Annotated in this window: 69 protein-coding genes and 4 tRNA genes (1 of these 73 running past the window's edge); 17 read left to right on the top strand and 56 right to left on the bottom strand. The window is 43.7% G+C overall.

Going from position 1 to position 56,630, the window contains the following annotated elements; genetic code table 11:
- The 3 genes from glnE to B143_RS0105680 all read left to right on the top strand — a co-directional run.
- Positions 1-431: the end of a bifunctional [glutamate--ammonia ligase]-adenylyl-L-tyrosine phosphorylase/[glutamate--ammonia-ligase] adenylyltransferase gene (gene glnE / locus B143_RS0105690; protein WP_018122534.1), read on the top strand. It extends 2,362 nt beyond the left edge of the window; only the last 431 of its 2,793 coding nucleotides appear in the window; the start codon falls outside the window, past its left edge; it ends in the stop codon at positions 429-431.
- Positions 432-498: 67 nt separating this feature from the next.
- The gene (locus B143_RS0105685) at positions 499-774 is read left to right on the top strand and encodes a hypothetical protein (protein ID WP_008315881.1); all 276 of its coding nucleotides are present in this window, start codon (positions 499-501) and stop codon (positions 772-774) included.
- Between the two features lie 80 nt (positions 775-854).
- Complete coding sequence (locus tag B143_RS0105680) at positions 855-2,582, top strand: ubiquinone-dependent pyruvate dehydrogenase (protein WP_018122533.1); 1,728 nt, start codon at positions 855-857, stop codon at positions 2,580-2,582.
- Between the two features lie 281 nt (positions 2,583-2,863).
- Here B143_RS0105680 and B143_RS0105675 read toward each other — a convergent pair whose 3' ends face one another.
- From B143_RS0105675 to glmM, 3 genes are all read right to left on the bottom strand, one after another.
- Entirely contained in the window at positions 2,864-4,276 is a 1,413-nt protein-coding gene (locus tag B143_RS0105675) for a TrkH family potassium uptake protein (protein WP_018122532.1), read from the bottom strand.
- A 126-nt stretch (positions 4,277-4,402) separates the two neighbouring features.
- Positions 4,403-4,476 (bottom strand) — tRNA-Arg (locus B143_RS0105670).
- 9 nt (positions 4,477-4,485) lie between these two features.
- The gene (glmM, locus tag B143_RS0105665) at positions 4,486-5,793 is read right to left on the bottom strand and encodes a phosphoglucosamine mutase (RefSeq protein WP_018122531.1); all 1,308 of its coding nucleotides are present in this window, start codon (positions 5,791-5,793) and stop codon (positions 4,486-4,488) included.
- Between the two features lie 204 nt (positions 5,794-5,997).
- Here glmM and B143_RS0105660 point away from each other — a divergent pair, with 204 nt between their 5' ends.
- Genes B143_RS0105660 through asd form a run of 4 tightly spaced genes read left to right on the top strand, consistent with a single transcriptional unit; the run spans position 5,998 to position 9,639 of the window.
- Entirely contained in the window at positions 5,998-6,951 is a 954-nt protein-coding gene (locus B143_RS0105660) for an NAD-dependent epimerase/dehydratase family protein (RefSeq protein WP_018122530.1), read from the top strand.
- Positions 6,952-6,962: 11 nt separating this feature from the next.
- Positions 6,963-7,418 (top strand): dUTP diphosphatase, encoded by a 456-nt coding sequence (gene dut, locus B143_RS0105655; RefSeq protein ID WP_008315890.1) that lies wholly within the window; start codon positions 6,963-6,965, stop codon positions 7,416-7,418.
- Positions 7,419-7,437: 19 nt separating this feature from the next.
- Entirely contained in the window at positions 7,438-8,508 is a 1,071-nt protein-coding gene (gene leuB / locus B143_RS0105650; protein ID WP_008315892.1) for a 3-isopropylmalate dehydrogenase, read from the top strand.
- A 21-nt stretch (positions 8,509-8,529) separates the two neighbouring features.
- Positions 8,530-9,639, top strand: coding sequence for an aspartate-semialdehyde dehydrogenase (gene asd / locus B143_RS0105645; protein ID WP_018122529.1), 1,110 nt, complete (start codon positions 8,530-8,532; stop codon positions 9,637-9,639).
- Between the two features lie 93 nt (positions 9,640-9,732).
- On the opposite strand, the gene ispH is transcribed toward asd, so the two are convergent.
- The 40 genes from ispH to B143_RS0105450 form a co-directional block, all read right to left on the bottom strand.
- Positions 9,733-10,674 (bottom strand): 4-hydroxy-3-methylbut-2-enyl diphosphate reductase, encoded by a 942-nt coding sequence (ispH, locus tag B143_RS0105640; RefSeq protein ID WP_018122528.1) that lies wholly within the window; start codon positions 10,672-10,674, stop codon positions 9,733-9,735.
- Positions 10,667-11,170: a signal peptidase II gene (lspA, locus tag B143_RS0105635; RefSeq protein ID WP_008315895.1), complete on the bottom strand. Its 504-nt coding sequence runs from the start codon at positions 11,168-11,170 to the stop codon at positions 10,667-10,669. The genes ispH and lspA overlap by 8 nt, the downstream gene beginning before the upstream one ends.
- Positions 11,163-14,009, bottom strand: a complete 2,847-nt coding sequence (gene ileS / locus B143_RS0105630) for an isoleucine--tRNA ligase (protein WP_018122526.1) — start codon at positions 14,007-14,009, stop codon at positions 11,163-11,165. Before ileS ends, lspA begins: the two co-directional genes overlap by 8 nt.
- A 9-nt stretch (positions 14,010-14,018) precedes the next feature.
- Positions 14,019-14,954, bottom strand: coding sequence for a riboflavin biosynthesis protein RibF (gene ribF / locus B143_RS0105625; protein WP_018122525.1), 936 nt, complete (start codon positions 14,952-14,954; stop codon positions 14,019-14,021).
- A gap of 59 nt (positions 14,955-15,013) precedes the next feature.
- Positions 15,014-15,391 (bottom strand): 50S ribosomal protein L17, encoded by a 378-nt coding sequence (gene rplQ / locus B143_RS0105620; protein WP_008315898.1) that lies wholly within the window; start codon positions 15,389-15,391, stop codon positions 15,014-15,016.
- A 31-nt stretch (positions 15,392-15,422) separates the two neighbouring features.
- Complete coding sequence (locus B143_RS0105615) at positions 15,423-16,421, bottom strand: DNA-directed RNA polymerase subunit alpha (protein WP_008315899.1); 999 nt, start codon at positions 16,419-16,421, stop codon at positions 15,423-15,425.
- Between the two features lie 39 nt (positions 16,422-16,460).
- Positions 16,461-17,084: a 30S ribosomal protein S4 gene (rpsD, locus tag B143_RS0105610; RefSeq protein WP_008315900.1), complete on the bottom strand. Its 624-nt coding sequence runs from the start codon at positions 17,082-17,084 to the stop codon at positions 16,461-16,463.
- Between the two features lie 13 nt (positions 17,085-17,097).
- A complete protein-coding gene (gene rpsK, locus B143_RS0105605; RefSeq protein ID WP_008315903.1) occupies positions 17,098-17,487 on the bottom strand; it encodes a 30S ribosomal protein S11 in 390 nt (129 codons plus the stop codon).
- 17 nt (positions 17,488-17,504) lie between these two features.
- Positions 17,505-17,861, bottom strand: coding sequence for a 30S ribosomal protein S13 (gene rpsM / locus B143_RS0105600; protein ID WP_008315905.1), 357 nt, complete (start codon positions 17,859-17,861; stop codon positions 17,505-17,507).
- A gap of 81 nt (positions 17,862-17,942) precedes the next feature.
- Complete coding sequence (rpmJ, locus tag B143_RS09870) at positions 17,943-18,056, bottom strand: 50S ribosomal protein L36 (RefSeq protein ID WP_081600423.1); 114 nt, start codon at positions 18,054-18,056, stop codon at positions 17,943-17,945.
- Positions 18,057-18,079: 23 nt separating this feature from the next.
- The gene (gene secY / locus B143_RS0105595) at positions 18,080-19,501 is read right to left on the bottom strand and encodes a preprotein translocase subunit SecY (RefSeq protein ID WP_008315906.1); all 1,422 of its coding nucleotides are present in this window, start codon (positions 19,499-19,501) and stop codon (positions 18,080-18,082) included.
- A gap of 9 nt (positions 19,502-19,510) precedes the next feature.
- Positions 19,511-19,945 carry a 50S ribosomal protein L15 gene (gene rplO, locus B143_RS0105590; protein ID WP_008315907.1) on the bottom strand — a complete coding sequence of 145 codons (435 nt, stop codon included), beginning with the start codon at positions 19,943-19,945 and terminating at the stop codon, positions 19,511-19,513.
- Between the two features lie 8 nt (positions 19,946-19,953).
- Positions 19,954-20,133, bottom strand: coding sequence for a 50S ribosomal protein L30 (gene rpmD / locus B143_RS0105585; RefSeq protein ID WP_008315908.1), 180 nt, complete (start codon positions 20,131-20,133; stop codon positions 19,954-19,956).
- A 3-nt stretch (positions 20,134-20,136) separates the two neighbouring features.
- Positions 20,137-20,652: a 30S ribosomal protein S5 gene (gene rpsE, locus B143_RS0105580; protein WP_008315909.1), complete on the bottom strand. Its 516-nt coding sequence runs from the start codon at positions 20,650-20,652 to the stop codon at positions 20,137-20,139.
- A gap of 11 nt (positions 20,653-20,663) precedes the next feature.
- Positions 20,664-21,020, bottom strand: coding sequence for a 50S ribosomal protein L18 (rplR, locus tag B143_RS0105575; protein ID WP_008315910.1), 357 nt, complete (start codon positions 21,018-21,020; stop codon positions 20,664-20,666).
- A gap of 6 nt (positions 21,021-21,026) precedes the next feature.
- Positions 21,027-21,563, bottom strand: a complete 537-nt coding sequence (gene rplF / locus B143_RS0105570) for a 50S ribosomal protein L6 (RefSeq protein ID WP_008315911.1) — start codon at positions 21,561-21,563, stop codon at positions 21,027-21,029.
- Positions 21,564-21,573: 10 nt separating this feature from the next.
- On the bottom strand, positions 21,574-21,969 hold the full coding sequence (gene rpsH, locus B143_RS0105565; RefSeq protein ID WP_008315912.1) for a 30S ribosomal protein S8: 396 nt from the start codon (positions 21,967-21,969) through the stop codon (positions 21,574-21,576).
- 15 nt (positions 21,970-21,984) lie between these two features.
- Positions 21,985-22,290, bottom strand: coding sequence for a 30S ribosomal protein S14 (rpsN, locus tag B143_RS0105560; RefSeq protein WP_008315913.1), 306 nt, complete (start codon positions 22,288-22,290; stop codon positions 21,985-21,987).
- 11 nt (positions 22,291-22,301) lie between these two features.
- The gene (gene rplE, locus B143_RS0105555; protein ID WP_008315914.1) at positions 22,302-22,841 is read right to left on the bottom strand and encodes a 50S ribosomal protein L5; all 540 of its coding nucleotides are present in this window, start codon (positions 22,839-22,841) and stop codon (positions 22,302-22,304) included.
- Between the two features lie 127 nt (positions 22,842-22,968).
- Positions 22,969-23,310 carry a 50S ribosomal protein L24 gene (rplX, locus tag B143_RS0105550; protein ID WP_008315915.1) on the bottom strand — a complete coding sequence of 114 codons (342 nt, stop codon included), beginning with the start codon at positions 23,308-23,310 and terminating at the stop codon, positions 22,969-22,971.
- A gap of 11 nt (positions 23,311-23,321) precedes the next feature.
- Positions 23,322-23,690, bottom strand: coding sequence for a 50S ribosomal protein L14 (rplN, locus tag B143_RS0105545; protein ID WP_008315916.1), 369 nt, complete (start codon positions 23,688-23,690; stop codon positions 23,322-23,324).
- A 4-nt stretch (positions 23,691-23,694) separates the two neighbouring features.
- A complete protein-coding gene (gene rpsQ, locus B143_RS0105540) occupies positions 23,695-23,961 on the bottom strand; it encodes a 30S ribosomal protein S17 (RefSeq protein ID WP_008315917.1) in 267 nt (88 codons plus the stop codon).
- Positions 23,961-24,146 carry a 50S ribosomal protein L29 gene (gene rpmC, locus B143_RS0105535; RefSeq protein ID WP_172635342.1) on the bottom strand — a complete coding sequence of 62 codons (186 nt, stop codon included), beginning with the start codon at positions 24,144-24,146 and terminating at the stop codon, positions 23,961-23,963. The genes rpsQ and rpmC overlap by 1 nt, the downstream gene beginning before the upstream one ends.
- A 31-nt stretch (positions 24,147-24,177) precedes the next feature.
- Positions 24,178-24,591, bottom strand: coding sequence for a 50S ribosomal protein L16 (gene rplP, locus B143_RS0105530; protein WP_008315919.1), 414 nt, complete (start codon positions 24,589-24,591; stop codon positions 24,178-24,180).
- A 2-nt stretch (positions 24,592-24,593) separates the two neighbouring features.
- On the bottom strand, positions 24,594-25,283 hold the full coding sequence (gene rpsC, locus B143_RS0105525; protein ID WP_008315921.1) for a 30S ribosomal protein S3: 690 nt from the start codon (positions 25,281-25,283) through the stop codon (positions 24,594-24,596).
- Between the two features lie 11 nt (positions 25,284-25,294).
- A complete protein-coding gene (rplV, locus tag B143_RS0105520) occupies positions 25,295-25,621 on the bottom strand; it encodes a 50S ribosomal protein L22 (RefSeq protein ID WP_008315922.1) in 327 nt (108 codons plus the stop codon).
- Between the two features lie 9 nt (positions 25,622-25,630).
- The gene (rpsS, locus tag B143_RS0105515) at positions 25,631-25,903 is read right to left on the bottom strand and encodes a 30S ribosomal protein S19 (RefSeq protein ID WP_008315924.1); all 273 of its coding nucleotides are present in this window, start codon (positions 25,901-25,903) and stop codon (positions 25,631-25,633) included.
- A 15-nt stretch (positions 25,904-25,918) separates the two neighbouring features.
- Positions 25,919-26,743 (bottom strand): 50S ribosomal protein L2, encoded by an 825-nt coding sequence (gene rplB, locus B143_RS0105510; protein WP_008315926.1) that lies wholly within the window; start codon positions 26,741-26,743, stop codon positions 25,919-25,921.
- Positions 26,743-27,045, bottom strand: a complete 303-nt coding sequence (gene rplW, locus B143_RS0105505; protein WP_008315928.1) for a 50S ribosomal protein L23 — start codon at positions 27,043-27,045, stop codon at positions 26,743-26,745. The genes rplB and rplW overlap by 1 nt, the downstream gene beginning before the upstream one ends.
- Positions 27,042-27,647: a 50S ribosomal protein L4 gene (gene rplD, locus B143_RS0105500; protein ID WP_008315929.1), complete on the bottom strand. Its 606-nt coding sequence runs from the start codon at positions 27,645-27,647 to the stop codon at positions 27,042-27,044. Before rplD ends, rplW begins: the two co-directional genes overlap by 4 nt.
- Before the next feature lie 3 nt (positions 27,648-27,650).
- Positions 27,651-28,295 (bottom strand): 50S ribosomal protein L3, encoded by a 645-nt coding sequence (gene rplC, locus B143_RS0105495; protein ID WP_008315930.1) that lies wholly within the window; start codon positions 28,293-28,295, stop codon positions 27,651-27,653.
- A 68-nt stretch (positions 28,296-28,363) separates the two neighbouring features.
- Positions 28,364-28,675, bottom strand: coding sequence for a 30S ribosomal protein S10 (rpsJ, locus tag B143_RS0105490; RefSeq protein WP_008315931.1), 312 nt, complete (start codon positions 28,673-28,675; stop codon positions 28,364-28,366).
- A 64-nt stretch (positions 28,676-28,739) separates the two neighbouring features.
- On the bottom strand, positions 28,740-29,930 hold the full coding sequence (gene tuf / locus B143_RS0105485; RefSeq protein ID WP_026165726.1) for an elongation factor Tu: 1,191 nt from the start codon (positions 29,928-29,930) through the stop codon (positions 28,740-28,742).
- An 89-nt stretch (positions 29,931-30,019) separates the two neighbouring features.
- Positions 30,020-32,116 (bottom strand): elongation factor G, encoded by a 2,097-nt coding sequence (gene fusA, locus B143_RS0105480; protein ID WP_018122522.1) that lies wholly within the window; start codon positions 32,114-32,116, stop codon positions 30,020-30,022.
- Positions 32,117-32,220: 104 nt separating this feature from the next.
- Positions 32,221-32,691, bottom strand: a complete 471-nt coding sequence (gene rpsG, locus B143_RS0105475) for a 30S ribosomal protein S7 (RefSeq protein WP_026165725.1) — start codon at positions 32,689-32,691, stop codon at positions 32,221-32,223.
- Between the two features lie 57 nt (positions 32,692-32,748).
- Complete coding sequence (gene rpsL / locus B143_RS0105470; protein WP_008316370.1) at positions 32,749-33,123, bottom strand: 30S ribosomal protein S12; 375 nt, start codon at positions 33,121-33,123, stop codon at positions 32,749-32,751.
- Positions 33,124-33,219: 96 nt separating this feature from the next.
- A complete protein-coding gene (fdhD, locus tag B143_RS0105465) occupies positions 33,220-33,999 on the bottom strand; it encodes a formate dehydrogenase accessory sulfurtransferase FdhD (protein ID WP_248647507.1) in 780 nt (259 codons plus the stop codon).
- 32 nt (positions 34,000-34,031) lie between these two features.
- Positions 34,032-35,060, bottom strand: coding sequence for a hypothetical protein (locus B143_RS0105460; protein ID WP_018122520.1), 1,029 nt, complete (start codon positions 35,058-35,060; stop codon positions 34,032-34,034).
- Positions 35,057-35,866 carry a PilW family protein gene (locus B143_RS0105455; protein WP_018122519.1) on the bottom strand — a complete coding sequence of 270 codons (810 nt, stop codon included), beginning with the start codon at positions 35,864-35,866 and terminating at the stop codon, positions 35,057-35,059. Before B143_RS0105455 ends, B143_RS0105460 begins: the two co-directional genes overlap by 4 nt.
- Positions 35,850-36,053 carry a prepilin-type N-terminal cleavage/methylation domain-containing protein gene (locus B143_RS0105450; protein WP_008316366.1) on the bottom strand — a complete coding sequence of 68 codons (204 nt, stop codon included), beginning with the start codon at positions 36,051-36,053 and terminating at the stop codon, positions 35,850-35,852. The genes B143_RS0105455 and B143_RS0105450 overlap by 17 nt, the downstream gene beginning before the upstream one ends.
- A 53-nt stretch (positions 36,054-36,106) precedes the next feature.
- On the opposite strand from B143_RS0105450, the gene dinB reads away from it, so the two are divergent.
- Positions 36,107-37,162: a DNA polymerase IV gene (gene dinB / locus B143_RS0105445; RefSeq protein WP_026165723.1), complete on the top strand. Its 1,056-nt coding sequence runs from the start codon at positions 36,107-36,109 to the stop codon at positions 37,160-37,162.
- On the opposite strand, the gene B143_RS0105440 is transcribed toward dinB, so the two are convergent.
- The 4 genes from B143_RS0105440 to B143_RS09935 form a co-directional block, all read right to left on the bottom strand.
- Positions 37,159-37,725, bottom strand: a complete 567-nt coding sequence (locus B143_RS0105440) for a TetR/AcrR family transcriptional regulator (RefSeq protein WP_018122517.1) — start codon at positions 37,723-37,725, stop codon at positions 37,159-37,161. The genes dinB and B143_RS0105440 overlap by 4 nt on opposite strands.
- Positions 37,722-38,924 carry a multidrug effflux MFS transporter gene (locus B143_RS0105435; protein WP_018122516.1) on the bottom strand — a complete coding sequence of 401 codons (1,203 nt, stop codon included), beginning with the start codon at positions 38,922-38,924 and terminating at the stop codon, positions 37,722-37,724. Before B143_RS0105435 ends, B143_RS0105440 begins: the two co-directional genes overlap by 4 nt.
- Before the next feature lie 118 nt (positions 38,925-39,042).
- Positions 39,043-39,570, bottom strand: a complete 528-nt coding sequence (locus B143_RS0105430; RefSeq protein WP_018122515.1) for a GNAT family N-acetyltransferase — start codon at positions 39,568-39,570, stop codon at positions 39,043-39,045.
- Positions 39,571-39,715: 145 nt separating this feature from the next.
- Positions 39,716-39,805, bottom strand: a tRNA-Sec gene (locus B143_RS09935).
- Positions 39,806-39,929: 124 nt separating this feature from the next.
- Between B143_RS09935 and selA the strand changes: the two genes are divergently transcribed.
- The 4 genes from selA to B143_RS0105410 all read left to right on the top strand — a co-directional run bounded on the left by selA (position 39,930) and on the right by B143_RS0105410 (position 44,728).
- A complete protein-coding gene (gene selA / locus B143_RS0105425; RefSeq protein ID WP_018122514.1) occupies positions 39,930-41,273 on the top strand; it encodes an L-seryl-tRNA(Sec) selenium transferase in 1,344 nt (447 codons plus the stop codon).
- Positions 41,270-43,063, top strand: a complete 1,794-nt coding sequence (gene selB / locus B143_RS0105420; RefSeq protein ID WP_018122513.1) for a selenocysteine-specific translation elongation factor — start codon at positions 41,270-41,272, stop codon at positions 43,061-43,063. The genes selA and selB overlap by 4 nt, the downstream gene beginning before the upstream one ends.
- A gap of 12 nt (positions 43,064-43,075) precedes the next feature.
- Positions 43,076-43,426 (top strand): Spx/MgsR family RNA polymerase-binding regulatory protein, encoded by a 351-nt coding sequence (locus B143_RS0105415; protein ID WP_018122512.1) that lies wholly within the window; start codon positions 43,076-43,078, stop codon positions 43,424-43,426.
- Between the two features lie 84 nt (positions 43,427-43,510).
- Positions 43,511-44,728, top strand: a complete 1,218-nt coding sequence (locus B143_RS0105410) for an aminotransferase-like domain-containing protein (RefSeq protein WP_018122511.1) — start codon at positions 43,511-43,513, stop codon at positions 44,726-44,728.
- 63 nt (positions 44,729-44,791) lie between these two features.
- On the opposite strand, the gene B143_RS0105405 is transcribed toward B143_RS0105410, so the two are convergent.
- From B143_RS0105405 to B143_RS0105385, 5 genes are all read right to left on the bottom strand, one after another.
- Complete coding sequence (locus tag B143_RS0105405; RefSeq protein ID WP_018122510.1) at positions 44,792-46,144, bottom strand: uracil-xanthine permease family protein; 1,353 nt, start codon at positions 46,142-46,144, stop codon at positions 44,792-44,794.
- A 130-nt stretch (positions 46,145-46,274) separates the two neighbouring features.
- Positions 46,275-46,350: transfer RNA gene (locus B143_RS0105400), tRNA-Val, on the bottom strand.
- A 126-nt stretch (positions 46,351-46,476) separates the two neighbouring features.
- A tRNA-Val gene (locus tag B143_RS0105395) sits at positions 46,477-46,552 on the bottom strand.
- Between the two features lie 61 nt (positions 46,553-46,613).
- Positions 46,614-48,536, bottom strand: coding sequence for a peptidase U32 family protein (locus tag B143_RS09730; protein ID WP_211205512.1), 1,923 nt, complete (start codon positions 48,534-48,536; stop codon positions 46,614-46,616).
- 16 nt (positions 48,537-48,552) lie between these two features.
- Positions 48,553-49,908, bottom strand: coding sequence for an amino acid permease (locus B143_RS0105385; RefSeq protein WP_026165721.1), 1,356 nt, complete (start codon positions 49,906-49,908; stop codon positions 48,553-48,555).
- A 139-nt stretch (positions 49,909-50,047) separates the two neighbouring features.
- Between B143_RS0105385 and B143_RS0105380 the strand changes: the two genes are divergently transcribed.
- Positions 50,048-50,485, top strand: a complete 438-nt coding sequence (locus tag B143_RS0105380) for a hypothetical protein (RefSeq protein ID WP_018122507.1) — start codon at positions 50,048-50,050, stop codon at positions 50,483-50,485.
- A 62-nt stretch (positions 50,486-50,547) separates the two neighbouring features.
- Here B143_RS0105380 and cgtA read toward each other — a convergent pair whose 3' ends face one another.
- The 4 genes from cgtA to B143_RS0105360 form a co-directional block, all read right to left on the bottom strand.
- Complete coding sequence (gene cgtA / locus B143_RS0105375) at positions 50,548-51,615, bottom strand: Obg family GTPase CgtA (protein ID WP_008316336.1); 1,068 nt, start codon at positions 51,613-51,615, stop codon at positions 50,548-50,550.
- A gap of 77 nt (positions 51,616-51,692) precedes the next feature.
- Complete coding sequence (gene rpmA / locus B143_RS0105370) at positions 51,693-51,953, bottom strand: 50S ribosomal protein L27 (RefSeq protein ID WP_008316335.1); 261 nt, start codon at positions 51,951-51,953, stop codon at positions 51,693-51,695.
- 36 nt (positions 51,954-51,989) lie between these two features.
- A complete protein-coding gene (rplU, locus tag B143_RS0105365; RefSeq protein WP_008316334.1) occupies positions 51,990-52,304 on the bottom strand; it encodes a 50S ribosomal protein L21 in 315 nt (104 codons plus the stop codon).
- A gap of 185 nt (positions 52,305-52,489) precedes the next feature.
- A complete protein-coding gene (locus B143_RS0105360) occupies positions 52,490-53,461 on the bottom strand; it encodes a bile acid:sodium symporter family protein (protein ID WP_018122506.1) in 972 nt (323 codons plus the stop codon).
- A gap of 198 nt (positions 53,462-53,659) precedes the next feature.
- Here B143_RS0105360 and B143_RS0105355 point away from each other — a divergent pair, with 198 nt between their 5' ends.
- The 4 genes from B143_RS0105355 (at position 53,660) to B143_RS0105340 (ending at position 56,570) form a co-directional block, all read left to right on the top strand.
- Positions 53,660-54,337 carry a DUF975 family protein gene (locus B143_RS0105355; protein ID WP_018122505.1) on the top strand — a complete coding sequence of 226 codons (678 nt, stop codon included), beginning with the start codon at positions 53,660-53,662 and terminating at the stop codon, positions 54,335-54,337.
- An 85-nt stretch (positions 54,338-54,422) separates the two neighbouring features.
- A complete protein-coding gene (locus tag B143_RS0105350) occupies positions 54,423-55,166 on the top strand; it encodes a hypothetical protein (protein WP_248647506.1) in 744 nt (247 codons plus the stop codon).
- Positions 55,167-55,181: 15 nt separating this feature from the next.
- Positions 55,182-55,784: a nicotinamide riboside transporter PnuC gene (pnuC, locus tag B143_RS0105345; protein WP_018122503.1), complete on the top strand. Its 603-nt coding sequence runs from the start codon at positions 55,182-55,184 to the stop codon at positions 55,782-55,784.
- A 306-nt stretch (positions 55,785-56,090) separates the two neighbouring features.
- Positions 56,091-56,570: a globin family protein gene (locus B143_RS0105340; protein ID WP_018122502.1), complete on the top strand. Its 480-nt coding sequence runs from the start codon at positions 56,091-56,093 to the stop codon at positions 56,568-56,570.
- The last annotated feature ends 60 nt before the right edge of the window (positions 56,571-56,630 follow it).

The following is a 56,630-nucleotide window of genomic DNA, read 5'->3' as shown; positions in this document are numbered from 1 at the left end:
TAACGCGCCAACGCTCGATCCCGCATTTAAAGCAAGAGATCATCAAAATGCGTCAAAAGCTTGATAAACAGTTTGCCGCAAAACAATCCGACCTTGCCCGTAACCTTAAATATGGCAAAGGCGGCATGATCGACATTGAATTTTTGGTGCAATACTTAGTGCTCTCACATGCTTATCATGAACCTTTATTGGTGCGCTTTACCGATAACATTCGTCAACTTGCGGCACTTGAAGCCCTTGGGCGCTTGAGTTCATGGGAAGCGATGGTGCTGCGTGATACTTATCGTTCCATCCGTAAAATTCAACATTATGCCCGCTTATCGGATCAAGAGACCTTGCAAAAACCGCCGGAATTGGTAGAGTCAATGCAACTTGTGAAGGAAATACACGATAAAGTGTTTGGTCAAACAAGCCACAAAAAGATTAATTAATCATTAATAAATGTTTAGAAAGTGTTAGAATAGTGAAAAAGATACATATAAATAGGAGATGAAACTCATGGAAAATAATATTGTCGACATTGTTGTAACCATCTTAAACCCTGCTTATTTGGTCATTGCTGCAGCATTGGCATGGATCTTACGTAACATTGGCGGTTCGGTGTATGTGATTGTCCCGATCATTATGATGGTGCTTGCCATCGTGGTGGATGCTATTTTCGAATTGCCGAACTTTTCACCGTATCCATTTCAAATCATCGGCATTGGCGTTGTTGCATTGATCATTACTTCGATTGTGCTCTATCTTGTGAAAAAGATGAACGCATCAAAATAAATTGAGTTTCATCCATAGCGGCCGTTCAGACCGCTATTTTTTTATAACAAATATAATTTGATAACAAGTTAGGAGTGACCATGTCTAAAAAGAAAGTGGCCCGCATTGTGGTGGAAGCTTTAGAAAACTTTGGCGTCAAACGTTGTTATGGCGTTGTCGGCGATACGCTCAATCAAGTGACGGATGCGATGCGTCATCACACAGACATCGAATGGGTGCACATGCGCCATGAAGAAGCTGGCGCTTTTGCAGCCGGCGCTGAAGCGTATATGAGTGATACATTAACAGCGTGCGCAGGTTCATGTGGCCCCGGTTCATTGCATTTCATCAATGGTTTATTTGAAAGTCATCGCAATGGTTCACCTGTTGTATTGATCGCCAGTCAATTGCCCACAAATGTGCTGCAAACCAACTTCCCACAAGAAGTGGATTACATGCCCATTTATCGCACCTGTTCTGTCTTTTGTGAGCAAGTCAATGATGCCGCTTCTGCTAAACGCATTGTGATGAGTGCATGCCAAGCGGCACTTTCACAACGTGGTGTTGCGGTGGTGATTTTGCCGTCAGACATCAGTGCCATGGAAGTGGAAGATGCGCCGGTTCTCCAAACCTATCAGCCGAAAAAGCCCGTAATTCATCCACAAGAGAGCGAATTGATGGCCATGGCAGAGATCCTCAACAGCGGTAAACGCGTGGGCATTTATGCAGGGGCTGGCTGTGAAGGCGCCCATGATGAAATCATCACCCTCTGTGAAAAGCTCAAAGCACCGATGGCACACACATCACGCGCGAAAGATTTTGTGGAATGGGACAATCCCTATAATGTTGGTATGACGGGCATGCTCGGTGTGGAATCCGGCTATCGCATGATGGAACATTGTGACACATTACTCATTTTAGGCGCAGACTTTGCTTGGTCACAATTTTACCCGAAGGATGCAAAAATCATTCAAGTGGACATTAACCCACAGCAACTTGGCTTACGTCATCCGATTACGATGGGCGTGATTGGCAATACAATTGATACGGTTCGCGCCCTATTGCCGCATCTGAATACAAAAGTAAACACGGAGTTTTTAGACACTTATACGGAGATGCACAAAAAATGCACCGCTGAGCTCAATAAAAAAGCCGTGGCTGGCAGTGAAGATCTCATTCATCCGCAATATCTTGTGGAGCTCCTGAGCAAATATGCCACAGATGATTGCCTCATTGCCGGCGATTGCGGCTCTGCGATGGCTTGGATTTTACGCCATTTCCACACCAATGGTCAGCGCCGCACCATGTTGTCTATGAAGCATGGCACAATGGCGAACGCAATGCCACAAGCCATTGGCTTACAAAAAGCATTCCCGAATCGTCAAGTGATCTCCTTATCCGGTGATGGTGGTTTAACCATGTTAATGGGCGATTTACTCACCATTGTGCAAGAAAAACTGCCCATCAAAATCGCCATTTTAAACAACGGTGCCCTTGATTTTGTGGAACTTGAGATGAAAGCCGAAGGCATCGTCAATAGCTATACGGATCTACACAATCCTGATTTTGCAAAACTCGCCGATGCTGTGGGCATGCAAGGTTACAGCGTCAAAGGTTCTCATGAGCTTGAAGATGCTGTCAAAGCCTTCCTTGAGCACGATGGTCCTGCCATCTTAGATGTGCACACTAGCCGTTTAGAACTGCTCTGGCCGCCCCACACAGAACCGAAAAACTACACCAATATGGCCTTGTATGGCGCGAAAGCCATTTTAGGTGGGCAAGGCAAAGATTTTGTGGATATGCTCAAAGATAATTTCTTGAAAAAATAGTCAGGATTCAATCTTTCATGGAATGAAAACAGTGCCCGATGACCTCGGGCATTGTGTTATCCGCAATCTATCCACATAACCTGTGGATAATTATGTGCATATCTTGTGGAGAGGGGCTCAAACGCCGCCTATCATCAGTGAGTCAAGCGAACGCCTAAAGATTAAACATAAATAATTTATTCAATGATATCAATAAATTAACTTAAAGTTAAGTGTTTGATTTAATCGTTATCCTCACCTAAAAATCATCAAACAGATGCTGTTGATAACTTTGTGCACAACTAACTGCGCCAAAAGCTTGGCGTCAATAATACAAAGATGGTGAAGATCTCTAATCGCCCTAACAACATCGTAAAGCTCAAGACAGATAAACCCACATCACTGATGGAAGAATAGTTATTGGCAATCGAGCCCAAGGCAGGACCTGTAATGTTTAAACAACCTGCCACCGCGGAGAATGCATCTAATGGCGTTAAGCCACAGCCAATCATCACCAAAGTTAAAACGGCCGTGGATAAACCATAGAGCACCACAAATGCCCAGATGCTCGCTAAAATGGAGACGGGAATCACTTTACCATCCACACGCACTGGCAGCTCTGCCCGTGGATGAATGAGATGTTTGATCTCACTGTGGGCTTGTTTACACAATAAAATGATGCGAATCATCTTAATCCCACCTGTGGTGGAGCCGGCACATGCACCCATAAAAGATAAAAAGATCAATAACAAGGGTAAATATGTGGGCCAATCGCTGAAAGGATTGATGAGAAAACCGGTGGTGGTGATCATGGCGATCACAGTGAAAAAGGCATTGACAAATGCATCATACCAGCCTTCAAACACAGAAAAATAATGCAGCGTCAATGCCACAATCACCGACGCGCCAAGGGAGACAAAGAAGAAAGTGCGCAGCTCAAAGTTTTGGAAATAACGTTTGATGCTTTTTTCACGAAACACTAAAAAGTGCAGTGTAAAGTTGATCCCACCCATGAACATAAAAAAGATGGCAATCCAATTGATGAGCTCGCTTTGAAAGTAACCAAAACTGTCATCATAGTTTGCAAAACCTGCCGTTGCCACCGTGGAAAAGCCGTGGGTGATGGCATCAAAAAGATTCATCCCTGCCACATAGTAACTGAGGATACATGCTGCCATCAGGGCGATGTACACGAACCATAAGTTACGTGCTGTTTGCGCAATGCGTGGCGTGAGTTTTTCCTCTTTCATCGGCCCTGGCACTTCTGCCTTAAAGAGCGCCATTCCGCCCATGCCTAAAAGCGGCATGATGGCCACAGCTAAGATGATGATCCCCATGCCCCCAAAAAAGTGCAGTTGCGTTCTGTACCATAAAATGGATTTTGGCAAGGTTTCAAGATGCTCAAGCACCGTTGCGCCCGTCGTGGTAAAGCCTGAGGTCGCTTCAAAAAAGGCATGCACAAAGGAGATGTTGAGTTCTTTTGAGAGATAGATTGGCACAGCACAAATCAAACTTAAAACGCTCCAGAAGAGCGCCACAATGATGAATCCATGTCGTGTTTTGAGCTCGTAATTGCTCTGACGATACGGGAGCCATAAAAGCCCACCGAGCAAGAAAGTGCTGACAAAAGCGGCGAGAAAATAGCGCGCTTGATCATCTGAGTAGATAAAGGAGATTCCCACCGGAATCAAAAAGGTAAAACTAAAACCCATCATTAACATTCCCATTATTTTGAAAATAACGGCGAGCTGCTTATCCATGGATAATTTCCTAAAAGCCAAAGAGGAGTCATTTTACTCTTTAATTGAAAATTTGTGTAGTCAATGGCTTATGAAAACTTTCGCCCCGAACATGATTCGAACATGTGACCTTTCCCTTAGGAGGGGAACGCTCTATCCTGCTGAGCTACCGGGGCATTCGTCTATTATTTCTGATTTTTGATGAGGTTTGCAAGGCTTTCGGCATATTTTTTAGAGGCTGCCACATCAAAACTCTCCACCATCACGCGCACAACGGGCTCTGTACCGGATGGACGAATGAGCACGCGGCCATTGTCCCCTAACGCTTTTTCTACCTGTTCAATCTCAGCTTTGACAACATCTGTATCCCAACCGGTGCGATCTTTGAGTTGTACATTGATCATGGTTTGGGTGGATTTAGGAATGTGCTGCAAGGATTCTGCAATCGTCATATTTTTATCCAAAATCGCTTGCAATGCCTGCAGTGCGGCAATGATGCCATCACCTGTGGTGTGTTTATCCATACAAATGATGTGCCCTGAACTTTCACCGCCCAATGTTAGATTGTGCTGCTTTAACTGCTCAAGCACATAACGATCACCAACTTTCGCGCGAATCAATTCAATCCCTTCGTTTTTAAGGGCATGTTCAAACCCTAAATTACTCATAATGGTGGCCACAATCTGCTTTTCTCTGCGGTGCGTTGCGATCAAATACAAAATGGCATCGCCATCGTACACAACACCTTTCCCATCGACGATCACTAAGCGATCACCATCACCATCAAACCCGATGCCACAATCAGCTTTTTCTTCAAGCACCTTTTTCTGAAGCGCTGCAGGCTGCGTCGACCCCACTTGATCATTGATGTTAAAGCCATTGGGCTCATTGCCAATCACGATCACTTTCGCACCAAGCTCTGTAAACACGTGCGGTGCAATGTGATAAGTGGCGCCATTGGCACAATCTAGAACAATCTTCATGCCACGCAAATTCAGATCACGGGCAGAACTCTTACAAAACTCAATGTAGCGCCCTGCAGCATCTGTAATGCGACGCACGCGGCCAAAGCCATCAGGATTGACCGGCACAAGGGGGGCATCTAAATGTCGCTCAATCTCAAGCTCTAAAGCATCATCTAATTTCTGACCATCTTCCCCAAAGAATTTGACGCCATTGTCAAAATAGGGATTGTGAGAAGCTGACACCATGCAACCGGCGGATGTATCAAGCGTGCGAGTTAAGTAAGCAATCGCTGGCGTTGGCATCGGGCCTGTTAAAGCCACGCCCACGCCTGCATAGGTTAAGCCCGCTTCTAATGCCGATTCAAACATATAGCCTGAAATGCGCGTGTCCTTGCCGATCAAAACGCGTGCGCCTTCTCTGGCCAACACTTTGCCGGCTGCATAGCCTAAACGCAAGATAAAATCTGGCGTCATCGGCACTTCGCCTGTGCGGCCACGCACTCCATCAGTCCCAAAATAACGACGCATACAGACTCCTTTATTATTAATTTGTCGAATCTCCTGATTTTAACGCGTTTATTGCCAAAATGGTATGGGCAAAATCATCCCACATTTTGCCCATTTATCCGCTTTGGTCAAAGCACATGGAAATAACGCCTGATTTAGTTTACGCCTTACCCCCCTTTCGCTAGAATGGACAAGTTCTTATCCCTAACACAGGAGGATTCATCAATGTCTAAAATCATCGTTTTGGGCGGTAGCGGATATGTGGGCTATCATGTGATCAGTCGATTAGCGAGAGATAAAAATAACCACATCATCGCTTTTTCACGCAGTAAAAATGTACAAGAAGATACACGTCAATTTTCATTTGTGAAGTTTAAAACCTATCCACAAACAGATGCGGAGATTTTATACCACATTCATGATGCGGATGTGATCATCAACCTCGTTGGCACCATGGATGGCAACCGTAAACGTGCCACCAAAGCCCACGTGGATTTAGTGAAGCGTTATGCTGAACTTGCCAAACAAACGAGCATCAAGCATTTCATTCACATGAGTGCCCTTGGCGTGTCTGAAAAAGGCGGCAGCGTCTATTTTGATACCAAATGGCAAGGTGAAGTGGCGCTCAAAGAAGCGTTAAATAATAGTGGCATTAAAGTTTCCATCCTGCGCCCTTCTTTCATGTTTGGTCAGCGCGCGCCAAGTTTAGATGGTTTGGTGCGTTTGATTGATAAATTCCCAATGTTCATGGTGCCCGGTGCATTCACACAATTTCAACCCATTTATGTGGGCGATGTGACTCGCGCCATCGAACAAATCATGTGCACACAATCAGAGATGCAAGCCACCTACACATTAGTGGGTCCTGAGCGCATGACATTTTTAGAGATGATTCGTGATGTTTTGCGATATTCTCACCTTTGTCGTAAAAAGGCGATCGCCATGCCAAAATTCTTTGCCTTCCTCTTAGCATTGACCACCGGCTGGATGCCAAAAGCCCCATTTACGATGAATCAATACAACTGCTTGAAAATTGATAGCGTTTCAGATACAAATAATCTAGAGCAATTAAGTATTTCGCCACAGTCGTTTCAGTCTGTCATGAGTTACGAATACAAATATGGCTTACAAGATCGTTATGAAGCGGATCGAATGACAGCAGGTCGAAATATTATTTAAAGGAAGTTTGAGTGTTAGTAGTTGATTACAAAATCTTAGATAAACGTTTAGGGACAGAGTTTCCATTGCCAAGTTATGCAACAAAAGGATCAGCAGGCCTTGATTTACGCGCCATGCTCGATGAGCCCTTAACGTTAGAACCCGGTCAAAGCGCATTTGTCAAAACAGGCATGGCGATCTATTTAAAAGATCCTAACTATGCTGCGATGGTATTGCCGCGCTCTGGCCTTGGCACAAAACATGGGATTGTCCTTGGCAATCTCGTGGGTTTGATTGATGCTGATTATCAAGGCGAATTAATGGTATCCGCTTGGAACCGCAGCAATCAAGCTTTTACAATCGAAGTGGGGGAGAGATTGGCGCAGATGATCATCGTGCCAGTCATTCAAGCAAACTTCCAAGAGGTGGATGAATTTGAAGCATCCGAACGTGGCGCTGGTGGCTTTGGCCACACAGGCCGAAATTAATAATCAATAAGGAAATTGAATGAAAGTATTAGTATTACCCGGTGATGGTATTGGTCCAGAAATCACAGCACAAGCCGTTCGTGTATTAAACACCATGAACGACAAGCACAATCTTGGCATTGAAACAGAAAATGCGCTGATTGGCGGCATTGCTTATGATACGACTGGCAAGCCATTGCCTGATGAAACCCTCGAAAAAGCACTCAACGCCGATGCGGTGCTCCTCGGTGCGGTGGGTGATACGAAATACGATGCATTGCCTCGCAATGTGCGCCCTGAACAAGGCTTATTGGCGATCCGTAAAGGTTTAAACTTGTTTGCGAACTTGCGCCCTGCTCATGTGTTTAAAGAGCTGGCCCATGCTTCTTCATTAAAAGAAGAGTTGGTGTCAGGCTTAGACATTTTGATCGTGCGTGAGTTAACGGGCGACATCTACTTTGGTCATCCGCGCGGCATCGAAGTGCGTAATGGCGAAAAAGTGGGCTTCAATACCATGTTGTATTCAGAATCTGAAATCCGCCGCATTGCGCATGTGGCGTTTCAGGCAGCGCAAGCACGTGATAAACGTGTGTGCTCCATTGATAAAATGAACGTGCTTGAAACCACGCAATTGTGGCGTGATGTGGTCACTGAAGTGGCTAAAGAGTATCCGGATGTCACGCTTTCACACATGTTGGTGGACAATGCCGCCATGCAATTGGTGCGCGCACCAAAACAATTTGACGTCATGCTCACGGGCAACATTTTTGGTGACATTTTATCCGATGAAGCAGCGATGCTCACAGGTTCGATTGGCATGTTGCCATCGGCTTCATTAGATGAGAACAATAAAGGCTTATATGAACCCAGCCACGGCTCTGCACCCGATATTGCCGGTCAAAATAAAGCCAACCCATTAGCGACCATTATGTCTGTCAGCATGATGTTTAAATACACTTTTGCCCGTCCTGACATCGCTCAAGAGATCGATGACGCCATCGAGCGCGTGTTGGCAAAAGGCATTCGCACCGGTGACATTGCTCAAAAAGATAGCATCATCGTGGGTTGTAAAGAGATGGGTGATGCAGTGATCGCAGAGCTCAACGCATAAGAATTAGGGAAAGGATACACAATGAAAAAAGTAGGTTTAGTTGGCTGGCGTGGCATGGTGGGCTCTGTGCTCATGGAAAGAATGGTGGAAGAAGGCGATTTTCAACACATTCACGCCACATTTTTCTCCACCTCTAACGCAGGTGGTAACGCGCCTGTGATGGGCGGCGCACAAGAGAGTGCGTTAGGCGATGCCTATGACATCGATGCATTGATGGCGCAAGAGATCATCGTCAGCTGCCAAGGTGGCGATTACACCAAAGATGTTTACCCAAAATTGCAAACTGCTGGTTGGCAAGGTTATTGGGTGGATGCTGCCTCAACCCTTCGCATGGATAATGACAGCATCATCGTGCTTGATCCCATCAATCGCGAGAGCATTGATCAAGGGCTCAACAATGGCATCAAAACATTTGTGGGCGGCAACTGTACCGTCAGCTTAATGTTGATGGCACTTGGTGGCTTATTTAAAGAAGATTTGGTGGAATGGACAACCTCCATGACCTATCAATCGGCCTCAGGTGCGGGTGCGCAAAACATGCGTGAACTTTTGCAACAAATGCACTTTATTGGCCAAGAGATGGCGAGCGACATCATCTCCCCTGCCAAAGCGATTTTAGAGATTGATCGCCGCGTGTCTGATCTGTTAAAAGCGGATCACTTCCCGAAAGATAATTTTACTGTGCCATTAGCGGGTAACTTAATTCCATGGATTGACAGCGAATTGTCCGATGGACAAAGCCGCGAAGAGTGGAAAGGCATGGTGGAAACCAATAAAATCCTCAACACTCAAAGCCCCATTGCCGTCGATGGCATTTGCGTGCGTGTCGGCGCGATGCGTTGTCACTCACAAGCATTGACATTAAAACTTAAAAAAGACATTCCCTTATCTGAGATTGAGAGCATTATCAAATCCTCAAATGATTGGGTGCGCGTGATTCCAAATCACCGTGACGTCACCATGCGTGAATTAACGCCGGCTGCGGTTTCTGGCACGCTTGAAGTCCCCGTTGGCCGCTTACGCAAAATGAAGATGGGCAATGAGTATTTGTCTGCCTTTACCGTGGGCGATCAATTGCTTTGGGGCGCCGCTGAACCTGTGCGCAGAATGTTGATGATTTTAGTGAACTGATCACACATCTTCATACAATGAATAATAAAAAGGACTGCAAGCAGTCCTTTTTTAATCATCATAGTTCGATATTATTGCTAATATCTAGGGAATTTAGTCGCGCAGCTCTTTAGGCAATGGAAACACGATGGTTTCCGGATTCTCATCGATGCTGTGCTCAAGGGTTGCCCCTGCCTTTTCAAGCAGTTCAATCACTTCTTGAACGAGCACTTCAGGTGCAGATGCCCCTGCGGTGACGCCAATATTATCATGATCTTTTAAGACTGCAAGATCTATATCTTCTGCCCGATCAATTAAATACGCCATAGCGCCCTGCTTTTCTGCCAATTCACGCAAGCGATTGGAGTTTGAGCTATTTTTAGAGCCCACCACAAAAATCAATGAGCATTGCTGAGAAAGCTCACGCACGGCATCTTGACGATTTTGCGTGGCATAACAGATGTCATCTTTCTTTGGCGCAGCAATCACAGGAAAACGCGCACGTAAGCGGTCAATGATCTCTTTTGTATCATCAATCGATAATGTGGTTTGTGTCACATAGCTGACATTGTCAGGATTGTTCACCACAAGATTGTCAGCATCTTTTACATCTTCCACAAGGTAGATTTTACCGCCATGTGCCGCATCAAACTGTCCCATGGTACCTTCCACTTCAGGATGCCCCGCATGGCCAATTAAGATGGTATCACGCGCATTTTTTGCATCTCGGCTCACTTCCATGTGCACTTTTGTCACCAATGGACACGTGGCATCAAAAACTTTTAAGCCACGACGATCCGCTTCCATCTGCACCGCTTTAGAAACGCCATGGGCAGAGAAAATCACAATCGCATCATCCGGCACTTCATCAAGCTCTTGCACAAAGACCGCACCACGATCACGCAAACCATCCACCACAAATTTATTGTGCACCACTTCATGACGCACATAAATCGGTGCGCCAAACTGTTCTAATGCTTTTTCAACGATGCCGATGGCTCGGTCAACGCCAGCACAAAAACCGCGTGGGTTGGCCAAATAAATTTTCTTACTCATTGCGTGAATCATCTCGTTCAATAAAAGAGGACAAAATGACTAACCCTGCACCCACAGAGACGCAGATGTCAGCCACATTGAAAATGGGAAAGTAATAGCTGCCAAATTGCACACTGATAAAATCAATCACAAAGCCATGCCAAATGCGGTCAATCACATTGCCAATCGCGCCCGCCATGATCAAGGCAAAGCCATAAGGCAAAATGCGCTCATGGGCTTTACGTCGAATGATCAAAACTGAGAGCACAATCGCCGCAATGATGGCAATGGCAATGAAAAACCAACGCTGCCAACCAGAGTGATCGGACAAAAAGCTAAAGGCCGCGCCATAGTTATACGCTAAGCGCCACTCTAGAAAATCTGGAATCACAGTGATCACAGAATTGTTCAATGCAGCAGTTGCCCAAAGCTTTGTGAGTTGATCCACCACAATGCCAATGATCGCAAGCACAAAGAAGATCATGACCTTCTTTGTGGGCAAAGATGACTTAGGCATATTTGCGATTCTCACCTTCTTCAGTTAAGTTCGTGATGCAGCGGTCACACAATTCAGGATGATCTGCATGCGTGCCCACATCTTCACGATAATGCCAGCAGCGAACACATTTTTTGTAATGGTTCACAGAGATTTCGATGGCAAATTGCTCATCTTCTAATGTCAAGACTGGCAACTCTTCTGTATTGTCAGACAATGGTTTCACATTTGCATATGACGTCAATAATACAAAGCGCAATTCATCTTCTAACTGCATCAATTGATTGTACATATGATCTGTACAGTAGATGGTGACATTTGATTGCAATGAAGAGCCGATTTCACCATTTGCACGGTGTTTTTCGATCTCTTTAGAGACTTCAGAACGCACATTGAGCAACATGTCCCAGAAGGCACGATCAAATTTCGCATCATCTAATGGCACTAAATCTTTATAGAATTCAGCTAAGAAGATGGATTCTTCGCGGCTACCATCTTTTTGGCGCATGTTTTGCCAAATTTCTTCAGCGGTGAAGGATAAAATCGGTGCCATCCAACGAACCAATGCTTCTAACACATGGTGCAATGCTGTTTGACATGAACGACGTGCTTTAGAGTCTTTCGCACAAGTGTACTGACGATCTTTGATGATGTCTAAGTAGAAGCTGCCTAAATCGATTGAACAGAAGCTTTGTAATTTTTGATACACATTATGGAACGCAAATTCCACATAATGCTCACCAATTTCAGTTTGTAATTGATGCGCACGATCAATCACCCAGCGATCTAATGGCAACAATTCATCCATGGGCACAGCATCTTTGGCATAATCAAATTCGCCTGTGTTCGCCAACAAGAAGCGCACGGTATTGCGAATGCGGCGGTAAGTTTCTGATGTGCGTTTTAAGATTTCATCTGACACGGGAATTTCACCGCGGTAATCGGTAGAAGACACCCAAAGACGCAAGACATCCGCACCCATTTTATCCATCACATCTTGTGGCTCTACACCATTGCCTAAAGATTTAGACATTTTGCGACCCTGTGCATCCACCGTAAAACCGTGTGTGAGCAACTGTTTATAAGGCGCAATGCCATCCATCGCCACAGACGTACAGATTGATGAGTTGAACCAACCACGATGCTGATCCGAACCTTCTAAATAAAGATCCGCAGGATAAGACAATTCAGGACGCTGACGAAGCACCGTATAATGCGTTGTGCCTGAGTCAAACCACACATCTAAGATGTCTTTGTTTTTCTCATAATTTGCAGCATCTTCTGCATTTAAGAATTCTGTGATGTCCGCTTCAAACCAGCCGGTTAAACCCTTGTCTTCGATTTTCGCTGCCACTTGCTCCATCAACTCACCCGTTTGCGGATGCAATTCGCCGGTTTCTTTATGTAAGAATAAAGGAATTGGCACGCCCCAATAACGCTGACGAGAAATACACCAATCACCGCGACCTTCGATCATGCCGTATAAACGTGCTTGACCCCAGCTTGGCGTGAATTTCACTTTGTCGATCTCAGTTAAGATCTCTTGACGTAAATCTTTTTTATCCATGCTGATGAACCATTGCGCCGTTGCACGGTAAATGGTTGGCGTTTTATGGCGCCAGCAATGTGGATAGCTGTGTTCAATTTTAGTGGCAAACACTAGATTGTTGTGACTGCGCAATGTTTCTAATACATTGTCCGTCACATTCATGATGTTTTGACCAGCAAACAATGGCACATCAGAGGCATAATCACCATTGCCTAAAACATAATTCCCCATTGGCAAGTGATATTGTAAACCCACTTTATAGTCGTCATCACCATGAGAAGGCGCTGTATGAACGCAGCCTGTACCGCCATCTAGTGTGACATGCTCACCTAAGATCACTGGCACTGTTTTTTCATAAAAACAGTGGCTCAAGGCTAGGTTTTCAATTGCTTGACCTTTAAAGGTGTGGATCACTTCTAATTCAGTTTTCCAGCGTTTGGCCAAACCTTCCACCAATTCTGCCGCCACAATGATGTTTTCACCATTCATGCGCACGAGTGCATAATCATATTCAGGATGCACAGAGACGGCTTCATTACATGGCAATGTCCATGGTGTGGTTGTCCAGATCACCACAGAAACAGGCTCAGTCACGGCAAAACCAATGGCATCACTTAAGGCTTTAACGTCTTGCACTGCAAATTTCACATCAATGCTTGTGGAGACTTTATCCGCATATTCAACTTCCGCTTCCGCTAAAGAAGAACCACAATCTAAACACCAGTTCACAGGACGAGAACCGCGCTCCATGTGACCATTTTTATAGATTTCTGCCAACGCACGCACTGTGTTTGCTTCGATTTTTTTATCGTACGTTAAATAAGGGTGATCAAAATCCCCTAAAATACCAAAGCGTTGGAATTCTGCCTTTTGTAAATCCACTTGTGTGGCGGCATAGTCTGCACATTTTTGACGGAACTCTTGTGCCGTCATGTTTGGCCCAACTTTGCCATATTTACGTTCAACCACCAATTCAATGGGCAAACCATGACAATCCCAACCCGGTACATAAGGCGTATCAAAGCCTAATTGACTGTGAGACTTGGTAATAATGTCTTTGAGCGTCTTATTTACAAAGTGGCCTAAATGAAGGGCACCGTTGGCATAGGGAGGACCATCATGCAATACAAACTTTGGCTTGCCTTCAAAGGCTTTGCGTTGTTTGGCATATAAATTAATGGATTCCCAAAACTCAACAAACTTTGGCTCCTTCGTTGGGAGATTTGCGCGCATGTCAAAGTCAGTCGTTGGAAGATTCAACGAATCTTTATACTGGTGATTACCATTGTCTTGAGATTTATTTTTACTCACAGTATGTACCTATTCTGAAAAGTCTTTAAAAAAAGTGGAAGAATTTGTTATATCATGCTCAATTTGCTTTCGCAAATCCTCTAAAGCGTTAAACTTGATTTCATCGCGAATTTTGTTGATGAAGGTAATTTTGAAGTGATCACCATAGAGATTTTCATTGGTATTGTGTAGGTGCACTTCTAAAGAGAGCTTTTTACCATCAATCGTTGGGCGCATGCCCATATTCGCAGTGCCATAATAACGCTTGCCTGTACAGAGATTATCGGCAATCACATTAAAAACGCCACGCAGTGGGAAATGATGCTTTAAATGAACATTAATGGTGGGCATGCCCCAAGTGCGAGCGAGTTGATTGCCATACACCACTTTACCGATGAGCGAATAACGGCGGCCTAAAAATTGCTCAGCTGAGGCTAAGTCATTGTTGGCCAAAAACTCACGGATTTTTGTTGACGAGACACGAATGTTGTCTTGTTCAAGGTCTTCAATCGCTCTGAAATGATAATCATCTTTGAGCGCATTGCTTAGAAATTCTATGTCGCCTTGAGCTTTGTGCCCAAAACGGAAATCTTTGCCCACAAACAGGGCTTTCATCTCAAGGGTATCGAGCAAAATGTCATTTAAAAAGCTGTCAGCCGTAATCGTCGCCATGCCTTGAGAAAAGGGTATGAGAATCACTTCATCCACAAGATCATGAGCTTTCAAATAATCTAATTTATCACGCAATGACATCACACGATCAAAAGAACCTTTCTTAAAATACTCAGGCGGTAAAGGATTGAACGTCACTAAGGTGCGTTTTAAATTGTGCGCTTTCGCATGCTCATTCAGAGCGTTGATGATTTTCACATGTCCAACATGAAGACCATCAAAAGAGCCAATGGTGATGGCGCGGCCATCGAATTCATTCGATGCTAAGGAGAGATTTAAATGTGTAAAATACATACTGCCCCAACAATAAAAAGGCCGGATGAACCGGCCTATTCTATCAATTTAACTAATCATTACTCAGCAGCGGGTGCTACGACACGATCAACGAGCTCAACGTAAGCCATTGGCGCGTTATCACCTGCACGGTTACCACACTTAAGAATTCTTAAGTAACCGCCTGGGCGTTGTTGCATACGTGGTGCGATTTCAGTGAACAATTTTGCAACTGCTGCTTCTGAACGCAAACGAGCGAATGCTAAACGACGGTTAGCAACTGAATCTACTTTCGCTAAAGTGATTAATGGTTCAACCACTGATCTTAATTCTTTAGCTTTTGGTAATGTTGTTTTAATTAATTCATGCTCAATCATAGAAACAGCCATGTTCTTAAACATTGCTTTTCTATGCGCTGATGTGCGACTAAAGGCACGACCTGATTTACGATGACGCATTAGAATAATTCCTTAAAAATTTGTAACTTAATTATGCTGGCGGCTTGCTCACATCTAGGTGTGAAGGTGGCCAATTATCCAATTTAGTTCCTAAAGATAAACCGTGCTGTGCCAATACGTCTTTAATTTCAGTTAAAGATTTCTTACCCAAATTAGGTGTCTTTAAGAGTTCAACTTCAGTCTTCTGGATTAATTCGCCAATATAGTACAAGCTTTCTGCTTTCAAACAGTTTGCTGAACGAACAGTCAACTCAAGATCGTCTACAGAACGCAATAAAATCGGATCGATCTCACATACTGGCTCTTCTTTCTCTTCAACAACATCTGGTTTAGATTTTAAATCTACGAAGACAGCCAATTGCTCATGCAAGATTGTTGCAGCGGCGCGAATGGCTTTTTCTGGATCTAAACTGCCGTTAGTTTCAAGATTAATAATTAATCGATCTAAGTTAGTTCTTTGTTCAACACGTGCTGTGTCTACTTTATAGCTGACAGTTCTCACTGGGCTAAAAGAAGCATCGATCTTGAAGTTACCAATTTTCTGTGTCGCTTCAGAAGCAGATTCACGAGCAGCAACAGGTTGATAACCACGACCATTTTCAACTTTCAAGCGCAATTTTAAAGAGCCTTGCGCAGTCAAGTTAGCGATCACATAGTCAGGATTAAAAATCTCAACATTGTGTGGTAACACTAAATCGCCTGCAGTGACAGGACCCTCGCCAGATTTCTCTAGCGTCAAATAGGCTTCATCAGCATCGTGAAGGGATAAAGAAATTCCTTTTAGATTCAAAAGAAGATCTATTACGTCTTCATACATTCCAGGTACTGCAGTATATTCTTTCTGAACACCTTCAATTTCACATTCAGTAATCGCTGAACCAGGCATTGAAGATAAAAGAATACGGCGTAAAGCATTACCTAACGTATGGCCAAAGCCACGCTCTAAAGGCTCAAGCGAGACTTCAGAACGTGTAGGACTAATTGTCTTAATATCGACAATCTTTGGCGTTAATAATTCATGTACAGCCATAATAAATATTCACCTAGATATTAACGTTAATCAATAATATTACTTAGAATACAATTCAACTACTAGTGATTCATTAATGTCTGCTGGCAAGTCGCTGCGATCAGGGATACGTTTGTAAGTACCTTCCATTTTTGAAGGTTCTACAGATAACCATTCAACGAAACCGTTGCTTTCTGCTAATTGCATAGCGTACTTAACACGAGTTTGTTGTTTTGCTTTTTCAGAAAGTGTAACAACATCTTCTGCTTTCAATTGGTAAGAAGGAATGTTTACAGATTTACCATTCACCAATACCGCTCTGTGTGACACCAATTGTCTAGCTTCTGCGCGAGTTACAGCAAAACCCATACGATAAACAACGTTGTCTAAACGACATTCTAAGATTTGTAACAAGTTTTCACCTGTTGAACCTTTACGACGTGCTGCTTCTGCGTAGTAAGATCTAAATTGCTTTTCTAAAACACCATAGATGCGGCGTAATTTTTGCTTTTCACGTAACTGCGTACCATAAACTGATAACTTCTTAGGACGTGCGCCGTGTTGACCAGGTGCTTTGTCATGAAGCTTAGTTTTAGATTCAAAAGGACGAGCAGGTGATTTTAAGAAAAGGTCTGTGCCTTCTCTTCTTTCTAATTTACATTTTGGACCAATATAACGTGCCATTTAAATACTCCAATTATACTCTACGTTTCTTAGGTGGACGACAACCATTGTGTGGGATTGGCGTAACGTCAACGATAGATGTGATTTTGTATCCTAAAGCATTTAACGCACGAACCGCAGATTCGCGACCTGGGCCTGGACCATTAACTTCAACGTCTAGATTTTTCAAACCATACTCTTTAGCAGTTGTACCTGCTCTTTCAGCAGCGATCTGTGCTGCGAAAGGTGTAGATTTTCTAGAACCACGGAAACCGGAACCACCAGAAGTTGCCCAAGATAACGCGTTACCTTGACGATCTGTAATAGTTACGATTGTATTATTGAACGATGCATGTATGTGTGCGACACCGTCTACAACAGTTCTTCTAACACGCTTGCGTGCTTTTACTGAAGGTTTTGCCATCACTAATTCCTATAAATTTATTTCTTAACTAAACGTCTTGGACCTTTACGAGTGCGTGCATTCGTTTTGGTACGTTGTCCGCGCACAGGTAAACCACGACGATGTCTGATACCACGGTAACAACCAAGATCCATTAGTCTTTTAATACTCATTGACACTTCACGACGAAGGTCACCCTCTACTACGAATTGCGCAACTTGCGCACGTAGTGCTTCAACTTGATCTTCAGTCAAATCACTGACTTTAGTTGTTGGATCAACTTGTGCATTTTGACAAATTGCTTTTGCGCGCGTGGCACCGATGCCATAAATGGACTGCAAAGCAATAATAACATGTTTTTTGAGCGGTAAGTTTACACCTGCTATACGTGCCATATGTTATGAAACTCCGAAAATTTTTGTTTTATGACCAAGGGGTGGAATTCTATACTGTTTTCCAGAATTCCACAAATTTAATTATCCTTGACGTTGCTTATGACGTCCATCTTCACAGATAACTCTAATAACACCATGGCGTTTAATGATTTTGCATTTTCTGCAAATTTTTTTAACTGATGCTCTAACTTTCATAAAAACTCCTAATCGAGAATATTTTAGATTGATGGCGGCTTGCCATTTAAAGCAGAACTAATGTTGGCCTTCTTCATCACAGATGAATATTGTTGAGACACCAACTGAGCTTGAACTTGAGCAATTAAGTCCATGACAACTACAACCGCAATCAGAATAGAAGTACCACCGAAATAGCTTGGGAAATTAAAAATAGCGCCGAGCATTTCTGGTAATAAACAGATTGCTGTGATGTAGAGCGCACCCCAAAGTGTGATTCGTGTGAGTACTTTATCAAAAAATTGAGAAGTTTGAATTCCTGGACGAATCCCTGGAATAAAACCACCCGAACGCTTTAAGTTTTCTGCTGTTTCTTTTGAATTGAACTGAATCGCAGTATAGAAGAAACAGAAGAAGATGATTAAAGCTGCAAATAAAATCATATAAGCTGGTTGACCAGGTGTGAAATATTTAACACCGTAGTTGCCAATTTTTTGGAAAAATTGACTTGCTAAATAACCAAACTTAGCAAAACCAGACACAGGACCTTCAGCAACACTCACTTCAATTTTTGCCAACGCTGCTGAAATTGTATAAACGAACGATAAGAATGCCGATCCGAAAATTGCTGGAATCACACCCGCCATGTTTAACTTCAATGGGAGATGTGTCGTTTGCCCACCAATTGACATTTGGCGTCCTTGTTGTTTTCTTGCATAGTTGATCGTAATACGACGCTGACCACGCTCAATAAATACAACAAGTAATACTATCGCCATAACAAACAAAATGACAAATACAACTTTTAAATAAGCCAATGCGCCACCTTCAGTGCGTGCTGTGTCAAACAAAGCACTCACACCTGTCGGTAAGCCCATCAAAATGCTCGCAAAAATAATCATGGAGATACCGTTACCGATTCCCCTTTCAGAAATTTGCTCACCAAGCCACATTAAAAAGATTGTACCTGTAATCCAAGTGATCACAGCTAATAAAACGAAATTAAGCGCTGGTATCACAACGATACTCGAGTTAAACCCGAGTGAGCCATTGACAATACCAAACGCATACGCTGTACCTTGTGCAGCAGCAAAAACAATAGTGAGATAACGCGTATATTGCGTTATCTTACGACGTCCCGCTTGACCTTCTTTTTTGATTTGTTCAAGTGGTGGGTATACCACAGTCAGCATCTGAATAACAATAGATGCTGTAATATATGGCATAACCCCTAGCATAAAAATCGACATCCTTTCAAATGCGCCACCTGAAAACAGGTTCATCATCGCACTTAAACCTTGGCCTTCACCTGGTTGCGTCATCTGATCCATTAATAATGGAACGTTAATACCGGGCACGGTGATATGAACACCAAGGCGGTACACAACCAAGGCTAATATCAAGAATATAAAACGTGATTTTAATTCCGATAAATTGCCAAATTGAGGAAGCTGATTATTTTTCATACTATTTCTTTATTCGTTGATTGTTCCACCTGCTGCCAAGATTGCTTCCTTAGCACCCTTTGTAACAGCTAAACCATTAATGGTCACTGCACGATCAATTGTACCTGAAAGAATAATTTTAGCTCTTTCAAATTTACCTGCAATTACATTAGATGATTTTAATGCGATCAAATCAATTTCATTACCTTGTACTTTAGCTAAAGCTGACAAAGGTACTTCTGTTGTTACTAAAGAAAGTTGAGAAACGAAGCCTACTTTTGGTAAACGACGTTGTAAAGGCATCTGACCGCCTTCAAAACCTACTTTATGGAAACCACCAGAACGTGAATGCTGACCTTTATGACCGCGACCTGCTGTTTTACCTAAGCCAGAACCAATACCACGTCCAAGACGTTTCTTAGGTTTACGGCTACCTTCTGCACTTGTTAAAGAGTTTAAACGCATACTTTCACCTATTTCTCAGAAACTTTTAATAAATAGGATACTTTATTAATCATGCCTCTGTTCTCTGGAGTATCTTTAACTTCCACAGTATGGCTGATTCTTCTTAATCCTAAACCACGAACACAATCTTTATGAGATTGTAAACGACCATTGGTACTTTTGATCAAAGTAACAGTAATTGTACTCATGCATTACTCCTTAATGTCTTCAACTGAAAGACCACGCTTAGCAGCGATTTCTTCAGGTGATTTCATAGAGCATAACCCTTCTACTGTTGCGCGAACAACGTTGATAGGATTACGTGAATTTTGACATTTTGCTAACACGTCTGTCACGCCAGCAACTTCAAACACAGCACGCATTGCGCCACCAGCAATGATACCAGTACCTTCAGAAGCTGGTTGCATGTAAACACGCGCAGCACCATGAACACCAGTCACTGGATATTGCAATGTACCATTTGTTAAAGCAACTTCTCTAATGTTTTTACGAGCTTGCTCAACAGATTTTTGAATTGCCAAAGGAACTTCTTTAGCTTTACCGTAACCAAAACCTACGCGACCGTTACCGTCACCCACTACTGTCAAAGCAGCAAATGCGAATTGACGACCACCTTTAACTGTTTTAGAAACACGGTTTACTGCAACAAGCTTCTCTTGAAAAGCATCTGCTTGTGCTGCAACGTTTGTATTTTCTTTCTTTGCCATATCAAATTCCCTTAGAATTGTAAGCCAGCTTCGCGAGCTGAATCTGCCAATGCTTTAATACGTCCATGGAACTGGAAGCCAGCACGATCAAAAGCAACTTCAGTGATGTTTGCTTTTAATGCACGCTCTGCAACAACTTTACCCACTACTTTAGCTGCGTCTACGTTGCCACCATTTTTGATTTGCGCACGTACTTCTGCATCTAATGTAGATGCTGCTGCTAAGATAGTTTTGCCACATGGAGAAATCACTTGTGCATAGATATGGCGAGGCGTTCTATAAATAGTTAAACGTGTCGCACCAATTTCTCTGATTTTTGCTCTAGCTTTACGACTACGGCGTAATCTAGCTTCTTTTTTTACGTTCATATTCACCTACTTCTTCTTAACTTCTTTCAATGAAACAACTTCGTCCGCATAACGAACACCTTTACCTTTATATGGTTCTGGTGGTCTGTAAGCACGTACTTTTGCTGCAACTTCACCCACTGCTTGTTTATCAACACCACGGATGATGATTTCAGTTTGTGAAGGTGTTTCACAAGTTACGCCAGCAGGCATTTGATGAACCACTGGGTGTGAAAAACCTAATGAAAGATTTAAAGCAGAACCTTGCGCTTGCGCACGGTAACCAACGCCCACTAAAAGTAATTTCTTTTCGAAACCTGCAGAAACACCGATAATCATATTGTTTACCAATGAACGCATGGTACCTGCTAAAGCATAGTTACCTTTTGTTTGCGCTAAATCAGGAACGATCACTAAATTACCGTCTTCCTGTTTAATACCAACTGCAGAATGCAATTGTAATTCGCTAGAGCCTTTAGCCCCTTTAACTTTTACCAAGTTACCTGCGATTGAAACTTCAACACCAGCAGGAATTGGAATGATTTTCTTTGCAATACGAGACATTACTAACTCCTTACGCTACGAAACAAATTACTTCACCACCTAAGGACAAGGCTTTTGCTTTACGATCTGTCATCAAACCTTTAGAGGTTGAAACGATCGCAATACCTAAGCCGCCTAATACTGATGGTAATTCATCTTTACTTCTGTAGATACGGAGGCTTGGACGACTAACGCGTTCAAGAGTCTCGATTACAGGTTGACCTTGATAGTACTTCAAAGTAATTTCTAAAGTCTTCTTAACGCCTTCGGCAGTTACGTTAAAACCAGAAATATAACCTTCGTTCTTTAAAACTTCTGCAATTGCTTCTTTCTTAGTAGAAGAAGGCATTGCCACTGTTTCTTTGTGTGCAGCCTGTGCGTTACGAATTCTCGTTAACATATCTGCAATCGGATCATGCATACTCATGAATTATCTCCTCAATTACCAACTTGCTTTGCGTAAGCCTGGGATATCACCACGCATAGTGATTTCGCGTAATTTATTGCGACCCAAACCAAACTTGCTGTAAACACCGTGTGGACGACCAGTGATCGAGCAACGAGCGTGTTTACGAGATGCTGAGGAATCACGAGGCATTTTTTGTAAAGCTACCACTGCTGCTTGCTTTTCTTCAAACGTTGCAGTTTCACTTTTAATAATATCTTTTAAGCTGATGCGCTTAGCGTGTAATCTTTCAACCAATTTTGCTCTTTTAAGCTCACGGTTGATCATTGATTTTTTTGCCATAATATTACCTATTAATTACGGAATGGGAAACCGAATGCAGCGATAAGTGCTTTCGCTTCTGCGTCAGTTTTTGCAGTTGTCGTAAAGTTAATGTCCATACCACGTAAAGCATCAACTTTTTCATAATCAATTTCAGGGAAAATGATTTGTTCTTTGATACCAAAGCTGTAGTTACCACGACCGTCGAAAGAACGACCATTGATACCGCGGAAGTCACGTACACGAGGTAAAGAGATGTTGATCAAACGATCTAAAAACTCATACATGTGCGCACGACGTAAAGTCACTTTACAACCTACAGGCCAACCATCACGGATTTTAAAACCAGCGATTGATTTTTTAGATAAAGTTACGATTGGTTTTTGACCAGCGATCGCAGACATATCTGCCACTGCAGAATCCATTACTTTTTTATCAGCAACAGCTTCACCAACACCCATATTCAAGGTAATTTTAGTGATTTTTGGAACTTCCATTGGATTTTTATATCCAAATTGTTCCATTAATTTTGGAACCACTACTTCATTGTAGTACTGATTTAATCTTGTCATAAAATTAATCCCAGCCAAACGGATATATCTCAGGAATGCATCCTATTCAGCAATTGTTAAAACAAACACTCTCATAGACATACATCTATGAGAGTAGAGCGCATTACAATAACAGAAAAATCAATTATTAGCCAATTTTTTTGTTAGTTGATTTGAAAAATCTTTCTCTTGTGAAAGTATTTTTACCGTTCGCATCTTTAGTGGCAGTCACTTCGATGCGGATACGATCACCTTTCTGAGTTTCAGGATTAAGGATCATCACGTTAGAAATATGAAGCATTGCTTCTTGTTCTACACGACCACCCTCAATACCGCGTTGTGGGTTTGGCTTAACATGTTTGATTTTCTTGTTAACGCCAGCCACTAACACTCTTGAGCCGTCTTTAGCAATCGCTAAGATGTGACCAGTTTTACCTTTGTCACGGCCAGCGATTACAACAACTTCATCACCTTTACGTAATTTATTCATGCTATACCACCTTAAATTACTTCTGGAGCTAAAGAAATGATCTTCATGAAACGATCACCACGGAGCTCACGAGTTACTGGTCCGAAAATACGTGTGCCGATTGGTTCGAACTTAGAGTTCAACAATACAGCTGCGTTCGTGTCGAACTTGATCAAAGAACCGTCATCACGACGAACGCCTTTACGTGTTCTAACAACTAATGCGTTGTAGATTTCACCTTTTTTCGCACGACCACGTGGAATAGCATCTTTTACAGATACTTTAATGATGTCACCAACACCAGCATAACGACGATGAGAACCGCCCAATACTTTGATACACATCAAGCGCTTTGCACCTGAGTTATCGGCAACTTCAAGCATAGATTGAGTTTGAATCATTTCACTAACCTCTTGCTTCTTCGATCACTTTAACCAATTCCCAAGATTTTAACTTAGACATTGGACGTGATTGTTTAATTTCAACAACGTCGCCCACTTTACAGATGTTGTTTTCATCATGTGCGTGGAACTTCGTAGAACGCTTAATGTATTTACCGTAGATTGGGTGTTTTACTAAACGTTCAACCAATACTGTAATTGTTTTATCCATTTTATCAGAGGATACTGTACCAACTACTGTACGCTCAACTTTTTGTTTAACTTCAGACATTATTCACCTGCCTTTTGTGCTAAAACAGTGTTAATTTGAGCGATTTGCTTACGAACAGCCTTGAACAAATGCGGCTTTTCTAATTGACCAGTTGCTTTTTGCATACGCAAATTGAACTGAGCCTTACGCAATTCAAGACGCTCTTTTTTGAGCTCATCAACACTCTTAGCAGATAATTCTTCCATAAATTTCTTTTGCTGACTCATAATCATCACCTTATAGTACTGTTCTAGCAACAAATGTTGTTTGAACAGCTAACTTAGCAGATGCTAAGCGAAACGCTTCACGTGCAACTTCTTCAGATACACCTTCGATTTCGTATAACACTCTACCTGGTTGAACTTTAGCTACCCAATATTCAACGTTACCTTTACCACTACCCATACGAACTTCTAATGGTTTATTAGTGATTGGCACATCTGGGAACACACGAATATAAACTTTACCACCACGACGAACGTAACGGTTGATCGCACGACGTGCAGATTCGATCTGACGCGCTGTGATGCGACCACGTGTTGTAGCTTTCAAACCAAATTCACCAAAGCTGACTTTATTACCAGCAAGCGCATTACCGCGGTTGCGGCCTTTACGCATTTTTCTAAATTTTGTACGCTTAGGCTGTAACATAATTATTCACCTTTCCTTTTAGCACGACGACCTTTATCTGCTGGTTGCTCATCTGCTTTCTGATAGTCGAATACTTCACCTTTGTAGATCCAAACTTTGATACCAAGGATCCCGTAAGTTGTTAAAGCTTCAGCAGTACCATAATCGATGTTTGCACGCAATGTATGTAATGGCACACGACCTTCACGATACCATTCCATACGAGCAATTTCAGCACCATTTAAACGACCAGAAACGTTGATACGGATACCTTCCGCACCTAATTTCATAGTGTTAGATACAGCACGTTTCATCGCACGACGGAACATTACACGACGTTCTAATTGCTGAGCAATACCTTCAGCAACTAAATATGCATCTAATTCAGGTTTTTTGATCTCTTCGATCGCTACGTGCACAGGGCAACCCATAATTTTGGTTAATTTTGCACGTAATTTCTCGATATCTTCACCCTTTTTACCAATCACAACACCAGGACGAGCAGTAAAGATCGTAACTTGTGCTGATTTGCTTGGACGAGTGATTTGAATTTTAGAAACTGCAGCTGCTGCTAATTCCTTACGAAGGAATTCACGAGCTCTGAAGTCAGCTTCGATAAACTCAGGAAATTCCTTGCTACTTGCATACCAACGTGAATTCCAATCCTTAGAGATACCTAAACGAATTCCGGTTGGATTAACTTTTTGACCCATTATAGTCTCCCTTATTCCGCTACTGTGATCGCAACATGGCTTGTGCGCTTAAGGATGCGGCTACCGCGACCTTTTGCACGCGCTCTCATGCGCTTAAGAACAGGACCAGCATCAACCATAACAGCTTGTACTTTCAAGCCGTCGATATCTAATGCAGCATTGTTTTCTGCGTTAGCGATCGCTGAGTTCAAAACTTTTTTCATAATGTCAGCTGCTTTCTTATCGCTGAATTCCAAAAGCGCTAAAGCACGCTCAACTGGTAAACCGCGAATTTGATCAGCAACTAAGCGCGCTTTCTGAGGAGAGATACGCGCAAATTTCATTGTAGCTGTTTGCATATTAAACTCCTATCGCGCTTTTTTATCTGCAACATGACCACGGTATGTACGAGTTAATGCAAACTCGCCCAATTTGTGACCGATCATGTTTTCAGTGATTAAAATTGGAACGTGCACCTTACCATTGTGCACAGCAATTGTTAGCCCAATCATTTCTGGAAGAATCATTGAGCGGCGCGACCAAGTTTTAATTGGCTTACGGCTGTTAGAAGCAAGAGCTTCTTCAACTTTCTTCATTAAGTGATGATCGATAAATGGGCCTTTCTTAATAGAACGTGGCATAAATTATCCTTTATCTTACTTATTACGATGACGAACAATAAACTTCTCAGTGCGTTTATTAGTTCTCGTTTTGTAACCTTTCGTTGGTACGCCCCATGGAGTCACAGGATGACGACCACCTTTACTACGGCCTTCACCACCACCGTGAGGGTGATCTACCGGGTTCATCGCAGCACCGCGAACTGTAGGACGAACGCCTAACCAGCGTTTTGCACCTGCTTTACCCAATACGCGTAAGCTGTGTTCGCCGTTAGAAACTTCACCTAAAGTTGCTTTACAATCAACGTGAACGCGACGCATTTCACCAGAACGTAAACGTAAAGTTACAAATTGGCCTTCACGAGCAACTAACTGAACGCTAGCACCAGCTGAACGAGCCAATTGAGCGCCTTTACCTTCTTTCAATTCAACACAGTGAATGGTAGAACCCACTGGGATGTTGCGAAGTGGTAATGCGTTACCTGGTTTGATGGGTGCGCCTGGGCCAGACAATAATACTGTGCCTTCAGAAACACCTTTTGGTGCGATGATATAACGACGCTCACCATCTGCATAACATACTAAAGCGATGTGTGCAGTACGGTTTGGATCGTATTCAATGCGTTCAACGCGTGCAGGGATATTGTCCTTGTCACGTTTGAAGTCAACGATACGGTAATGTTGCTTATGACCACCACCAATGTGACGTGTAGTGATACGACCGTTGTTATTACGACCACCAGTTCTTGATTTGCTGTCTAATAAAGGCGCGTATGGCGCTCCTTTATGTAAACCTGGCGTCACGATCTTAATCATATTGCGACGACCAGCTGACGTTGGCTTAGTCTTTACAATTGCCATTATGCACCACCTACGAAGTCAATAGTTTGTCCATCAGCTAAAGTTACGTACGCTTTTTTCCAATCTTGTCTTTGACCAACGAAGCGACCTAAACGTTTTTGTTTACCGTTTTGAACCACTACCGTTACAGCGCTAACTTTAACGTTGAAATTTAATTCTACCGCTTGTTTGATTTCAAGCTTAGTAGCATCTTTTAATACTTTAAAGCAAATTTGACCCGCTTTTTCTTCTAAACGAGCTGTTTTTTCTGACGCGTGAGGCGCAAGAATAATTTGCATCAAACGTTCTTCTTTCATACTCATGCTAACCACTCCGCTACAGATGTTAATGCTTCTTGAGTCATAACAACTTTTTCAAATTGGATTAGGCTTACTGGATCAATACCTGCAGCATCGATCACTTGCACGTATGGCAAGTTGCGAGTTGCTAAGTATAAAGGCAAGTCGATTGCTTGAGTTACTAACAATACGTCTTGACCTACGTTCAAATCCGCAAGCATTTTTAAAGCTGCTTTAGTTTTTGACTCTGCCAATTCAATTTTTTCAACAACCACTAAACGATCTTGACGGATCAATTCAGATAAGATTGAAGAAATCGCTGCACGGTACATTTTTTTGTTAACTTTTTGTTCCCAGTTTTGTGGTTTAGCAGCGAATGTTACGCCACCAGCACGCCAAATAGGGCTACGAGAAGAACCAGCACGCGCACGGCCTGTACCTTTTTGTCTCCAAGGTTTGATACCGCCACCACGAACTTCAGCACGTGTTTTTTGAGCGCGAGTACCAGAACGGCCAGCTGCTTGATAAGCAACAACCACTTGGTGAACAAGCGTTTCGTTGAATTCACGAGCAAAGATCGCGTCTGCTAATGAAATCGTTGAACCATTTTTAATATTTAATTCCATTGATTACCCCTTTGCCTTAACTGAAGGTTTGATAATCACGTTACCGCCTTTAGATCCAGGTACTGCACCTTTTACTAAAACGATATTTCTATCAGCATCGATACGAACGATTTCTAAGTTCAATGCTGTACGCTTAACGGCACCCATGTGACCTGTCATTTTCTTACCTTTGAAAACACGACCAGGATCTTGACATTGCCCGATAGAACCAGGAACACGATGTGATAATGAGTTACCGTGAGAATTTCTTTGACCTGCGAAGTTGTGACGCTTAATTGTACCTGCAAAGCCTTTACCTTGGCTGATACCAGAAACGTCAACTTTTTGACCCGCTTCGAATACTGAAGCTGTGATTTCTTGACCGAGTTCAAATGAAGCGATAGCGTCTTCGTTTACACGGAATTCCCACAAGCCACGACCTGCTTCCACTTTTGCTTTAGCAAAGTGACCAGCGGCTGCTTTGTTTACACGGCTTGCTTTTCTTACGCCCGTTGTTACTTGAACTGCAGTATAACCATCTACATCACCGTTTTTAACTTGAGTCACTTTGTTAGGAGTCACTTCAATAACGGTTACAGCGACGGATTCACCACTTTCAGTAAATACGCGAGTCATCCCCGCTTTACGTCCTACTAATCCAATTGCCATTTTATAACCTCAATATAGATAAATAACGAGAGGAAGGTTGGCCACCTTCTTCGCCCCAATAGGCTAAATTAGCCTAATTTGATCTGAACATCAACACCAGCTGCTAAGTCAAGCTTCATTAAAGCATCAACTGTTTTTTCAGTAGGATTGATAATGTCCATTAAACGCTTATGCGTTCTTAATTCGTACTGATCACGTGCATCTTTGTTTACGTGCGGAGAGATCAATACTGTAAAGCGTTCAGTTTTTACAGGTAAAGGAATTGGACCCTTGATTTGTGCACCTGTACGCTTAGCTGTTTCAACAATTTCTTTAGCTGATTGATCGATTAAACGATGATCAAATGCTTTCAAACGAATACGAATTTTTTGGTTTGTCATTCTCTAAATCTCAAAATGATACGCCCCATGATAGACAGGGCGTATACTAGTTAAATTGATCCAATTACGCGATGATTTTAGCTACAACGCCAGCACCAACAGTACGGCCACCTTCGCGAATTGCGAAACGTAAACCTTCGTCCATTGCGATTGGGTTGATCAATTCAACAACCATCTTGATGTTGTCACCAGGCATAACCATTTCTACGCCTTCTGGTAATTCAACAGCACCAGTTACGTCAGTTGTACGGAAGTAGAACTGTGGACGGTAACCTTTAAAGAATGGCGTATGACGACCACCTTCATCTTTAGATAATACGTAAACTTCAGCTTCAAATTTAGTGTGAGGCTTGATTGAACCTGGTTTAGCTAATACTTGACCACGTTGTACTTCTTCACGTTTTGTACCACGTAAAAGAACACCCACGTTATCACCAGCTTGACCTTGATCCAATAATTTACGGAACATTTCAACGCCAGTACAAGTCGTTTTCATTGTTGGTGTGATACCAACGATTTCTAACTCTTCACCAACTTTAACGATACCTGATTCGATACGACCAGTGATTACTGTACCACGACCAGAGATGGAGAACACATCTTCGATAGGCATCAAGAATGGTTTGTCGATTTCACGTACAGGTTCAGGGATATAGCTGTCTAAAGCATCAACTAATTTGATGATTGCAGGTACGCCGATGTCTGATTCGTCGCCTTCTAAAGCTTTCAAAGCAGAACCAACGATGATTGGCGTATCATCACCTGGGAAATCGTAAGTGCTTAACAAGTCACGAACTTCCATTTCTACCAATTCGATCAACTCAGCATCATCAACCATGTCAGCTTTGTTCAAGAATACAACGATGTATGGAACACCTACTTGACGAGACAATAAGATGTGTTCGCGAGTTTGAGGCATAGGACCATCAGCTGCTGAACATACCAAGATAGCGCCGTCCATTTGAGCAGCACCCGTGATCATGTTTTTAACATAGTCCGCATGTCCAGGACAGTCAACGTGAGCGTAGTGACGGTTTTCTGATTCATATTCTACGTGTGATGTAGAGATTGTAATACCACGTGCTCTTTCTTCTGGCGCTTTATCGATTTGATCGTATGCTTGAGAAGCACCACCGAAACGATCTGCACCTACTTTTGTTAAAGCAGCAGTTAAAGTTGTTTTACCATGGTCAACGTGACCGATTGTACCCACGTTTACGTGTGGTTTACTACGACTAAATTTTTCCTTAGACACAATATCACCTCAATTGTTAAAGAATGAATGAAAATAGCGCTATATTATAGCGCTATTTTTTATGTTTGCAAATCTAAAATGAATTTAGATTAGCCTTGGTTTTTCTTGATCACTTCTTCAGTAATGTGCGAAGGTGCTTCTTGATATTTCGCAAATTCCATAGAATAAGTTGCACGGCCTTGTGTTGCAGAGCGAAGTGCAGTTGCGTAACCAAACATTTCAGATAATGGAACTTCAGCACGGATCAATTTAGAACCGTATGCATCATCAATACCTTGTAAGTTACCACGACGACGGTTCAAGTCACCCATTACATCACCTAAGTAATCTTCTGGTGTTTCAACTTCAACTTTCATCATTGGTTCTAACAATACAGCGCCTGCTTTACGAGCACCTTCTTTGAAGCCCATAGAACCTGCGATTTTGAACGCCATTTCGTTGGAGTCAACTTCATGGTAAGAACCATCAAACAATGTTACTTTAACGTCAACCACTGGGAAGCCTGCAAGAACACCATTTTCCATTTGTTCTTGGATACCTTTATCAACCGCTGGGATGTATTCTTTAGGAACAACACCACCCACGATTTGGTTAACGAATTCGTAACCTTCGCCGGATTCTCTTGGTTCAATGCGTAACCAAACGTGACCGAACTGACCGCGACCACCAGACTGACGAACGAATTTACCTTCTTGTTCAACAGATTTTTTGATTGTTTCACGGTAAGCAACTTGTGGTGCACCTACGTTACATTCAACCGAGAATTCACGTTTCAAACGTTCAACGATGACTTCTAAGTGAAGCTCACCCATACCACCGATGATGGTTTGGCCAGATTCGTGATCTGTTGATACGCGGAAAGATGGATCTTCTTGCGCTAAACGAGACAATGCAAGACCCATTTTCTCTTGGTCGCCTTTCGTTTTTGGTTCGATTGCAACAGAGATAACTGGCTCAGGGAATTCCATACGCTCAAGCGTAATTGTATTCGCTTGATCACATAAAGTGTCACCTGTGGTTACATCTTTCAAGCCCACTAATGCAACGATGTCACCGGCACGCGCTTCATCGATTGGATCACGATCATTTGAGTGCATTCTGAACATACGACCGATTCTTTCAGAGCGAGATTTCACAGGGTTATAAACTGAGTCACCTGATTTGATCACACCTGAATAAACGCGGATAAACGTCAAGTTACCAACGAATTTATCGTTGATGATTTTGAACGCTAACGCTGAGAATGGTTCATCATCTGTAGAGTGACGTTCAGCTGGTTCACCATTTGGTAATTCACCTTTAATGGCTGTTACGTCTGTTGGTGCTGGTAAGTAACGAACAACGTTGTCTAATACACATTGTACGCCTTTGTTTTTAAACGCAGTACCACACATCGCAGGAATGATTTCAGAGTTCAACGTACGGATACGTAAACCTTTGTAGATTTCTTCGATGGATAATTCACCTTCTTCAAAGTATTTTTCCATCATTTCTTCTGAACATTCAGCGGCCGCTTCGATCATCGCTGTGCGATATTCTTCAGCTTGCTCTTTTAAATGTTCAGGAATGTCTCTGTATTCAAATTTGAGGCCTTGGCTTGCTTCATCCCAATAAATGGCTTTATTAAGCACTAAGTCAACCACACCTTCAAAGTTTTCTTCAGCGCCAATTGGAATTTGAACTGGCACTACGTTTGCACGTAAACGCTCTTTCATTTGATCCATTACGCGGAAGAAGTCAGCGCCTGTACGGTCCATTTTGTTAACGAACGCCATACGTGGCACTTTATATTTGTTTGCTTGACGCCATACAGTTTCAGACTGAGGTTGAACACCGCCAACTGAACAGTAAACCATTACCGCGCCATCGAGAACACGCATAGAACGTTCAACTTCGATTGTGAAGTCAACGTGTCCCGGAGTATCGATCAAGTTAATCAAATGTTCTGGGAACTGATTATCCATCCCTTTCCATGAACATGTTGTTGCAGCTGATGCGATGGTAATACCGCGCTCTTGCTCCTGATCCATACCATCCATAGTCGCAGTACCTTCGTGTGTTTCACCGATTTTATGGGTACGACCTGTATAGAATAAAATACGTTCAGAAGTTGTTGTTTTACCAGCATCGATGTGAGCACTAATACCGATATTACGATATCGATTAATTGGCATTGTACGAGCCATATCTTTTCCCTTCTATATTAGACAAATAAATATCTTAAAAATGACGATGCGGCACTACCTTGCTGATAGCACCGCATTACATTCATACTAAATAAATCACGCGACTACCAACGGAAGTGAGCAAACGCTTTGTTTGCTTCTGCCATTCTATGTGTATCTTCACGTTTTTTCACTGCAGCACCACGGCTTTCTGCAGCATCTAATAATTCTGCCGTCATTCTACGTGACATTGATTTTTCCGAACGTTTACGTGCAGCATCAATGATCCAACGCATTGCCAATGTATCGCGACGAACAGCACGAACTTCGATTGGCACTTGATAAGTTGCACCACCTACACGACGAGATTTAACCTCAACCTTCGGACGTACATTCTCTAATGCTTGTTCTAATACAGCCATAGGATCTTCATGACCCTTCTCTTTAATACCATCTAAAGCGCCGTATAAAATACCTTCAGCAACAGCCTTCTTACCAGAAACCATTACCATGTTCATAAATTTCGCCAACGTTTTGCTACCATAAACGGGATCTGGCAAAATATCACGTTTTGGGACTTCTCTTCTTCTTGACATGAGATACTCTCAATAAATACTAAATCCTAACTAAAAAGGCCTTTCATAGAATATCAATTATTCCTTAGGCTTCTTAGCACCATATTTCGAACGTCCTTGACGACGTTTCGCAACACCTTGTGCATCTAATGCACCACGAACTGTGTGGTAGCGAACACCTGGAAGATCCTTAACACGACCACCGCGTACTAATACTACGCTGTGTTCTTGCAAGTTATGACCTTCACCACCGATGTAGCTAGACACTTCAAAACCGTTCGTCAAACGCACACGACAAACTTTACGTAACGCTGAGTTTGGTTTTTTTGGTGTCGCTGTATAAACCCTAGTACATACACCACGGCGCTGAGGACAGCTTTGTAATGCAGGTACGTCAGATTTGTCAGCTTTTACCGAGCGTGGACGACGCACTAACTGATTTACTGTTACCATTAAAATTCAATCCTATGATTATAAAAATTATACATAAGCAAATCTTGGATATAACTATCCAAAGATGGGAAATTTTATAAGACTGTATAGAAAGTGTCAAGTTGCATAATGATTTACGCGCCCCTTTCGTGCAAAGCCCCAAAGAGAAAGATGGTATTTTTGTGCCATCCACACCGCTTTATCAGTGGGTGCTGACATCGTGATTAACGTTGGTACACGGGCTGCAATTGTTTTTTGTACAATCTCAAAACTTGCCCGTGAACTCATTAAAATGATGACATCTTGAGGATTAAATGCACTGTTCATCAATGCGCCAATCAATTTATCTAACGCCACATGGCGCCCGACATCTTCACGCGTCAATAAAATATTGCCTGCGCGATCACACAAAAACGCCGCATGAGAAGCGCCCGTCATCTGCCCATAATATTGGCAAGCATCACTCTTTTTTAAAAGCGTTTGAATCAATGAAAAATCAATGGGCTCCGCTTTTTCTAATGGGGACAATGTTTTTTCCACTAAAGACAAATTTTCCACACCACACACACCGCAGCCTGTGCGCGCACTCATTTGTCTTTTTGTACCTTCTAAACGACTCATCAAAACGGGTTCAATTTCAATGCGAAGCTCAATGCCATGAGTGGTCGTGACAACTTCAACACCTAAAATTTGTGTCCCATCATGAATGATACCTTCCGTTAAGCTAAAGCCATAAGCTAAATCTTCAAGATCAATTGGCGTGCACATCATCACCATATGGGCGATGCCGTTGTACACAAACTGAATGGGCTCTTCGCTGATCAAAGCATCCTCTTTCTCAAAAATTTCTGCTTCGGTGTGTGTCGTCATCCTGCATTGTTTAACCGCGTCCATCATGCTTATTCCTTTGCTGAGTTCTGAGCATTCTATCACTGCCCGAAAACATAACGCACCCTCTTTTGTGCACGACACCCCACCTGCCAATCCTCATCCATCACCCATGGCTCACCATAAATGCATGGTTTTAAAATGATTGGCCTAGACTCTGAGAGCTCCCGCTCTGTTCGAATCACGCCCACCACCCCTTGCCCAAAAAATGGCTCACCGTCTAGATAGAGCACCACCAAAGCCCGTTCATGCTGCTGATGGACATTCAGCCAAATGACGCCATCGACCACCCTGATCTGTTCAACCTGCCAATGCGCAATGCTCACTTGCCAATGCGTCGAATGCGTCTCATTGACATGATTGAGCATCAGTAAACCTTCGCCTAAATGCGTCACACGCCGCACACTCTCTTGATGCGCAACTTCAAGTGTTAAATGCTCAAAAGGCACTTTAATGCGCTCGATCATCGCACCTGTAGCCGTCTGCCATAAGAGTACCCCTTCATAATGATCCGCCGTTAAACGAAAGCGCTGCCACAGCAATTGATCATCCGCATCATGATCCATCAAGGGCAAACGGTGCAATCCTTGTTGCTCAATCATCAACTGCCAATCGTCTTTCTCACGCTGCACATCAATGCCATGCTCTAAAGACTCAATGGCGCGCTGCCAATGTACGGTTTGCGGAATCATCACATTCATTTGTAAAGGCAACGGATGCGACTCATCTTGCAGCCAAACATAATGCGCCGACTGCCCATCACCACATCCATTGGGCAATTGTAATTGACTGAGCCACACGCGCTCACTCTCATGCCAAATCGACATGCCAATTTCAGGTGGCACAATCTCATTGCAATGGGGCCACACGGTTTGTCTATGATCATCACTGACCACATTCACCGATTGCCCCATGCGCAGCAACTTTTGCCGACTGAGCATCGCACTTTGTGTGAGATCCACATCATCAATGTATTGCCGGTGCACAATCAGCACCAAGCTGGCCAATAGATAAAAGGCAGCGGCCAACATTAATACAATCACGAGAATACTGCCTTGTTGACGTTTCATAGATTCAATAACCGAATGGAGAGTGATTTGCGGCGCGGCTCTGTGTCTCCTCGGACATACAGTGTCACATCCAGCAGCGTTCGATCGAGCATCTGCCCAAGCACTATGCCTTCAATGCCATAAAAACGCATGTGATTTGCGCCATCTAAAAAATTGTGCACCAATTGATACTGACCACTTTCATAGGTCACATAATAAAGGTCATGGTTGACTTTGTAATACTGAATGTAGCGATCCGCATCAAGTGTGCGCTGAATTTGGTGCGCCGTCTCTGGCAACACATACACCGCCCCCTGCCCTTCACGGCGATAACGCCCCGACACCACATGCCGACAATCGGTGGCAATCAAACCCCCTTCACGAGCACCCCGTAACGTTTGATCATTGATAATAATGTCATCGGATACTTGAAGCGGGGTTAAATGCGTCACTTCTAACACATCAAACCCCGATAAGGATTTAATGTTCGTCGTTCCCCAATCAGGAAATTGTGTCTGTGCTGCCACCATCTTTTTAGTGCCCACATTCAGCGGTAACATTGAACGATGCACTTGTAATTTCGGCTCAGGCAAATCAAGCCATTCAGGATGTGGACACAATGGATCAAAAATTGCATCCCCTAAGTTTTGCCGAAGATAACTTGCTGCCTCCACATAATCTTGTAGCAACTCATAGCGACGAATCTCTTGATGACTGCTTTTTGATAACACCATCCACACCGACACAAAACCCACAATTAAAATGAGCCCCATCGACATGCCCACCATCAATTCTGTTAACGTAAATCCATCACGACGAGGCATCATGACGCCCACCAAATGTCCGATCAAACTCATTTTCTTCCATCAAGCATTGCTCTTCTAATGCCGTCAACGCTTGATTGCGCACCATCAGCGTCATATGATGGCGATACGCGAGGGCTGCCACTGCGATGATGATCACCATCGCCATCAGCACCTCTATCAATAAAAACCCTTGTGCGGAGCGTTTCATGATGTTGCGCCTCTTTATTAACAATTCTTAAATTTTATATTCATATATTTACCATGACAAGAAAAATTCTCCATGTGGATATGGATGCATTTTTTGCACAAGTTGAGCAGCGTGATCATCCCCAATATCGTGGGCGACCATTGGTCGTTGGCAGTCCTGAGCGCCGCGGCGTCGTTGCTGCGGCAAGTTATGAAGCGAGGAAATTTGGTGTCTATTCTGCCATGCCATCGAGCATTGCCCAGCAAAAATGCGACCATTTAATCTTTGTATCACCGCGTTTTGATGTGTACCGTGATGTTTCACTGGCCATCCGCGCCATATTTGCACGCTTCACAGAATTGATTGAGCCCTTATCTTTAGATGAAGCTTATTTGGATGTCACACATAACTTTGTCAATGAGCGCAGCGCCACGCGATTGGCACAAACAATCCAAGCATTGATTTTAGAAGAGCTCAATTTAACGTGCTCAGTTGGTGTCTCTTATAATAAGTTTTTAGCGAAAATGGCATCCGGCATGCAAAAACCCTTTGGCATCACAGTGATCACCCCAAAGCATAGCCAAGCATATTTGGAGACGCTGCCGATTGCAAAATTTTATGGCGTCGGCGAGCAAACCACCAAAAAAATGCATGCCCTTGGGATTTATGATGGCAAAGATCTCAAAGCCCGCAGCCGCGAAGAGTTAAAGCTCCATTTTGGCAAAGCTGGGGAGACTTATTATCAATGTGTGCGCGGACAAGATGATCGACCCGTTACGCCCAATCGACCCACAAAATCTGTCGGTGCCGAGCAAACCTATGCCACTGATTTAATTGAGCTGCATGACATTGCAGAAGCGATTGATGAAATCATCCACATTCTATTGCCGCGTTTAATGCGTGAACATTTCCATGGTCAAACCTTAACGCTGAAAGTGCGTTTTGCGGATTTCACAAGTATGACGCGCAGCAAAACCTTCTCCACACCCATTCCGCATGACGCTAAGCTACTCACAGAATATTTTTGGCAACTGTTTGCCCTGCTGCCCAAAGCCCCCATTCGCTTAATGGGCTTAACGTTACAGAGTGAACAAGAAGGCTTTATGCAGCAATTGTCACTGTTTGATTAAGCACGCAGCGCCAACTCAAACCATTGCCAAGTGGCCGTTAAGCGCTTTTGATAACGCTCAACGCCACCAAACAATAATTCTGTTTGTAGCCCATCCACCATCGCCATATAGTTTGCTGTGATAAGCGCTCGGGTGATGCCATCCTTTATCTGCCACTGTGCAGATTCTATCGCCGCATGAATGATCACTTCCAATTCATCCATAAAGCATTGCATGTGCCCAATGACTTCATCACGCAGATGCACAGGCGGCGCATACAGATTACGCAGCCAAAAGCGCACATGATAACTGCTCTCAAAACGAGTCGAAATGCTCTCTAAATATGCATACAAGGCAGGTTTAATGGCGTCATTTTGCATCATCACTATCCGAACATAATCAAGCTCAGATTTGATCAAAATGGGCAATAGACTTAAAAATAATTCATCTTTACTGCTGAAATGAGCATAGATGGAGGATTTTTTAATCCCCACATCTTCAGCCAATTCATTCATGCTGGTGCCCTCAAATCCTTGAGTGGCAAAACGCATCAATGCAACTTCTTGTAATTTCGCGGCGGTCACGCAGTTTTATCCTGACTGGCAAATATAAAAAGGATGCCCATTAAACCACAAATTCCAATGGCTAAGGGCAATACGCTGATGCTTTGCGCAAATAAGCTCACCACATATCCCATCAATGCCGGCAATAAATATTGCAATACGCCCATTACCGCTGATACTGCACCTGCTTGAGGTCCGCCATAATGCATGGTCAATGCCGTGACATTCCCAAGCACAAAGCCCAACGCACTGATTGCCCCTGCCAATAATAATGCATAAGGCACAATGGAAAGCGTCATCGATTGCGTCAAAATAAAGAGCAACAGTGCAAAGCCTGTGTGCATCATCATCCCAATCATCAATAGACCGCGAGCAGACAATCCCTTCACCAATAAACGGTTGGCAACTGCACCAAAAATCACCAATCCTGCTGAGTTTAAGGCAAATAGGTAACTAAAGTGCGTAGCGCTCAATGCAAAATGCTCACGAAAAATAAAAGATGAGCCGCCCACATACAAAAATAGTCCACTCATGGCAAAGCCTGATGCCATCGCATAACACATAAATGTTCGATTAGTGAATTGTCCGCCATATGTTTTGGCAATGGCTTTTAAATTTAATGGCGTGCGTTTTTCAATGGCTAAGGTTTCTGGCACTTGTTGCCAAGCCCATAACAGCGTAATGCCACCAATGATGGCGATGATGTAAAAAATGACGCGCCATTCCCCAAAGCCTAAGACAAAACCACCGAGCATCGGCGCTAAAATTGGGCCCAACATCATCGCATTCATCAACAGTGAAAACACACGCGCTGAATCTTTTAAATCACACGTGTCCGACACAATGGCGCGCGGCGTCACAAGCCCAGCCGATGCGCCAATCGCTTGAATAAAACGAGCCGCTAGCATCCATTCCACATTTGGCACAAGCGCACTTAATACTGAGCCGATGATAAAAATCACAATGCCAATCAATAATGGCAAGCGGCGACCATAACGATCCAGAAGCGGACCATACAAGCCCTGCCCGATCGCCAATCCTGCTAAAAAGATGGCGAGGGTTTGTTGCACTTTACCTGAGGAGATTTGAAAATCAGAAGCGATGTCCGGCATCGCGGGGAGATACATGTCAATCGCCATTGAATCAAGGGCGGTGAGTAGCGCCATCAACATGATCAAAGATGCTGTGATGATGCGCGTTTGTGTGTGTTGAGTGTTCATACAATCCATTTTATGTGGGTGGGCAATGCCCAAAGAAATAAACCTACCGACCGGTAGGTTTTAAAGTTGAGCACTATAGTAGAACGCTGAACATTAAGCAATGCGCTTGACCAAATATTTAGTCCGCCACAGGCTCTAGCGGCGTTGATAATATCAATTGATACAATGCCAAATCCAACCAACGACCGAACTTAAAGCCCACTTGTGGCAACAATCCAACAGATTGAAAACCCAATGATCGATGTAAACCAATGCTTGCAGCGTTATCGGCATCAATGCAGCCCATCAACACATGAATTTCTGCCGCTTTTGCCGCTTCAATCAATGCCCGCATCAAACGTTTACTGAGCCCTTGCCCACGGGCACTGCGATGAATATAGATGCTGTGCTCCATCGTATATTGATAAGCAGGATACGCACGAAAGCGCCCCCATGTGGCAAAGCCAAGCAATTGCCCAGCATCATTGACCGCGCCTATGATCGGTGCATTCAGGACTGATTTTTGCTTAAACCATGTTTGCATGTCTTGCATCGTGCGCGCTTGATACTCATACAAGGCCGTGGAAGTTAAAATGGCTTCGTTAAAAATCTCTAAAATCGCCGCCGAATGTTCGCGCTCTGTGCAATCAATGAGGGAAATGGTCATGATGATTCCTTTATGGGTAAAGGAATATTTGTAACGTTATTTGGTGATCCATTCAATCCTAAATATCAATTAACCACTGAGATGTCCATAGAAAATTTTCAGTAACAAAAAAGCCCTTGCTAAACAAGGGCTTTTCGATGTTCTTTGGCGGAAGCAGCAGGAATCGAACCTACCTCAGCCGATAGGCTGACAACGGTGTTGAAGACCGCGGGGCCCCCAGGACCCATTTACTTCCGCGTGTACTATACCATTGCATCCGGCAATTCTCAAATGTTAATCCTCCTGTTTCTTGCACAGATTTATTGCCCAATTTCTATTATAATTAAGGGTTAAAGTGATCCATCAACCAGGCAAACAACGTGCAATTATCTAACATCATTCAAGTGGGCAAGTTACTGAATCATCCACAACTCATCCCTTACATTGAAACATTGAGCCGCCCGATCGTCACTGAGATCGTGCGCCGCAGCATCGATGACTACAAACAAACCTTAATCCGCGAACAAGGCAATGTTGATTTAGATGATCTTCTCGCGATCATCCTCAATGAACTTGCCATCATTGCGCGGGAGAAAACACAACCGGTCATCAATGCCACGGGGATTTTAGTGCACACCAATCTTGGGCGCGCGCCGATTGATCGCACCCTTTGGGATAAAGCGGGGGAAACGGTTTGCCGTTACTCAAATTTAGAATTTAATCTCCTCAATGGCAAACGCGGCAGCCGCATGGGCATGCTCAGCCGCGTGATCCGTGCTTATTTTGGTGGGGAAGATAATGTTGTGGTCAATAACAATGCCGCGGCGATTCATCTGATTTTAAAAACCTTCGCCATCGGTAAAGAGGTGATTGTCTCGCGCAGTGAACAGGTGCAAATTGGCGGTGGCTTTCGCATTCCAGAAATCTTGGCAGAATCGGGCGCGATTTTAAAAGATGTGGGCACCACAAACATCACAACGCTGGATGATTATTTAAATGCCATCACAGACAACACGGCCATGGTGCTCTTAGTGCATCAATCAAATTATTATATTGAGGGCTTTACTGAGCAAGTGGACCCTAAAGCATTGCGCGATGCATTGCCTGATCATGTCATGCTGGTGGTGGATCAAGGCTCTGGCAATCAATCGCCCCATTTAATCGGGGAAACCACCGTCAGTTATTATGAGAAACTAGGTGCGGATTTGATCGCATTTTCGGGGGATAAAATGGTGGGCGGCCCCCAAGCCGGTATCATCATTGGCAAAGCCCAATACATCCAAAAAATCCAAAAACATCCCATGATGCGCGTCTTTCGTCCGGGCAAAGAAACCTACGCCTTATTAGAAAATCTACTGCTCACGCAGATGAATGATAAACACAGCGTCGTTAATCGCGCGGCATGGACGATCGCCCAGCCGCTGAATCAACATAAAGCATTGGCAGACAAAATTGCAGAACAAACCCATGGCAGAACACGCGTCATTCAAACAGAATATTTAGTGGGCGGTGGCACAACGCCGCGCGCAAAATATCCCACATATGCATTAGCGATTGATCATCCTAGCTCTGCTGATGAATTACTGGCGCATCTACGTGCACAAACGCCGCCCATCATTGGCGTCATCCAACAAGGGCGCGTGGTGATCTATCCTGTCTCCCTTCTCCCTTCTGAATATGATTATGTGGCTCACACACTCGCTGAGCTAAAGGATGAGTTATGAATGCAGTCATTGGCACCGCAGGTCACGTTGATCACGGTAAATCCTCTTTGATTCATGCCTTAACTGGCATCCACCCGTCTCGTTTGCCTGAAGAACGTGAACGCGCGATGACCATTGATCTTGGCTTTGCCAATTTCACCGCGACCGATGGCGGCAAAATCGGCATCATCGATGTGCCCGGCCATGAACGCTTCATCCGCAATATGGTGAGCGCCGTTTGGGGTTTGGATTTAGTGTTATTCGTGGTGGCAGCGGATGAAGGCTGGGCGACTTTATCTGAAGAGCATTTACGCATCATCACCGCAATGGGCAAACATCAATGCATTTTGGTACTGACTAAATGCGATTTAGTGGATGATCAACGCCGCCAAGCCGTGGAAGATGATGCCCTTGAGCGCTTTTTAGACACCATGAACACATTGCCAGATGTGGTGCACGTCAGCAGCATTCAAGGCACAGGCTTAACAGAACTCAAAGCGCTGATTGAGAGCAAAGTCAATGATCTTCCTGCCCGTGATGAGCTTGATCATGGCGCCCATTTGTATGTGGATCGTGTCTTTTCCGTCAATGGAATTGGCACCACAGTTACGGGCACGCTGCGCGGCGCACCGCTTGAGGAAAACGCGACATTAACACTCTTTCCGGGCAATATGCCTGTTAAAGTGCGCTCCCTTCAGAGTTATCACACACAAGTTGAGACCGCAGCACCCTATTCACGCACCGCCGTTGGCTTAAAACAGGTGAATAAAAAGCTTGTCAAACGTGGCAGCTGTTTGGTGGCGGACAGTAGCAGCATCACCATGAGTGATGACTGGATCATTCAGCTTGACCCACAATTTAGCAGCACCTTAAAAAAACAAGGCATGGTGGAAGTGGCGCTTGGCACCACACACACGCATGCTAAATGCTTCACCTATGCTGATGGGCAACTGGCACGCTTACAACTTAAAGAGGCAATCCCCGCTTTTTGGGGACAACCAATGCTCATCATTCAGCATGGCGGTAGCCACATCATCGGTGCTGGGAAAATTGCTTGGATGCATCCGCTAGATCGTTCAATGCGCGATGTGTTGCAGCAAGCCCTCACCACATTGACCATTCAAAGCGCAGACTTAGAATCTAAACTTGCCCTAGAGATTCAAATCAATGGCTTTACAGAGCGCCATGCAGAGGTTCAGCAGCCTGCAACATCCGTTGTGCTTGGGCAATGGTGGATTTTGCCCGAAGCCCTTAAAAAACTGCATCAAGCATGCAGTGATGTGCTCAATCAAGCCATCAGCGCAATGACGGTCGAAGAGATTGCCAAACAAGTGAAACATCCATTATCACTGACAGAAGCGATGATTGAACAAGGCTGCCAAAAAGGTGAATGGCAACGCATCAAAGGTGGCATCGTCAATGCCTTTAACCTTGCGAGCGACACATTGCCCGACAATCTTCAGCAACTGTATGATGCCATTGATGCATGTGGCAGCGCAGGCTTTGAAGCGGGTAAATCCCGCATTGTGGGCATCAAACGATTGCTGAGAGCTTTGACAGAAAAATCACTCATCGTCCCCACTGAAAATGACATTTTCTTTAGCACCAAAGCCTATGAGCAATTGGTGCAAAACATCATGCTTGACCGTAAAATCGGCGAACGATTTACCGTTGCCGATGCCCGCGAACGTACCGATCTTTCCCGTAAGCAGCTCATTCCACTGTTTAACCGCATGGAAAAAGATGGCTGGGTCAAACGCATCGAAAATGATCGCGAAGTGTGTCGCGAATATCCATCTTCTGAATCTTAAATGAGGTACATTATGTTCATTATTTATGGCATCCCCAATTGTGACACCGTCAAAAAAGCTCGTGCATGGCTCACGGAACAGAACATTGAATACACTTTCAGCGACTTTAAAAAATCCGCACCTTCCGCTGAACGATTAAAAACGTGGATCGATGCTTTTGGATTAGATGTGGTCATCAATAAACGCGGCACCACTTGGCGAAAACTGAGCGCAGAGGATCAAGCAGCATGTGCAGCAGTCAAAACCGCTCTGCCCATTTTGCTGGCAAACTTAAGCATGATTAAACGCCCAATCCTGATGAAGGATGATCAGCCCATTTTTATTGGCTTTGATCCAAGCTTATGGCAAGCAAAATTAAAATGATTTGATACAATGGACACGCAACATAAGGAATCAACATATAGATAAGACAACGATATAAGATCAACATAATACATAGGTGTGCCCATGAATCAGAAGATTACCAATTTAATTGCGAAGCCCTTGCAAGGCATCAGCAGTTCACTGGCCCGCCAACTGGTGGGTAATGTGCGTTACAATCCTGACGTCATCTCCATGGCAGGAGAAGTCACCACTGCTGAGTTGTATGATGTTGATGGCGTGCATACCGCCATTCAGTGCTCGTTAGATGCGCCCACGAAGGATTTCGGTTACGGACTCACCGAAGGACTGCTCGGCACCCGTGAAGCCATTTTGCCCTTTGCCAAAAAGCATTGGGGCATTGATGCTTCAGCCAATGAGGTGATCATCACCTCTGGCGCCCAACAAGCATTGCATATCGCCAGCCGCATTTTGACAGACCCTGGCGACACCATCGCCATTGCCGATGCAGCCTATCTATTGGCCATGCAAACGTTTCAAATTTCTCATGCCCGCATGCTCACCATTGCCAGCGATGAGGAAGGCATCATTCCCGATGCCCTTGAACAGCATTTAAAGCAGCAGCGCATCAAGGCGCTGTATGTGGTGTCTAACAATGCCAATCCCACCGGCATTACCTTATCCCTTGAGCGTCGTCGTCGTTTAATTGTGCTTGCGGATTTATATGATTTCATCATCATAGAAGATGACCCTTATTGCGCGCTGCGTTTTGATGGCCAAGTATTGCCAAGCATCTATACCTTAGCGTCACAAATGGGGCTTGGGCAGCGGGTGCTCTTTTTAGGCTCTTTTTCCACAACCTTCATCCCTAGCCTGCGCTTAGGGGTGTTGATTGCCAAAGATCCGCTCTATCAAGCCGCTGTGATCATGAAACAATATCTTGACATCAACAGCAGCTGCTTATCCCAAAAGGCACTTGAGCAGTATCTGAACAGCGGACGCATCGATGCGCAAATCAATCGGCTGCGCCACACATATCATCAACGCTGCTCTGCCCTAACGAAAGCCATTGATGAACATCTCTCGGAGCATTTGACGTACCATCCGCCTGATGGCGGTGTTTTTTTATGGGCGCGATTAAAGCAATCCATCAATGCCCTAGAATTATTGCCTTATGCCATCAAAGAAAAACTGATTTTCATCCCTGGGGCAACTTTTTACACCAATAAACCGTGCTTTTCTACCTTACGTTTTTGTTATTCATCTGTACCTGCCGATCAGATGGAGGAAGCCATGCTGCGTTTAGGGCGCGCACTGAAACAGTATATGGCGGATCATTTTTAATCCACCCACATTAAAAAACTCGCCAATCTGGCGAGTTTTTTGATTCAATCAATGCAGCATGATTTATTTTTCATCTCTTGGGAAGATCAGATTTAAAATAATTGCTGTAAAGCCACCGGCAGCAATGCCTGATGAGAACAATGTTTTAATCATATCTGGAGCAAATTGCAAAATGGCCGGCTGCTGAGAAACGCCCATACCCACTGCTAATGACAATGCCATGATCATAATTGCGCGGCGATTTAAAGCTTCACGTGAAACAATGCGCACACCAGAGGCGGCAATTGTCCCAAACATCACCAATGTCGCACCGCCTAACACAGGCTCAGGAATGCGTTGCACCAATTGCGCCACAGATGGGAACAGACCCAATAGAATCAACATACCTGCAACCACATAACCCACATAACGGCTGGCCACACCTGTCAATTGAATCACGCCATTGTTTTGCCCAAAGCAGGAGTTCGGGAACGTATTGAAAATGGCTGATACCATTGAGTTCAAGCCATTGGCCAATACACCACCTTTAAGGCGCTTCATGTATAAAGGACCTTCCACAGGCTGCGCTGACACATCCGATGTTGCAGTAATGTCACCAATGGTTTCTAAAGAAGTCACCATAAAAATCAAAATGAGCGGCAGCAATAAGTTCCAATCAAAGCTCAAGCCATAATAGAAAGGCTCAGGCACAGCCACCAATGGCACTTCTTCCAATACTTTGTGTGGCAACATGTCCGTTGCCCATGCAGCTAAATAACCCACACCCATGGCAATCACTAAAGAAGAGATGCGTAAATAAGGATTCTTCTGACGATTGAGCAAGACAATCACACCAAGCACAACACCTGCCAATAGTAGATATTTAGGCGCACCAAAGGTGTTGTCTGCTAACGCATCATACCCGCCACCGATGGATGTCAAACCCACTTGAATGAGGGATAAACCGATGATCATCACCACAATGCCAGACACCAATGGCGTAATGATGCGGCGGGCTAAATGTAAGGCGCGCGATAAAATCACTTCTGTCATCGCTGCCACTAACAATGTGCCAAAGAGTGCCGCCATCATGGCATTGTCATCTAAACCACCATTTTTAAGGGCGGTGCCCCCCATGATTAATGGTGCAACGAAGTTAAAACTCGTCCCCTGAATAGACAAAAGACCAGATCCAACTGGTCCCCATGCGCGAATTTGTATTAAAGAAGCTAAACCGGATGCAAATAATGACATGCTGATGATGCGCTGCGTATCGTGTGCCGATAATCCGAGCGACTGACAGATGATCATCGCGGGTGTGATCACAGCAACAAACATGGCCAACAAGTGCTGGCAGGCTGCAAATAGTGTTTGAGGCAACGGCGGTCTATCCTCTAGACCATAGATCAAATCATTCTTGACAGCGGGCTCTGACATTTTAGCGTTCTCCTGATCGCAAAATGCGCATTGTAATGCCGTCACGAAAAAAGGCAAGTAAATCGTGATTTATTTATCATTTTTGTACAGACACAAAAAAAGCTAGATTTTCATCTAGCTTTCTTCGATATGGTGGGTAGTGAGGGGATCGAACCCCCGACCCTCGCCTTGTAAGGGCGATGCTCTACCAGCTGAGCTAACTACCCGAAGAAGTGCGTATAATACCGATTGAATGTAATCTTGTCAACAAACTTCATTGATCAATTTTTCACCAATCGTTGCCAACGTCTTAGGCAATAAAAAAGCCAGAATTGAATTCTAGCCTTTCGATATGGTGGGTAGTGAGGGGATCGAACCCCCGACCCTCGCCTTGTAAGGGCGATGCTCTACCAGCTGAGCTAACTACCCGAAAGAGGTATGCATAATAATCAAGAATGCTGCCTCTGTCAACTTTTTAATTGCGTAATTTTTACGCTTCACTGCCCACCAATGCAGATTTCAAGACATGGGGCTTAATTTTACCCATCACATGCATTTCACACGGGCGACATTTAAACTCTAAACGAATCTCTTCATCCTTATGCATCAATACCATAGGCTCAGCGCGCACCTGCCCTTGCACACCTTTGATGCCTTTGGCTTGCTTAGGACATAAGTTATACGCAAAACGCAAACAGTGCTTAGTGATCATTACGGGCACTTCACCTTTCTCTTGATGTGCCTCATACGCAGGCTCAATCAATTTAACGCCATGCTCTTCATAAAACTCACGCGCTTTATGATTATAGACGTTTTCAAGATACGTAATGTGCTCGGATGGATAAGCTGCTTTATCGCTGCCCTCATAAATACGAACGCCGCGTTCATTACTCGCTTTATAGGCAGCTTCTAAACGCGCGATGGCATCGCGTCTGATTTGATTGAGTAAGCTCTTTGGCATAAAAGGCGCCGTTTTTATATCAATCACCACGCTTGTGGCTTCAAAAATGGTGTCACCTAATTTACGCAATCCCTCTTCGAGGTTTTGTAAGGTTTTTTCCACATTGTTGGCCGCCTCAAAGTCGCCCTCAATCGGATGAATCACCGTTAAGCCATCTTCACCCGTCAATGTTAATTGATACTGCCCATTTGTTTCTGTTAGAGCAATGTCCACACCAATTTTACGTGTTGAGGATTCACGCATGAGCATCTTTTGCCATGCAGTGTCAGCATTGCGATACAAAGGCTGACCGATGCGCACTTTTTCAATGTTCTCTGGCGCGTCTTCATGCCAATAAACCAAATAGTGCTTATCGCCAATCTCTTTGACTTCACTGGCTCTAAATCCTACCACTTCGCGCTTGATGAGTACGTTTAAACCATCGCCATTGGCCAAAGGTTCGGATGTTTTCACCTCTAAATGATTGCCACAAAATTTTAAGACTTCGCCCACTTCTACGCCACGAAACTTTGGAGAATCAAATGCACCAATGTCATCTTTACGGGCATTGACGAAATAATCTGTCGCGCCGCGGTTAAAAGTTTTATCTGTATTCGGCACGAAATGATGCACCGTTTTCCCTAAAGAGCTTCTCGTATACTCGGGATTTCCCTCTAAGAACTGATCAAGCATTTTACGATAATGGGCGGTGATGTTTTTCACATACGCCATATCTTTATAACGCCCTTCGATCTTAAAGGAACGCACGCCCGCTTCTACAAGCGCACCGAGATTTTCCGTTTGGTTGTTATCCTTCATGGAGAGCAAATGCTTCTCAAACGCCACCACGCGCCCTTCCTTGTCCTTTAAGGTATAAGGTAGACGACACGCCTGGGAACAATCGCCGCGGTTCGCGCTGCGCCCTGTATCGGCGTGAGAGATGTAACATTGCCCTGAGAATGCCACACACAATGCGCCATGGATGAAAAATTCAAGCGGCGTATCCACCGCCTCATGAATGGCGCTGATCTCTTTTAAAGAGAGTTCACGGGCAAGCACCAATTGCGAAAAGCCCACTTGTGAGAGGAATTTTGCGCGATCTAAGGTACGAATGTCCGTTTGCGTGGAGGCATGCAGCTCAATCGGTGGAATGTCGAGCTTTAATACGCCCATGTCCTGCACAATGAGGGCATCTACACCCGCATCATACAATTCTGTGATGAGCTTTTGCGCCTTTGGCAATTCATCATCATGCAAAATGGTGTTGAGGGTCACGAAAACTTTGGCATGATATGGATTGGCAAATTCCACCAATTTGGCAATGTCAGAGACACTATTATCCGCATTGTAACGCGCGCCAAAGCTTGGGCCACCTAAATACACGGCATCTGCACCATGCAAAATTGCCTCACGCCCGATCTCAATGTCGCGCGCAGGACTTAACAGCTCTAATTGATTGTGTTTTAACATGATTTGTCAGTCTACAAAGTTACTTTAAATGTTTTCGATCCATCTTCTGTTTTAAACGAAATCCAAGATACGTGAGGATGAGCCAAACAGGCATCACATATACCGCAGGACGGAAGCTATCGAGCTGCGTCATTGCGCCAATCACCACCACAAGGAAGATTAAACAAAAGTAGTTCACATACGGGAAAAATGGTGTTTTAAATGTCAATTGATCCGCTTGATGGGCACGGCGAAAACGCATGTGCATGATCACAATGAGCCCCCAAGTGATCACAGCTGCGGCAATGGCAACAGACATCACAATCATAAATGCACCATTTGGTACCAATAGATTGATGACCACAGCAATGAGCGTCACTGCAGAGGAAAATGCAATCGCTGCGTATGGTACATGATTGTGGCTTAATTTCATGAATACTTTTGGGGCATGCCCTTGCTCGGCTAAACCAAACAACATTCGACCATTGCTGTAAATGCCGCTGTTATAGACAGAGATCGCCGCCGTTAAAATGATGAAGTTTAAAATGCCCGCCACATTTGGTAAACCGAGCTGATCAAACACCAACACAAATGGGCTGATGCCTTGCTTAATGTCGTGCCATGGCACCAACACCAACATGATGATGATGGATCCAATATAGAAAATCAGAATGCGCCACATCACTTGTTTGATGGCTTGCGGAATCGTTTTTTGTGGATTGTCAGTTTCCGCAGCGGCAATGGCAATCATCTCTGTCCCCCCAAAGGAGAACATGACGATCACAAGAGACACCCAAACGCCCCAAGCGCCATTCGGGAAAATACCAAATTCCCAAAGATTCGAAATTTTAACGTTAGATTGCTCCGACACAAAGCCCTTGGCCACTAAATACAGACCAAACACAATCATCCCCACCACAGCCAAAACTTTAATGAGCGCGAGCCAAAATTCCGTTTCACCAAAGAATTTAACGCTCGCCAGATTAATGGCAGTGATGATGACAATGGTGCTCAGCACCGTCAGCCAAATGGGAAAATCCGGAAACCATGTATAAATATAGCGCCCAATGGCGGACAACTCTGCCATGCTCACTAAAATGTATAACAGCCAATAGTTCCAACCGGCCAAAAAGCCCGCATATTGCCCACAATATTTATTGGCAAAGTGGCTAAATGCGCCCGAAACTGGCTCTTGTGTCGCCATTTCCCCAAGCATGCGAATGATCATATAGATCACAAAGCCGCCAAGTAAATACCCTAAAATCAACCCAGGACCTGCCAAAGGGATGGATTCTGCGGTGCCATAAAAAAGCCCTGTGCCAATACAGCCACCAAGGGCAATCATTTGAATGTGCCTATTTTTTAGGCTACGCTTAAGCGTTTGCTGATTTTCCATGTGTTGTTTTTAATCGTGATAAAAACTCATGATAAGACAATTCAAAGCAATAACAAAGTGAGCAGACTCAAATCAGACACAAATCTGATATGATAAAATCAAACAACCACAATGATTCAAGAATGATAAGGATGGCTTTATGAAAAAATCACTTGCCGTAACCACTCTCATTGCCCTTGCAACCTGTGCCTCATTTGCCAATGGGCAACCGCTTCAATCCTTGCCAAATGTTTTAAATGCTGTGAGCGAGCAAGCATATACCGCACATGCTAACGGCGTGCCCTCTTATTGCTCCATCAATAGCAATACAGAATCCGCTTATCCTGATACGTTAGTGCGCAGCATTGGCAAAAATTTTGACCAAGTGATGATCCACTTTGATCAACGCATCACCACATTAACGCAAGATACAAGCAGCAAGCGCTTTGATAATCCAAATTTGATGCTCTGGAATGATCCTGCTCAAAAGATCATCCTTGCCCTTGAGATCAATCAACCGGGTGAAGGCTTACTCACCATCATTACGCCAAAAGTGCGCGAAAGTTATGTGGTGACGTACAATTGCCTCAAACCATAAAAATTCTCAGACAATAAAAAAGCCCGCATGCGGGCTTTTTGCTGTTTAGGACTGATGTCTCATTAATCCATAATGGCCACTTCAATGGCAACAGGTTGCTCTTGTGCTTTCAATTCAGCTTTCGCCGCATTGATGTGCTCCATAATTGCACTGGTCAATGGTTTGGTATTCTCGCCTGAAATGGCAGAGATTTGGAAACAAGGACCTTCCCAGTTGATCTCTTTTAAGAAATCAGCCACGCGCTCTTCGCGTTCATTTTCAGGGATTAAATCGAGCTTGTTCAATACCAACCAGCGCTCTTTTTTCGCCATTTCTTCATCATATTGCGCCAACTCATTGGTGATCACGCGGAAATCTTCCACAGGATCTTGTGAGTCGCTGTACGGGGATAAATCCACTAAGTGCAACATGATGGAAGTGCGCGACAAGTGACGCAAGAATTTATGACCAAGGCCAGCGCCTTCTGCTGCGCCTTCAATCAAGCCTGGGATGTCTGCCATCACAAAGCTATCTAACGGCCCAACGCTCACCACACCTAAATTAGGGTGCAATGTTGTAAATGGGTAATCCGCCACTTTTGGACGCGCAGCCGACACCGCACGAATCAATGTGGATTTACCCGCATTTGGTAAGCCTAATAAGCCCACATCCGCCAACACTTTTAACTCTAAACGAATGCGGCGCTCTTCACCTGGCGTGCCCGGTTTTGTTTGACGCGGTGCACGGTTGGTGGATGATTTAAAGCGTGTATTGCCTAAACCATGAAAACCGCCCTGCGCCACTTTTGCCACTTGACCATCTTCGGTCAAATCGCAAATAAACTCATTGGTATCTGCATCATGCACTTGTGTACCCAGAGGCACAACCAACACCAAATCTTCACCGGCAGCACCAGTACAGTTTGCCCCGCGGCCATTTTCACCACGTTGCGCTTTAAATTTTTTGGCAAAACGGTAATCCACCAATGTGTTGACAGCATCGGATGCTTTTAAATAAACGCTACCACCATCACCGCCATCACCACCATCCGGCCCACCGAAAGGAATGAATTTTTCGCGGCGAAAACTCAAGCATCCATCACCACCATTACCCGCTTCAACTGTAATGGTTACCTCATCAACGAACTTCATACGCTCTCCTTGAACTCGATGGCTAAAAACAATAAAAGCCCCAAAAAAAGGGGCTTTTACAAACAATCAACGGTTGATTAAGCAACTGGTTGAATGCTTACAAATTTACGGTTGTGTTGTCCTTTAACTTCAAAAACAACGTGACCATCTACTTTAGCAAATAAAGTGTGGTCTTTACCTAAACCTACATTGCTGCCCGCGTGGAAACGTGTACCACGTTGACGAACGATGATAGAACCTGCTGGTACTAATTCACCGCCAAAACGCTTAACCCCTAAGCGTTTACTTTCGGAATCGCGACCGTTACGGCTCGAGCCGACGCCTTTCTTCTGTGCCATGTTTAAATCCTCTTAATACGTCTAGGAATCTCGCAATTATGCAGAGATGCTAGAAATTTTAATTTCAGTAAAGTGTTGACGATGACCTTGGTGTTTACGAGAGTGCTTACGACGACGGAATTTGATAATTTCGATTTTGCGTCCGCGACCTTGTTTAACAACTTCAGCCGTTACTTTAGCGCCTGCAACAACAGGAGTACCTACAGTTGTTTCGCCTTCTTTACCTACTAACAATACTTCTGCAAATTCTACATTAGAACCTTCAGCAGCGCCTTCAATTTTTTCTACGCGAAGGATTTGACCTTCCGCAACACGGTATTGTTTACCGCCTGTTTTGATTACAGCATACATTTGTAATGCTCCAAATAGTTGAGTGAATCTGAATTCTTTTTGCTATCTCACTGATATCTACAATTGACAACAGAAATAACAGCCCATAAAAAGGACGTGATTGTATAAAAAAAATTGGTTTGCGTCAAGAATATACACAGGATTCCTCAACGCTTTTAACACATATCAAATGTCAATTCTGTCAATTATACCAATTTTTCTGACGTTTTTAAGGTTTTTTCCTCAGATGATGAATTTTCCATGCGTGCAAAAATATTTGCCAAAATTGCTCCGCTAATATTATGCCACACGCTGAAAATTGCACTCGGTACCGCCACAATCGGATCGAAGTGTTTCACCGCTAAACTTGCACCTAAGCCACTGTTTTGCATGCCCACTTCGATGGCAATCGCTTTACGCTGCGCCAATCCTAAGCCCATCATTCTAGCAACAATATAGCCAATCACATAACCAAATGTATTATGTAGGATCACTAAACCGATTAATAGCATACCCGTTTCTTTTAAACGCACCTGATTTAAGCCCACCACAATTGATACAATCATCACAATGCCAAAGACTGAAATCAGTGGCAATACGGGCGTCACATATTGCACTTTTGAGCGCAATACCATGCGCACGATAACGCCAAGTACGATCGGGACAATCACCATATTCACGATGGACATCATCATCGCATAAAACGACACATCAATGCTTTTATCTGCCAACAATTGGATTAACAGTGGGGTCATGATTGGGGATAATAATGTAGAAATGCTCGTGATCGTTACGCTGAGCGCCACATCCCCTTTTGATAAATAAGTGATCACATTGCTTGAAGTGCCACCCGGACAGGAGCCCACAAGTACAATGCCTAACGCCAATAAAGGATCAATGTTAAAAATTTTCACCAAAGCGAGCGCTAAAAGTGGCATCACAATGAACTGCGCGCAGACGCCTAATAATACTTGAAGGGGCTTTTTGACCACTTCAGAGAAATCATGTGGCGTGAGCGTCAGCCCCATGCCAAACATAATGATGCCCAATAAATAAGTGATCATGCCTTTTAAGGAGACAAAAACCTCAGGAAACACAAAACCTAAAACCGCAAACAACAATGTCCAAATTGCAAATGTCTTCCCGACAAAAGTGGACAATAAATTTAAAACGCGCATACTACAGCCTTCAATGATGATTGAATAAAAACAAATTAAAATGAGTGAAAAGGTGCTGTGTATCGCGATTGTGGCACTCATCGATTATTAGCAATTTCACTAAATTTTGTAAAGCATAAAATGGTTCATTCAATCAGAAAATTGAAATCCTGCGGTTTCCCGACCATTCATCTGACAATAATAAACGGAGATTGACACATGCATAAAGATCAAACACATTATCGCACCCTGCAAGAAGCCATTGATTACCCATATGATTTTTCCATCAGCGAGATCATCAGCGAAGGCTGGGCATCGGTTAAGGGCGCAAAACTACCGATTTTCTTAATTGGACTCATCATCATGGTGGCCACCGTTCTTTTATATTTAGTGGCGGGGTTAATTTTCTCAGGCTTATCTGAGCAAGCCGCCGCCCTTGTCATTTTACCGATTGAACTGATCACCTTTACTTTAGGGCTTGGGTTGATCATCGTGAGTTTAAAACTGTCTAACCGCGAAACGGTGAATGTGTGGCAAGATTTTCTCTCCTTTCGACATTACTTTTGGCCGTTGTGCTTAATGGTGATCGTCACAGGTCTTGTCACCACCCTTGGCTTTATGTTACTCATCATTCCGGGTGTATATTTAGTCACGGCCTATTCCCTCACTTATTGGATTTTGATCATCCATCCGGACGCTGGCTTTTGGAACATTATGGAAGCTTCCCGCAAGATCGTCACGCGCCATTGGTTTAAGTTTTTCTTCTTAAATTTAATCCTTGGCATTATTTTATCGATCTCAGCGATTCCCTTTGGCATCGGCTTAATTTGGACTGTGCCGCTGTTCACATTAAGTTATGCCGCGATCTTTAAAAAGATCTTCATCAAAACGCCATAATGCATCAATCCTATGCGAAGCGCCCGATTAGGGCGCTTTTGCGCTATACTACATAGATCTTTTGCAGTACATCTATTTAGGTTTTATGAAGTCACTCTCTCGACTCCTTCGGTTTTTCTGGTATCTTTTCATCCCCAATAACGTCTATGCCATTCCTAAAAGCGTGGGCAAAGGCTATTGCATGTTGCGCCATCCGGTGGAATTCATCATCACCAAACGCAATACAAGCTGCGAGTCGCAACACATCATCCAGCGCATCAAAGGCGGAGAAAATCAGCTCAATACCATTTGGATCAACACCCATCTGCATGATTATTTAGACCGTTCCTCCTGTAAGCCTTGGAAAAATCAGCGCCCAATGTTTAAGCTCTTTGGCAGCAAAAATTTAGAGCGCGGTTATATGATTGGCACTTGGGCAAATGGCTTTCATTTTGTGACTTATGATCATCATGGGCGCGGTAAATTGAATTTATATCGTTGGGATGCAGTGACACATTTAGTCACAGGTTGGACAAGCCTTGTCAATTATCCGCAAAAAGAGCTCAATTATCTCCTCTATCAACTCTCCCTCTTAGGTTCAGGTCGTTCCACACAGATTTTAGATGCCATTTTAGGCATCGGCATTGATTTGGTTGAATTAATCCTTGGACTCATTTACTCCGTGCTTGGCATCTTCATTGGGGCATTGATGCACCCATTTGATACCCTTCGCAACCTCATTCCCGGCGCATTATTGCTCATCACAGGTTCGATCCAAGCCATTCGTCAACTACTCTCTGGCTTAGCTGCCGTTCTGACGGTGGGCAAAGTGGGCGGCTGTTCCCCTTAATTTATGGATATCACTATGGATGCCATCCTCAACTATCTTGCCACACACACCTTTGACGTCATTGGCATGGTCATTGGTTTGATCTATCTTTACCTTGAGTTCAATGCTAAAAAAAGCATGTGGATTGTGAGTCTCGTCATGGCGGTGCTGTACATTTACATTTTCATGGAAAGCAAAATGTACGCAATGAGCCTAATTTACGTCTATTTCTTCTTTGCCTCCATCAATGGCTGGCGCGAATGGCATAAAGTGACACGGCGTAAAAAAGTGGTGCCCATCATGCGCATGCCCCATCAATACAGCGCAGTGATTGCCCGCCTCTTTCTTGTGGCATCCGTCGCGATCTTCCTACTTTTAAAGCTCCTGACGGACAACACCATGGAAATGATCATGGGGGATACCATTGCCACCGCTTTGAGCGTGGTGGCCATCTGGATGGCGGCTAAGCGTTGGGCGGAACAATGGTGTTTACTCATTCCAGCTAATTTACTCACCGCAGTGATTCTCTATGGGCAAATGGAGTATGCCTCAAGCCTATTATTTTTTGTCTATTTTATTGCCTCCATTTTTGGTTTTCGCCGCTGGGTTCAGCTTGCTCAACGCAATCAGCCTGCGTAATCATTGCGTTTGACTGTGCCAGAGAAGATTCTTTACACTCAAAAAGATGGAATGCCATATTTTTTGACATAGATCATGTTTATATTGATCAAAGAGTTAATTCACACTTTAAAACTTACACTTCTAAAATAATAAAAATATTTAATAACATAACTAGTAATATTTATTTTTTGTATTACAATACTCCCCATCGTATAGATATTGAGCATGTTCAATGTCTGAAAAAAAGATTCATCGGATCCTGTCCATTCGACGCTCGCTCCGAGAATCATTCATAAAACTTAATCTTATGGGGCAAAAGCGATCATGATTTGTACAGAAGTAAAGAAACACATCAACGAATTGGCTGTTTTAAATGAATTATCACAAAACGACATCGATAAAATGCATTTAATCAATGCGCACTTACAAAATGTGATTCCTGGCTTAACCGAAGATTTTTATCGTACGGCATGGACGCCTGCTTTGGGCATGAATTTCCCTGAGCTGTCTCAAGTTGCCGTAGAAGTGATCTTTAACACATGGATCAAAAGCGTATTGAGCTGCCCAACGACTGCACCACAAAAATACACAGAAGCTTTATGGACAATGGGCGAACTGCATGCTGAACATCGCCTAGCGCCGGTTGTGCTTGCCGCTGCGATTCCATTTATGAAAGAGACAGTAAAACAATGCTTAGTACAAAATGATTCAGCCTTGCCATACACATTAAAATTGGAATTGGCGGCATCTTTACTGAAAACATTAGAGATGAATGAGTCGATTTTATACGATTGCGTTGCATAATCTTATGGCGAACATTTGATTACAAACTCGCTTCGGCGAGTTTTTTTAATGCCCGATTCT

Source organism: Wohlfahrtiimonas chitiniclastica DSM 18708, from assembly GCF_000375345.1.
In the GTDB taxonomy this organism is placed as follows: Bacteria; Pseudomonadota; Gammaproteobacteria; order Cardiobacteriales; family Wohlfahrtiimonadaceae; genus Wohlfahrtiimonas; species Wohlfahrtiimonas chitiniclastica.
The sequence above is the reverse complement of the archived record's forward strand: the minus strand, read 5'-3'. Positions and strand labels throughout refer to the sequence as shown.

Coding starts and splice junctions, on each gene's coding strand:
- rpsK (WP_008315903.1), bottom strand. CDS start 17,487: ATGGCAAAACCTTCAGTAAAAGCACGCAAGCGTGTTAGAAGAACTGTT.
- B143_RS0105415 (WP_018122512.1), top strand. CDS start 43,076: ATGTTCATTATTTATGGCATCCCCAATTGTGACACCGTCAAAAAAGCT.
- ribF (WP_018122525.1), bottom strand. CDS start 14,954: ATGTATTTTACACATTTAAATCTCTCCTTAGCATCGAATGAATTCGAT.
- B143_RS0105355 (WP_018122505.1), top strand. CDS start 53,660: ATGCATAAAGATCAAACACATTATCGCACCCTGCAAGAAGCCATTGAT.
- rplF (WP_008315911.1), bottom strand. CDS start 21,563: ATGTCTCGTATTGCAAAGAAAATCATTCCAATTCCTGCTGGTGTTGAA.
- cgtA (WP_008316336.1), bottom strand. CDS start 51,615: ATGAAGTTCGTTGATGAGGTAACCATTACAGTTGAAGCGGGTAATGGT.
- B143_RS0105360 (WP_018122506.1), bottom strand. CDS start 53,461: ATGCGCGTTTTAAATTTATTGTCCACTTTTGTCGGGAAGACATTTGCA.
- fdhD (WP_248647507.1), bottom strand. CDS start 33,999: ATGATGGACGCGGTTAAACAATGCAGGATGACGACACACACCGAAGCA.
- B143_RS0105435 (WP_018122516.1), bottom strand. CDS start 38,924: ATGAACACTCAACACACACAAACGCGCATCATCACAGCATCTTTGATC.
- B143_RS0105615 (WP_008315899.1), bottom strand. CDS start 16,421: ATGGCTGTACATGAATTATTAACGCCAAAGATTGTCGATATTAAGACA.
- rplQ (WP_008315898.1), bottom strand. CDS start 15,391: ATGCGTCATCGTAAATCAGGTCGTGCCTTTAGTCGCACATCAGCGCAT.
- rpsJ (WP_008315931.1), bottom strand. CDS start 28,675: ATGACAAACCAAAAAATTCGTATTCGTTTGAAAGCATTTGATCATCGT.
- rpsH (WP_008315912.1), bottom strand. CDS start 21,969: ATGAGTATGCATGATCCGATTGCAGATATGTTAACGAGAATTCGTAAC.
- rpmJ (WP_081600423.1), bottom strand. CDS start 18,056: ATGAAAGTTAGAGCATCAGTTAAAAAAATTTGCAGAAAATGCAAAATC.
- rplV (WP_008315922.1), bottom strand. CDS start 25,621: ATGCAAACAGCTACAATGAAATTTGCGCGTATCTCTCCTCAGAAAGCG.
- dinB (WP_026165723.1), top strand. CDS start 36,107: ATGACAAGAAAAATTCTCCATGTGGATATGGATGCATTTTTTGCACAA.
- B143_RS0105680 (WP_018122533.1), top strand. CDS start 855: ATGTCTAAAAAGAAAGTGGCCCGCATTGTGGTGGAAGCTTTAGAAAAC.
- B143_RS0105660 (WP_018122530.1), top strand. CDS start 5,998: ATGTCTAAAATCATCGTTTTGGGCGGTAGCGGATATGTGGGCTATCAT.
- rpsN (WP_008315913.1), bottom strand. CDS start 22,290: ATGGCAAAAAAATCAATGATCAACCGTGAGCTTAAAAGAGCAAAATTG.
- rplX (WP_008315915.1), bottom strand. CDS start 23,310: ATGAATAAATTACGTAAAGGTGATGAAGTTGTTGTAATCGCTGGCCGT.
- B143_RS0105455 (WP_018122519.1), bottom strand. CDS start 35,866: ATGATGCCTCGTCGTGATGGATTTACGTTAACAGAATTGATGGTGGGC.
- rplD (WP_008315929.1), bottom strand. CDS start 27,647: ATGGAATTAAATATTAAAAATGGTTCAACGATTTCATTAGCAGACGCG.
- rplP (WP_008315919.1), bottom strand. CDS start 24,591: ATGTTACAGCCTAAGCGTACAAAATTTAGAAAAATGCGTAAAGGCCGC.
- ispH (WP_018122528.1), bottom strand. CDS start 10,674: ATGAGTAAGAAAATTTATTTGGCCAACCCACGCGGTTTTTGTGCTGGC.
- rplO (WP_008315907.1), bottom strand. CDS start 19,945: ATGCGTTTAAACTCTTTAACAAGTGCAGAAGGTAGCCGTAAACCTAAG.
- B143_RS0105350 (WP_248647506.1), top strand. CDS start 54,423: ATGAAGTCACTCTCTCGACTCCTTCGGTTTTTCTGGTATCTTTTCATC.
- pnuC (WP_018122503.1), top strand. CDS start 55,182: ATGGATGCCATCCTCAACTATCTTGCCACACACACCTTTGACGTCATT.
- B143_RS0105385 (WP_026165721.1), bottom strand. CDS start 49,908: ATGGAAAATCAGCAAACGCTTAAGCGTAGCCTAAAAAATAGGCACATT.
- rplE (WP_008315914.1), bottom strand. CDS start 22,841: ATGACAAGATTAAATCAGTACTACAATGAAGTAGTGGTTCCAAAATTA.
- fusA (WP_018122522.1), bottom strand. CDS start 32,116: ATGGCTCGTACAATGCCAATTAATCGATATCGTAATATCGGTATTAGT.
- rplB (WP_008315926.1), bottom strand. CDS start 26,743: ATGGCAATTGTAAAGACTAAGCCAACGTCAGCTGGTCGTCGCAATATG.
- rplC (WP_008315930.1), bottom strand. CDS start 28,295: ATGGCAATTGGATTAGTAGGACGTAAAGCGGGGATGACTCGCGTATTT.
- rplR (WP_008315910.1), bottom strand. CDS start 21,020: ATGAACGTAAAAAAAGAAGCTAGATTACGCCGTAGTCGTAAAGCTAGA.
- lspA (WP_008315895.1), bottom strand. CDS start 11,170: ATGCCTAAGTCATCTTTGCCCACAAAGAAGGTCATGATCTTCTTTGTG.
- rpsS (WP_008315924.1), bottom strand. CDS start 25,903: ATGCCACGTTCTATTAAGAAAGGCCCATTTATCGATCATCACTTAATG.
- rplU (WP_008316334.1), bottom strand. CDS start 52,304: ATGTATGCTGTAATCAAAACAGGCGGTAAACAATACCGTGTTGCGGAA.
- B143_RS0105340 (WP_018122502.1), top strand. CDS start 56,091: ATGATTTGTACAGAAGTAAAGAAACACATCAACGAATTGGCTGTTTTA.
- rplW (WP_008315928.1), bottom strand. CDS start 27,045: ATGAGTATGAAAGAAGAACGTTTGATGCAAATTATTCTTGCGCCTCAC.
- rpsQ (WP_008315917.1), bottom strand. CDS start 23,961: ATGTCTGAAGTTAAACAAAAAGTTGAGCGTACAGTAGTTGGTACAGTA.
- B143_RS0105675 (WP_018122532.1), bottom strand. CDS start 4,276: ATGATGGGTTTTAGTTTTACCTTTTTGATTCCGGTGGGAATCTCCTTT.
- rpsG (WP_026165725.1), bottom strand. CDS start 32,691: ATGTCAAGAAGAAGAGAAGTCCCAAAACGTGATATTTTGCCAGATCCC.
- B143_RS0105405 (WP_018122510.1), bottom strand. CDS start 46,144: ATGTCAGAGCCCGCTGTCAAGAATGATTTGATCTATGGTCTAGAGGAT.
- rpmC (WP_172635342.1), bottom strand. CDS start 24,146: ATGGAAGAATTATCTGCTAAGAGTGTTGATGAGCTCAAAAAAGAGCGT.
- secY (WP_008315906.1), bottom strand. CDS start 19,501: ATGAAAAATAATCAGCTTCCTCAATTTGGCAATTTATCGGAATTAAAA.
- B143_RS0105430 (WP_018122515.1), bottom strand. CDS start 39,570: ATGACCATTTCCCTCATTGATTGCACAGAGCGCGAACATTCGGCGGCG.
- rpsL (WP_008316370.1), bottom strand. CDS start 33,123: ATGGTAACAGTAAATCAGTTAGTGCGTCGTCCACGCTCGGTAAAAGCT.
- rpsM (WP_008315905.1), bottom strand. CDS start 17,861: ATGGCACGTATAGCAGGTGTAAACTTACCGCTCAAAAAACATGTTATT.
- leuB (WP_008315892.1), top strand. CDS start 7,438: ATGAAAGTATTAGTATTACCCGGTGATGGTATTGGTCCAGAAATCACA.
- rpsE (WP_008315909.1), bottom strand. CDS start 20,652: ATGGCAAAGAAAGAAAATACAAACGTTGCAGCACAAGCAGATGCTTTT.
- rpsC (WP_008315921.1), bottom strand. CDS start 25,283: ATGGGTCAAAAAGTTAATCCAACCGGAATTCGTTTAGGTATCTCTAAG.
- rplN (WP_008315916.1), bottom strand. CDS start 23,690: ATGATTCAAACTCAATCTATGCTTGAAGTTGCCGATAACTCAGGTGCA.
- selB (WP_018122513.1), top strand. CDS start 41,270: ATGAATGCAGTCATTGGCACCGCAGGTCACGTTGATCACGGTAAATCC.
- rpsD (WP_008315900.1), bottom strand. CDS start 17,084: ATGGCACGTTATATTGGTCCAAAATGTAAATTAGAAAGAAGAGAAGGC.
- B143_RS0105685 (WP_008315881.1), top strand. CDS start 499: ATGGAAAATAATATTGTCGACATTGTTGTAACCATCTTAAACCCTGCT.
- B143_RS0105410 (WP_018122511.1), top strand. CDS start 43,511: ATGAATCAGAAGATTACCAATTTAATTGCGAAGCCCTTGCAAGGCATC.
- glmM (WP_018122531.1), bottom strand. CDS start 5,793: ATGCGTCGTTATTTTGGGACTGATGGAGTGCGTGGCCGCACAGGCGAA.
- B143_RS0105450 (WP_008316366.1), bottom strand. CDS start 36,053: ATGAAACGCTCCGCACAAGGGTTTTTATTGATAGAGGTGCTGATGGCG.
- rpmA (WP_008316335.1), bottom strand. CDS start 51,953: ATGGCACAGAAGAAAGGCGTCGGCTCGAGCCGTAACGGTCGCGATTCC.
- asd (WP_018122529.1), top strand. CDS start 8,530: ATGAAAAAAGTAGGTTTAGTTGGCTGGCGTGGCATGGTGGGCTCTGTG.
- B143_RS0105380 (WP_018122507.1), top strand. CDS start 50,048: ATGAAAAAATCACTTGCCGTAACCACTCTCATTGCCCTTGCAACCTGT.
- B143_RS0105460 (WP_018122520.1), bottom strand. CDS start 35,060: ATGAAACGTCAACAAGGCAGTATTCTCGTGATTGTATTAATGTTGGCC.
- rpmD (WP_008315908.1), bottom strand. CDS start 20,133: ATGAGTACAATTACTGTTACTTTGATCAAAAGTACCAATGGTCGTTTA.